49 protein-coding genes, 1 tRNA gene and 3 pseudogenes (1 of these 53 cut by a window edge) are annotated in these 57671 nt (G+C 69.6%); 33 read left to right on the top strand and 20 right to left on the bottom strand.

Annotation, left to right across the window (positions count from 1 at the left end; translation table 11 throughout):
- Positions 1-118: 118 nt before the first annotated feature.
- The 4 genes from gltB to pyk all read left to right on the top strand — a co-directional run bounded on the left by gltB (position 119) and on the right by pyk (position 9647).
- Positions 119-4624: a glutamate synthase large subunit gene (gene gltB / locus BM085_RS11830; RefSeq protein ID WP_093887040.1), complete on the top strand. Its 4506-nt coding sequence runs from the start codon at positions 119-121 to the stop codon at positions 4622-4624.
- A gap of 71 nt (positions 4625-4695) precedes the next feature.
- Positions 4696-6174 carry a glutamate synthase subunit beta gene (locus tag BM085_RS11825; protein WP_093887039.1) on the top strand — a complete coding sequence of 493 codons (1479 nt, stop codon included), beginning with the start codon at positions 4696-4698 and terminating at the stop codon, positions 6172-6174.
- A gap of 133 nt (positions 6175-6307) precedes the next feature.
- Positions 6308-8047: a S8 family peptidase gene (locus BM085_RS11820; protein ID WP_093887038.1), complete on the top strand. Its 1740-nt coding sequence runs from the start codon at positions 6308-6310 to the stop codon at positions 8045-8047.
- 169 nt (positions 8048-8216) lie between these two features.
- Complete coding sequence (gene pyk / locus BM085_RS11815) at positions 8217-9647, top strand: pyruvate kinase (protein ID WP_093887037.1); 1431 nt, start codon at positions 8217-8219, stop codon at positions 9645-9647.
- A gap of 256 nt (positions 9648-9903) precedes the next feature.
- Here pyk and BM085_RS11810 read toward each other — a convergent pair whose 3' ends face one another.
- The 3 genes from BM085_RS11810 to BM085_RS11800 all read right to left on the bottom strand — a co-directional run bounded on the left by BM085_RS11810 (position 9904) and on the right by BM085_RS11800 (position 11524).
- The gene (locus tag BM085_RS11810; RefSeq protein WP_245789268.1) at positions 9904-10476 is read right to left on the bottom strand and encodes a GNAT family N-acetyltransferase; all 573 of its coding nucleotides are present in this window, start codon (positions 10474-10476) and stop codon (positions 9904-9906) included.
- Positions 10477-10564: 88 nt separating this feature from the next.
- Complete coding sequence (locus BM085_RS11805) at positions 10565-11332, bottom strand: helix-turn-helix domain-containing protein (protein ID WP_093887036.1); 768 nt, start codon at positions 11330-11332, stop codon at positions 10565-10567.
- A 109-nt stretch (positions 11333-11441) separates the two neighbouring features.
- Positions 11442-11524 (bottom strand) — tRNA-Leu (locus BM085_RS11800).
- Positions 11525-11639: 115 nt separating this feature from the next.
- On the opposite strand from BM085_RS11800, the gene BM085_RS11795 reads away from it, so the two are divergent.
- The 6 genes from BM085_RS11795 (at position 11640) to BM085_RS11770 (ending at position 17638) form a co-directional block, all read left to right on the top strand.
- Positions 11640-12239 (top strand): ANTAR domain-containing response regulator, encoded by a 600-nt coding sequence (locus tag BM085_RS11795; RefSeq protein ID WP_093887145.1) that lies wholly within the window; start codon positions 11640-11642, stop codon positions 12237-12239.
- A gap of 362 nt (positions 12240-12601) precedes the next feature.
- On the top strand, positions 12602-13774 hold the full coding sequence (locus BM085_RS11790; RefSeq protein WP_245789267.1) for a branched-chain amino acid ABC transporter substrate-binding protein: 1173 nt from the start codon (positions 12602-12604) through the stop codon (positions 13772-13774).
- 157 nt (positions 13775-13931) lie between these two features.
- Positions 13932-14900 carry a branched-chain amino acid ABC transporter permease gene (locus tag BM085_RS11785; protein WP_093887034.1) on the top strand — a complete coding sequence of 323 codons (969 nt, stop codon included), beginning with the start codon at positions 13932-13934 and terminating at the stop codon, positions 14898-14900.
- Complete coding sequence (locus BM085_RS11780) at positions 14897-16066, top strand: branched-chain amino acid ABC transporter permease (RefSeq protein ID WP_093887033.1); 1170 nt, start codon at positions 14897-14899, stop codon at positions 16064-16066. The genes BM085_RS11785 and BM085_RS11780 overlap by 4 nt, the downstream gene beginning before the upstream one ends.
- 8 nt (positions 16067-16074) lie before the next feature.
- Positions 16075-16878 (top strand): ABC transporter ATP-binding protein, encoded by an 804-nt coding sequence (locus tag BM085_RS11775; RefSeq protein WP_218158695.1) that lies wholly within the window; start codon positions 16075-16077, stop codon positions 16876-16878.
- The gene (locus BM085_RS11770; RefSeq protein ID WP_093887032.1) at positions 16868-17638 is read left to right on the top strand and encodes an ABC transporter ATP-binding protein; all 771 of its coding nucleotides are present in this window, start codon (positions 16868-16870) and stop codon (positions 17636-17638) included. The genes BM085_RS11775 and BM085_RS11770 overlap by 11 nt, the downstream gene beginning before the upstream one ends.
- Positions 17639-17700: 62 nt before the next feature.
- On the opposite strand, the gene BM085_RS11765 is transcribed toward BM085_RS11770, so the two are convergent.
- Positions 17701-18255 carry a DUF4352 domain-containing protein gene (locus BM085_RS11765; RefSeq protein WP_245789266.1) on the bottom strand — a complete coding sequence of 185 codons (555 nt, stop codon included), beginning with the start codon at positions 18253-18255 and terminating at the stop codon, positions 17701-17703.
- Between the two features lie 568 nt (positions 18256-18823).
- On the opposite strand from BM085_RS11765, the gene BM085_RS11760 reads away from it, so the two are divergent.
- The 3 genes from BM085_RS11760 to BM085_RS11750 are packed head-to-tail and all read left to right on the top strand — an operon-like array spanning position 18824 to position 21300.
- Complete coding sequence (locus BM085_RS11760; protein ID WP_093887031.1) at positions 18824-19687, top strand: ABC transporter substrate-binding protein; 864 nt, start codon at positions 18824-18826, stop codon at positions 19685-19687.
- Positions 19688-19690: 3 nt separating this feature from the next.
- Positions 19691-20542 carry an amino acid ABC transporter permease gene (locus BM085_RS11755; RefSeq protein ID WP_093887030.1) on the top strand — a complete coding sequence of 284 codons (852 nt, stop codon included), beginning with the start codon at positions 19691-19693 and terminating at the stop codon, positions 20540-20542.
- Entirely contained in the window at positions 20539-21300 is a 762-nt protein-coding gene (locus BM085_RS11750) for an amino acid ABC transporter ATP-binding protein (protein ID WP_093887029.1), read from the top strand. The genes BM085_RS11755 and BM085_RS11750 overlap by 4 nt, the downstream gene beginning before the upstream one ends.
- A 219-nt stretch (positions 21301-21519) precedes the next feature.
- On the opposite strand, the gene BM085_RS11745 is transcribed toward BM085_RS11750, so the two are convergent.
- Positions 21520-21942 carry a PaaI family thioesterase gene (locus BM085_RS11745; RefSeq protein WP_386432535.1) on the bottom strand — a complete coding sequence of 141 codons (423 nt, stop codon included), beginning with the start codon at positions 21940-21942 and terminating at the stop codon, positions 21520-21522.
- Between the two features lie 68 nt (positions 21943-22010).
- Between BM085_RS11745 and polA the strand changes: the two genes are divergently transcribed.
- The 5 genes from polA (at position 22011) to coaE (ending at position 29160) form a co-directional block, all read left to right on the top strand.
- Positions 22011-24722, top strand: a complete 2712-nt coding sequence (gene polA / locus BM085_RS11740) for a DNA polymerase I (RefSeq protein WP_093887028.1) — start codon at positions 22011-22013, stop codon at positions 24720-24722.
- Positions 24723-24828: 106 nt separating this feature from the next.
- The gene (locus BM085_RS11735) at positions 24829-25914 is read left to right on the top strand and encodes a polysaccharide deacetylase family protein (protein WP_093887027.1); all 1086 of its coding nucleotides are present in this window, start codon (positions 24829-24831) and stop codon (positions 25912-25914) included.
- A gap of 213 nt (positions 25915-26127) precedes the next feature.
- Positions 26128-27636, top strand: coding sequence for a 30S ribosomal protein S1 (gene rpsA, locus BM085_RS11730; RefSeq protein WP_086575379.1), 1509 nt, complete (start codon positions 26128-26130; stop codon positions 27634-27636).
- Between the two features lie 289 nt (positions 27637-27925).
- Positions 27926-28381, top strand: a complete 456-nt coding sequence (locus BM085_RS11725) for a GNAT family N-acetyltransferase (RefSeq protein WP_093887026.1) — start codon at positions 27926-27928, stop codon at positions 28379-28381.
- Between the two features lie 179 nt (positions 28382-28560).
- Positions 28561-29160 carry a dephospho-CoA kinase gene (gene coaE / locus BM085_RS11720; RefSeq protein ID WP_093887141.1) on the top strand — a complete coding sequence of 200 codons (600 nt, stop codon included), beginning with the start codon at positions 28561-28563 and terminating at the stop codon, positions 29158-29160.
- Positions 29161-29329: 169 nt separating this feature from the next.
- On the opposite strand, the gene BM085_RS11715 is transcribed toward coaE, so the two are convergent.
- Positions 29330-29959 (bottom strand): cysteine hydrolase family protein, encoded by a 630-nt coding sequence (locus tag BM085_RS11715; protein WP_093887025.1) that lies wholly within the window; start codon positions 29957-29959, stop codon positions 29330-29332.
- Between the two features lie 612 nt (positions 29960-30571).
- On the opposite strand from BM085_RS11715, the gene BM085_RS11705 reads away from it, so the two are divergent.
- Positions 30572-31204, top strand: coding sequence for a TetR/AcrR family transcriptional regulator (locus BM085_RS11705; RefSeq protein ID WP_245789265.1), 633 nt, complete (start codon positions 30572-30574; stop codon positions 31202-31204).
- 64 nt (positions 31205-31268) lie between these two features.
- Entirely contained in the window at positions 31269-31868 is a 600-nt protein-coding gene (locus BM085_RS11700; RefSeq protein ID WP_093887023.1) for a DUF1707 SHOCT-like domain-containing protein, read from the top strand.
- A gap of 41 nt (positions 31869-31909) precedes the next feature.
- Here BM085_RS11700 and BM085_RS45860 read toward each other — a convergent pair.
- Positions 31910-31981, bottom strand: a pseudogene (locus tag BM085_RS45860) (hypothetical protein); the annotation flags it as partial.
- Between the two features lie 106 nt (positions 31982-32087).
- On the opposite strand from BM085_RS45860, the pseudogene BM085_RS11695 reads away from it, so the two are divergent.
- A pseudogene (locus tag BM085_RS11695) lies at positions 32088-32792 on the top strand (phosphotransferase enzyme family protein); the annotation flags it as partial.
- 468 nt (positions 32793-33260) lie between these two features.
- Here BM085_RS11695 and BM085_RS11690 read toward each other — a convergent pair.
- Positions 33261-34484, bottom strand: a complete 1224-nt coding sequence (locus BM085_RS11690) for an epoxide hydrolase family protein (RefSeq protein ID WP_093887022.1) — start codon at positions 34482-34484, stop codon at positions 33261-33263.
- A 63-nt stretch (positions 34485-34547) separates the two neighbouring features.
- Between BM085_RS11690 and BM085_RS11685 the strand changes: the two are divergent.
- Positions 34548-34905, top strand: a pseudogene (locus tag BM085_RS11685) (helix-turn-helix transcriptional regulator); the annotation flags it as partial.
- 172 nt (positions 34906-35077) lie between these two features.
- Here BM085_RS11685 and BM085_RS11680 read toward each other — a convergent pair.
- Positions 35078-36031 carry a WD40 repeat domain-containing protein gene (locus BM085_RS11680; protein ID WP_245789264.1) on the bottom strand — a complete coding sequence of 318 codons (954 nt, stop codon included), beginning with the start codon at positions 36029-36031 and terminating at the stop codon, positions 35078-35080.
- A gap of 249 nt (positions 36032-36280) precedes the next feature.
- Here BM085_RS11680 and BM085_RS11675 point away from each other — a divergent pair, with 249 nt between their 5' ends.
- A complete protein-coding gene (locus BM085_RS11675; protein ID WP_093887021.1) occupies positions 36281-37471 on the top strand; it encodes an ArsB/NhaD family transporter in 1191 nt (396 codons plus the stop codon).
- Here BM085_RS11675 and BM085_RS44335 read toward each other — a convergent pair.
- The 5 genes from BM085_RS44335 to BM085_RS11650 all read right to left on the bottom strand — a co-directional run bounded on the left by BM085_RS44335 (position 37461) and on the right by BM085_RS11650 (position 42181).
- Positions 37461-37733 (bottom strand): hypothetical protein, encoded by a 273-nt coding sequence (locus BM085_RS44335; protein WP_093887020.1) that lies wholly within the window; start codon positions 37731-37733, stop codon positions 37461-37463. The genes BM085_RS11675 and BM085_RS44335 overlap by 11 nt on opposite strands.
- The gene (locus BM085_RS11665) at positions 37733-38461 is read right to left on the bottom strand and encodes a hypothetical protein (protein ID WP_177245065.1); all 729 of its coding nucleotides are present in this window, start codon (positions 38459-38461) and stop codon (positions 37733-37735) included. The genes BM085_RS44335 and BM085_RS11665 overlap by 1 nt, the downstream gene beginning before the upstream one ends.
- A gap of 73 nt (positions 38462-38534) precedes the next feature.
- Positions 38535-39308 carry a sporulation protein gene (locus BM085_RS11660; RefSeq protein WP_093887019.1) on the bottom strand — a complete coding sequence of 258 codons (774 nt, stop codon included), beginning with the start codon at positions 39306-39308 and terminating at the stop codon, positions 38535-38537.
- 25 nt (positions 39309-39333) lie between these two features.
- Positions 39334-40581, bottom strand: coding sequence for an SPFH domain-containing protein (locus BM085_RS11655; RefSeq protein WP_093887018.1), 1248 nt, complete (start codon positions 40579-40581; stop codon positions 39334-39336).
- Positions 40571-42181: an SPFH domain-containing protein gene (locus BM085_RS11650; RefSeq protein WP_093887017.1), complete on the bottom strand. Its 1611-nt coding sequence runs from the start codon at positions 42179-42181 to the stop codon at positions 40571-40573. The genes BM085_RS11655 and BM085_RS11650 overlap by 11 nt, the downstream gene beginning before the upstream one ends.
- A gap of 173 nt (positions 42182-42354) precedes the next feature.
- Between BM085_RS11650 and uvrB the strand changes: the two genes are divergently transcribed.
- Entirely contained in the window at positions 42355-44466 is a 2112-nt protein-coding gene (gene uvrB / locus BM085_RS11645) for an excinuclease ABC subunit UvrB (protein WP_031159909.1), read from the top strand.
- A gap of 218 nt (positions 44467-44684) precedes the next feature.
- Here uvrB and BM085_RS11640 read toward each other — a convergent pair whose 3' ends face one another.
- From BM085_RS11640 to BM085_RS11615, 6 genes are all read right to left on the bottom strand, one after another.
- Positions 44685-45041, bottom strand: a complete 357-nt coding sequence (locus tag BM085_RS11640; protein WP_093887016.1) for a hypothetical protein — start codon at positions 45039-45041, stop codon at positions 44685-44687.
- A 62-nt stretch (positions 45042-45103) separates the two neighbouring features.
- On the bottom strand, positions 45104-45688 hold the full coding sequence (locus BM085_RS11635; protein ID WP_245789263.1) for a hypothetical protein: 585 nt from the start codon (positions 45686-45688) through the stop codon (positions 45104-45106).
- Between the two features lie 97 nt (positions 45689-45785).
- Positions 45786-46376: a DUF4126 domain-containing protein gene (locus BM085_RS11630; RefSeq protein WP_031159905.1), complete on the bottom strand. Its 591-nt coding sequence runs from the start codon at positions 46374-46376 to the stop codon at positions 45786-45788.
- A 246-nt stretch (positions 46377-46622) separates the two neighbouring features.
- Complete coding sequence (locus BM085_RS44330) at positions 46623-46859, bottom strand: hypothetical protein (protein ID WP_177245064.1); 237 nt, start codon at positions 46857-46859, stop codon at positions 46623-46625.
- 149 nt (positions 46860-47008) lie between these two features.
- Positions 47009-48172, bottom strand: a complete 1164-nt coding sequence (locus BM085_RS11620; protein WP_093887013.1) for an NAD(P)H-dependent flavin oxidoreductase — start codon at positions 48170-48172, stop codon at positions 47009-47011.
- Positions 48173-48221: 49 nt separating this feature from the next.
- Positions 48222-49097, bottom strand: a complete 876-nt coding sequence (locus BM085_RS11615) for an acyltransferase (protein ID WP_093887012.1) — start codon at positions 49095-49097, stop codon at positions 48222-48224.
- A gap of 156 nt (positions 49098-49253) precedes the next feature.
- Between BM085_RS11615 and BM085_RS11610 the strand changes: the two genes are divergently transcribed.
- The 9 genes from BM085_RS11610 to BM085_RS11570 all read left to right on the top strand — a co-directional run.
- Positions 49254-50924, top strand: coding sequence for a CTP synthase (locus BM085_RS11610; RefSeq protein ID WP_093887138.1), 1671 nt, complete (start codon positions 49254-49256; stop codon positions 50922-50924).
- Positions 50921-51547: an NUDIX domain-containing protein gene (locus BM085_RS11605; protein ID WP_093887011.1), complete on the top strand. Its 627-nt coding sequence runs from the start codon at positions 50921-50923 to the stop codon at positions 51545-51547. Before BM085_RS11610 ends, BM085_RS11605 begins: the two co-directional genes overlap by 4 nt.
- Before the next feature lie 12 nt (positions 51548-51559).
- The gene (locus tag BM085_RS11600) at positions 51560-52486 is read left to right on the top strand and encodes a site-specific tyrosine recombinase XerD (protein ID WP_093887010.1); all 927 of its coding nucleotides are present in this window, start codon (positions 51560-51562) and stop codon (positions 52484-52486) included.
- Between the two features lie 99 nt (positions 52487-52585).
- Positions 52586-53533 carry a ParA family protein gene (locus tag BM085_RS11595; RefSeq protein WP_093887137.1) on the top strand — a complete coding sequence of 316 codons (948 nt, stop codon included), beginning with the start codon at positions 52586-52588 and terminating at the stop codon, positions 53531-53533.
- Between the two features lie 30 nt (positions 53534-53563).
- Positions 53564-54415 carry a segregation and condensation protein A gene (locus BM085_RS11590; protein ID WP_093887009.1) on the top strand — a complete coding sequence of 284 codons (852 nt, stop codon included), beginning with the start codon at positions 53564-53566 and terminating at the stop codon, positions 54413-54415.
- Entirely contained in the window at positions 54408-54965 is a 558-nt protein-coding gene (gene scpB / locus BM085_RS11585; protein WP_012889694.1) for an SMC-Scp complex subunit ScpB, read from the top strand. The genes BM085_RS11590 and scpB overlap by 8 nt, the downstream gene beginning before the upstream one ends.
- Complete coding sequence (locus BM085_RS11580; protein WP_093887008.1) at positions 54965-56809, top strand: pseudouridine synthase; 1845 nt, start codon at positions 54965-54967, stop codon at positions 56807-56809. Before scpB ends, BM085_RS11580 begins: the two co-directional genes overlap by 1 nt.
- A 79-nt stretch (positions 56810-56888) precedes the next feature.
- The gene (gene aroH, locus BM085_RS11575) at positions 56889-57248 is read left to right on the top strand and encodes a chorismate mutase (protein WP_012889696.1); all 360 of its coding nucleotides are present in this window, start codon (positions 56889-56891) and stop codon (positions 57246-57248) included.
- 7 nt (positions 57249-57255) lie between these two features.
- Positions 57256-57671: the 5' portion of a prephenate dehydrogenase gene (locus BM085_RS11570; protein WP_093887007.1), read on the top strand. Its footprint extends 694 nt past the window's final position; only the first 416 of its 1110 coding nucleotides appear in the window; the start codon lies at positions 57256-57258; its stop codon lies off the right edge, out of view.

Here is a 57671-nt window from a genome sequence, read left to right as displayed (position 1 = left end):
GCGATATGGACCGGGTAGGCACGTTTCCGGCAGGGTACGGTAATGTCTACACACCACGCAGCAGGGCCAACGTCGTCCCTTGCTTGTTCCAAAGAAGCAAGACGACGGGAGGGATTCAATGCCTGCTGCCCACCTCGGCTTTCCCGAGCCCCAGGGCCTCTATCACCCCTCGCACGAGCACGACGCCTGTGGCGTCGCCATGGTCGCGGACGTGGCCGGCCGCCGCAGTCACGACATCGTCGCGAAGGCCCTGACGGCGCTCTGCAATCTCGACCACCGGGGGGCCCAGGGTAGCGAACCGGACACCGGCGACGGTGCCGGGATCCTGACGCAGATCCCCGACACGTTCTTCCGCGCGGTGACGGACTTCCCGCTGCCCGCGGCGGGCTCCTACGCCGTCGGCACGGCCTTCCTGCCCGCCGACTCCGAGGCCCGCGCGACCGGCGTGCGGATGATCGAGGAGATCGCGGCGGAGGAGGGCCTGACGGTCCTGGGCTGGCGCGACGTGCCGACCGACCCCACGCTGCCCGGGCCGAGCGCCCGCGCGGTGATGCCGTTCTTCCGGCAGATCTTCGTGGCCTCGCCGGACGGCGAGAGCGGCCTGGAGCTGGACCGGCTGGCCTTCTGCCTGCGCAAGCGGGCCGAGCACGAGGTGGACGTCTACTTCCCCTCACTGAGCGCCCGGACGATCGTCTACAAGGGCATGCTCACCCCGCTGCAGGTCGAGCCGTTCTTCCCCGACCTGAGCGACGAGCGCTACGAGACCGCGATCTCGCTGGTCCACTCGCGCTTCTCCACCAACACCTTCCCCTCGTGGCCGCTGGCGCACCCCTACCGCTACGTCGCCCACAACGGCGAGATCAACACGGTCAAGGGCAACCGCAACTGGATGCGGGCCCGCGAGGCCATGCTGGCGACCGCGGCCATCCCGGGCGAGCTGTCGCGGCTCTTCCCGGTCTGCGACCCCGACGGCTCCGACACCGCCTCCTTCGACGAGACGCTGGAGCTGCTCCACCTCACCGGGCGCAAGCTGCCGCACGCGGTGCTGATGATGATCCCCGAGGCGTGGGAGAGCCACACCGAGATGGACCCCGCCCGGCGGGCGTTCTACGAGTTCCACTCCACGCTGATGGAGGCCTGGGACGGTCCGGCCTCGATCACCTTCTCCGACGGCACCCTGGTCGGCGCGGTCCTCGACCGCAACGGCCTGCGTCCGGGACGGTTCTGGGTCACCAGGGACGGCCTCGTCGTGCTGGCCTCCGAGGCCGGCGTGCTCGACATCGCGCCGCAGGACGTGGTCCGCAAGGGCCGCCTGCAGCCGGGCAAGATGTTCCTGATCGACACCGAGCTCGGCAAGATCATCGAGGACGACGAGATCAAGGCGGAGCTCGCCGCCGAGCTGCCCTACGCCGAGTGGCTGCACGCCGGTCTGGTCCGCTTCGAGGAGCTGCCCGCCCGCTCGCGTGAGATCCCGACCCACGAGGCGTTGATCAAGCGTCAGCAGACCTTCGGCTACACCGAGGAAGAGCTGCGGATCATCCTGTCGCCGATGGCCAAGGTGGGCGCCGAGCCGATCGGCTCGATGGGCACCGACACCCCGGTCGCGGTGCTCAGCGAGAAGCCCCGGCTGCTGTTCGACTACTTCAGCCAGCTTTTCGCGCAGGTCACCAACCCGCCCCTGGACGCCATCCGCGAGGAGCTCGTCACCTCCCTGGCCAGCACGCTCGGCCCCGAGGGCAACCTGCTCGACCCGGGACCGGCCTCCTGCCGCCAGCTCGTGCTGCCGTACCCGGTGATCGACAACGACGAGCTCGCGAAGATCATCCATATCAACGACGAGGGCGCGCTGCCGGGCTTCCACCCGCGCGTCGTCTCCGGCCTGTACGAGGTCGGGGGCGGCGGCGAGGCGCTGCTGCACCGCCTTGAGGAGATCTGCGCCGAGGTCTCGGCGGCGATCGAGGGCGGGGCGCGCATCATCGTGCTCTCCGACCGGGGCTCCTCCGACGCGCTGGCGCCGATCCCGTCGCTGATGCTCACCGGCGCGGTCCACCACCACCTGATCGCCGAGAAGACCCGAACCCGGGTCGGCCTGGTCATCGAGACCGGCGAGGCCCGCGAGGCCCACCACATGGCCCTCCTCGTCGGATACGGCGCGGGCGCGGTCAACCCCTACCTCGCCATCGAGACCGTCGAGGACATGGTCGACTCCGGCGTCCTGGAGATCGACAAGCACAAGGCCGTGCGCAACCTCATCAAGGCGTACGGCAAGGGCGTGCTGAAGGTCATGTCCAAGATGGGGGTGTCCACCGTCGCCTCCTACACCGGCGCGCAGATCTTCGAGGCGCTCGGACTCGGCAAGGACGTCATCGACGCCTGCTTCGCCGGGACGACCTCCCGCCTGGGCGGCATCGGCTTCGACGTCCTGGCCCAGGAGGTCGCCCTCCGCCACCGGCGGGCCTACCCGCGGGCCGAGAACGCCCACCGCCGCCTGGAGGTCGGCGGGGAGTACCAGTGGCGCCGCGAGGGCGAGCCGCACCTGTTCAACCCCGAGACCGTCTTCAAGCTGCAGCACGCCACCCGCTCGCGCCGCTACGAGATCTTCAAGGAGTACACCGGCCTGGTGGACTCCCAGGCCGAGAAGCTGATGACGCTGCGCGGCCTGTTCAAGTTCAGGGACGGCGTCCGCGAGCCGGTCCCGATCGACGAGGTCGAGCCGGTCTCCGAGATCGTCAAGCGGTTCTCCACCGGCGCGATGTCCTACGGCTCCATCTCCATGGAGGCGCACGAGACCCTCGCCATCGCGATGAACCGGCTGGGCGGCAAGTCCAACACCGGCGAGGGCGGCGAGGACCCCGAGCGGCTCTACGACCCCGCCCGCCGCTCCGCCATCAAGCAGGTGGCCTCGGGCCGCTTCGGCGTGACGTCGGAGTACCTGGTCAACGCCGACGACCTGCAGATCAAGATGGCCCAGGGCGCCAAGCCCGGCGAGGGCGGCCAGCTCCCCGGCCACAAGGTCTACCCGTGGATCGCCAAGACCCGGCACTCCACCCCGGGCGTCGGCCTCATCTCGCCGCCGCCGCACCACGACATCTACTCCATCGAGGACCTCGCCCAGCTCATCCACGACCTGAAGAACTCCAACCCGGTCGCCCGCGTGCACGTCAAGCTCGTGGCCGAGGTCGGCGTCGGCACGGTCGCGGCGGGCGTGTCCAAGGCCCACGCCGACGTGGTGCTCATCTCCGGCCACGACGGGGGCACCGGCGCCTCGCCGCTGACCTCGCTCAAGCACGCCGGCGCGCCCTGGGAGCTCGGCCTGGCCGAGACCCAGCAGACCCTGCTGCTCAACGGCCTGCGCGACCGGATCGTGGTGCAGGTGGACGGCCAGCTCAAGACCGGCCGCGACGTGGTCGTCGCCGCGCTGCTCGGCGCGGAGGAGTACGGCTTCGCCACCGCCCCGCTGGTCGTCTCCGGCTGCGTGATGATGCGCGTCTGCCACCTGGACACCTGCCCGGTCGGCGTCGCCACCCAGAACCCCGAGCTGCGCAAGCGGTTCACCGGCAAGCCCGAGTTCGTGATCAACTTCTTCGAGTTCATCGCCGAGGAGATCCGCGAGCACCTCGCCGCGCTGGGCTTCCGCAGCCTCGACGAGGCCATCGGCCACGCCGAGCTGCTGGACACCACCTCGGCCGAGAACCACTGGAAGGCCGCGGGCCTGGACCTGGCGCCGATCCTGCACCGGCCGGAGCTGCCCGAGGGCACCGCGCTCCGCCGTACGCAGGAGCAGGACCACGGGCTGGAGGCGGCCCTGGACCACACACTGATCCAGCTCGCCGAGGGCGCGCTGGACCACGGCCGGCGGGTCACCCTGGAGCTGCCCATCCGCAACGTCAACCGCACGGTCGGCACCATGCTCGGCCACGAGGTGACCAAGCGGTACGGCGGAGCGGGTCTCCCCGACGACACCATCGACGTCCGGTTCACCGGCTCGGCGGGCAACTCCTTCGGCGCCTTCGTGCCCAGGGGCGTCACGCTGCGGCTGACCGGCGACGCCAACGACTACCTCGGCAAGGGCCTGTCGGGCGGCCGGATCACGGTCCAGCCGCACGACGAGGCCCCGCTGGAGGGCCACATCATCGCCGGCAACGTCGGCCTGTACGGCGCGACCTCCGGTGAGGTGTTCGTCCGCGGGGTCATGGGGGAGCGGTTCTGCGTCCGCAACTCCGGCGCCACCGCGGTCGTCGAAGGCGTCGGCGACCACGGCTGCGAATACATGACGGGCGGCAAGGTGGTCGTCCTCGGCCCGACCGGCCGCAACTTCGCGGCGGGCATGTCCGGTGGCGTCGCCTACCTGCTCGACCTCAACGCGGCGCGGGTCAACCGCGAGATGGTGGAGATCGAGGCGCTGGACGAGGCCGAATCCGAGACGCTGCGGGAGATCGTCGAGGCGCACCTGACGGAGACCGGCTCCACGGTCGCCAAGGCGCTGCTCACCGACTGGGACCCGGCCCGGTTCAGCAAGATCATGCCGACGGACTACAAGCGGGTCCTGAGGGCCGCCGAGGCCGCTCGTCTCGAAGGCCGCGACATCGACGAGGCGGTCATGACCGCGGCGGTTCAGGGATGACGGCGGCACCCGCCGGAGCGGTCACGGCCGGCCGCGTTCACGAGACTGTTCAGGGATAAGGGGGCACACCGATGGCTGACCCGAAGGGTTTTCTCACGCACGGACGCGAGCTGCCGGCGCGCCGCCCGGTGGACGTGCGCATCCGCGACTGGCGGGAGGTCTACCAGGACTTCCCCAAGCCCGCGCTGACCAAGCAGGCCGCGCGCTGCATGGACTGCGGCATCCCGTTCTGCCACAACGGCTGCCCGCTGGGCAACCTCATCCCCGAGTGGAACGACCTGGTCTACCGCGACGACTGGCAGGAGGCCATCGAGCGCCTGCACGCCACCAACAACTTCCCGGAGTTCACCGGCCGCCTGTGCCCGGCGCCCTGTGAGGCGGCGTGCGTGCTCGGCATCAACTCCGACCCGGTGGCGATCAAGCGGGTCGAGGTCGAGATCATCGACCGCGCCTTCGACGAGGGCTGGGTCACCCCCCGGCTCCCGGCCTCGAAGACCGGCAAGCGGGTCGCGGTCGTCGGCTCGGGCCCCGCGGGCCTGGCCGCCGCCCAGCAGCTCACCCGGGCCGGGCACGACGTGGTGGTGTTCGAGCGCGCCGACCGGATCGGCGGCCTGCTCCGCTACGGCATCCCCGAGTTCAAGATGGAGAAGCGGCACATCGACCGCCGGCTCGCGCAGATGAGGGCCGAGGGCACCGAGTTCCGCACCGGCGTCAACGTCGGCGTCGACATCACCGCGGCCCGGCTCCGCGAGGAGTTCGACGCCGTCGTCCTGGCGGGCGGCGCGACCCGGTGGCGGGACCTGACCGTCGCCGGGCGCGACCTGAAGGGCGTCCACCAGGCGATGGAGTATCTCCCGCCGTCCAACAAGGTCCAGGAGGGCGACTTCCCGGTCTCGCCGATCAGCGCCGAGGGCAAGCACGTCGTCGTGATCGGCGGCGGTGACACCGGTGCCGACTGCATCGGCACCGCGATCCGGCAGGGCGCCGCGTCGGTGACCCAGCTGGAGATCATGCCCCAGCCTCCGGCGGACCGCCCGGGCAGCCAGCCGTGGCCCACGTTCCCCATCCTGTTCAAGATGGAGAGCGCCCACGAGGAGCTGGCCCTGGGCGGAGGCGACCGGGTCTACGCGGTCTCCACCACCGAGTTCGTCGGCGACGCCGACGGCAACGTCCGGGCGCTGCGCCTGGTCGAGGTCGAGGGCCCGGCGACCGGCTTCAAGCCGATCGCCGGCACCGAGCGGGAGATCCCCGCCGAGCTCGTCACCCTGTCGATGGGCTTCGTCGGCCCGGAGAGGGGCGGCCTGCTGGAGGAGCTGGCCGCCGTCGCGGCGGGCGAGTTCTTCGACGCGCGGGGCAACGTCGCGCGGGACAAGGGTTACATGTCGTCGGTGGACGGGGTGTTCGTCGCCGGTGACATCGGCCGGGGCCAGTCGCTGATCGTCTGGGCGATCGCGGAGGGCCGCTCGGCCGCGGCGGCGGTCGACCGCCACCTCACCGGCCAGACGGCCCTGCCGGTGGCGATCCCGCCCACGGCCCGGCCGCTGGTCTGACCGTCTCACGGTGTTTCCGGTACGGCGATGCCCGCTGTACCGGAAATATCGGGCTAAGTCAGTGTTCAGGTTGCTGTGGAGGTTATATCCCTGAAAGATGATTCTTCCTGATCTGGGTTGATGCGGGGGATATATGAATCGTTGGAGCGGCCGCCTGACCGGCGCGGCGACGGTGGTGGCTCTGACGGGCACCCTCACGGTGGGCTCCCTGACCGGCGGGACGGCGGACGCCACCGGACAGCTCCGCGACTACCTGGTCTTCTACACCGACGGCGGACAGGACCGGGCGATCGCCGCGATCAGGGCGGGCGGCGGCACCGCGCTGTCCACCGAGCCCAAACTCGGCTACGTCGCCGCCAGGGGCCCGGGTGCCCGCTTCGTCGAGGACCTCGCCGGCAGCGACGCCGTCGCGGGCGTCTCCTCCGACCGCAGGATCGGCTCCGCGACCGCCGTCTCCTCCGGCCGCGGGACCGGCACTACGACCGCCGTCTCCTCCGGCCGCGGGACCGGCTCCGCGACCGCCGTCCCCAGGACCGGTTCCGAGGTCCCCGCCGGGACGAGCGCCTCCGACATCCGGGAGGTCGTCCTGGCCGACGACGAGGAGCCGCTGGCCGGACGGCAGTGGGACATGAAGATGATCGGCGCCACCGCCGACGGCTCCTACGCCACCGCGCCCGGCAGCAAGAAGGTGCTGGTGGGCATCATCGACACCGGCGTGGACGGCAGGCACCCCGACATCGCGCCGAACTTCGACCGCGCGCTCAGCCGCAACTTCGTGACCGACCGGCCCAAGGACTCCAAGGGGCAGACCTTCGACGGGCCCTGCGAGTTCAAGGGATGCAAGGACCCGGTCGACTGGGACGACGAAGGCCACGGCACGCACGTCGCCAGCACGATCGGCTCGCCGATCAACGACCTGGGCGTCGCCGGCGTCGCCCCCCAGGTGACCCTGGTCAACCTGCGGGCCGGCCAGGACGCCGGGATATTCTTCCTCAAGCCCAGCCTCGACGCGCTCACCTACGCCGGCGACGCCGGGATCAACGTGGTCAACATGAGCTACTACGTCGACCCCTGGCTTTTCAACTGCGCGGCCAACCCCGCCGACTCCAAGGCCGAACAGCTGGAGCAGCGCGGGGTCATCACCGGCATGCAGCGCGCGCTGGACTACGCCCGCCGGCACGGCGTCACCCTCATCAGCGCCCTCGGCAACGAGCTCACCGACCTCGGCAGGCCCAAGAACGACACCGCCAGCCCCGACTACCCGGCCGACTCCACACGCGTCCGCAAGATCGACAACTCCTGCCTCAACGTCCCGGCCGAGTCCAAGGGCGTCATCTCGGTGTCGGCGCTCGGCACGAGCGGACGCAAGGCCTACTACTCCGACTACGGCCTCGAGCAGACGGACCTGTCGGCCCCCGGCGGCGACGAGTACGACGGCGCCAAGGACCCCGACGTCACCAGGACCATCCTGGCCGCCGCCCCCGAGCACGTGCTCCGCGCCCAGGGCCTGATCGACCGTGACGGCCGGCCCAAGAACTCCTCGGTCGTCCGCGACTGCCGCGACGACACCTGCGCCTACTACCAGTACCTCGCGGGCACCTCCATGGCCGCCCCGCACGCCACCGGCGTCGCCGCCATCCTCCTCAGCCGCTTCGGCAAGCCCGGCAAGGGCGGTGTCACCATGGCCCCCGCCGACGTCCAGCGCCTGCTCTACGCCACCGCCACCAAGAAGTCCTGCCCTTCGCCGCGCAGACACGTCTACCGCATCGAGGGCCAGAAGTTCCCCCAGGTCTGCGAGGGTTCCAAGTCCCGCAACGGCTTCTACGGCAGGGGCGTCGTCAACGCCGCCAAGGCCGCCACCGTCACCCGCTGAGGCCCCCGTACCGGACGCGGAACCCGCGCAGGAGTGGTCCGCAGTCTCCGGGGCAAGGGGCGGTTCACCATCTGCGGGTCACCGGAGGTAGCGTAATGTCACCGAGTTTTTCATCGGTGCTACGGCCAACGTAACAACCGAGTGGTCTGTACCAATTAGGGTGGGACCCGTGACCCGTCGCGCAAAAATCGTCTGTACTCTCGGCCCTGCCACCTCCTCTCCCGAACGTCTCCGCGAGCTCATCGCCGCGGGCATGGACGTGGCCCGTTTCAACCTCAGCCATGGCAGCCACGAGCTGCACAAGGAGGTCTACGACAGGGTGAGGGAGGCCGCCGCCGAGCTCGGCCGCGGCGTAGGCGTGCTGGCCGACCTGCAGGGCCCCAAGATCCGGGTGGGCAAGTTCGAGGAGGGGCCGGTCCGTCTCGGCTTCGGTGACGTCTTCACCGTCACCACCGAGGAGGTCCCCGGGGACCGGGAGCAGGTCTCCACGACCTACCTCGGCCTGCCCAAGGACGTCCGCCCGGGCGACAGCATCCTCGTCGACGACGGCCGCGTCCACCTGGAGGTGACCAGGGTCGACGGCCCGCGCGTCACCACCCGGGTGATCATCGGCGGCATGATCTCCGACAACAAGGGCCTCAACCTGCCCGGAGTCAACGTCAGCGCCCCCGCCCTCACCGACAAGGACGAGACCGACCTCCGCTGGGCCCTGCGCACCGGCTTCGACCTCATCGCGCTCTCCTTCGTCCGCCGTCCCTCCGACGCCGACGTGGTGCGCAACATCATGGAGCAGGAGGCCGTCCGCCTCCCGCTGCTCGCCAAGATCGAGAAGCCGCAGGCCGTGGAGCGGCTGCCCGAGATCATCGAGGCCTTCGACGGCATCATGGTCGCCCGCGGCGACCTCGGCGTCGAGCTGCCCCTCGAAGAGGTGCCGATCGTCCAGAAGCGCGCCATCGAGCTCTGCCGCGAGAAGGCCCGCCCGGTCATCGTCGCCACCCAGATGCTCGACTCGATGATCAGCGCACCGCGCCCCACCCGGGCCGAGGCCTCCGACGTCGCCTACGCGGTCATGGACGGCGCCGACGCGGTCATGCTCTCCGGCGAGACCTCGGTCGGCAACTACCCCATCGAGTCCGTGCAGACCATGAGCCGCATCGCGACCACCGCGGAGAAGACCTCGCTGCAGGCCACCCACAGCCTGGACCGGCTGCCGGAGACCACCGGCGGGGCCATCGCCCGTGCCGCCGCCGAGGTCGGCGCCATCGTCGGGGCCAAGGCCCTGGTCGCGTTCACCATGTCCGGCGAGACCGCCCGCCGCCTGGCGCGCTACCGCTCGCCGATCCCGCTGCTGGCCTTCACCTCCTCCCCGCACGTCCGCTGCCAGCTCGCGCTGACGTGGGGTGTGGAGACCTTCGAGGTGCCGTTCGTCCACCACACCGACGACATGGTCCGCCAGGTCGAGGCCTCCCTGCTGGCCAACGCGCGGCTGGAGAAGGGCGACAAGGTCGTCATCGTCGCCGGCTCGCCTCCCGGCACCGCCGGTTCCACCAACGCCCTGCGCGTCCACACCATCGGCTCGGCGGTCTCCCACCCCGCCTGAGATCCTCCTGACGGTACGGCCACCGCTCATGGGCGGTGGCCGTACCGGTATGTCAGCCGACGATCGACCAGAGCGACGGCAGAGGCGGCCGCCGGGACATCCGCGCCCACGAGGCCGCGTGCCGGGCGCAGAGGCCGGACCGGTGCCCGACCGGCGGCCCTCCACGCGGACACGGCCCTGGCCGCTCTCAGCCCCCCTGACGGCATGCTCGTCCGCATGGCCGGACGCGGCCGCCTCCCGGTCGCGCCCACCCCGGCTACGCGTAGCCGTACGCCCAGGTCCGCAGGAGCAGCGGGCGGCCCTTGTCCTCGCCGGGGATCGGCGGCACGTCGGTCAGGTGGTAGCCCGCCGCGCTCGCGACCGCCGCGCTCGCGGCATTGCCCTCCTCGATCTCCAGCAGCAACTGGACGACACCCACCGTGTCGTGGGCGAAGTCCGTCATCACCCGCACGGCCCGCGCCGCCAGGCCCCGCCCCCGATGCGCGGCCCCCACGACGTAGCCGATCTCCGCGACGTCCAGGCCCGGCCCGGTCAGCATCAGCAGAACCTCACCCAGGGGCTCCCGGCCGTCGACGGTGATGGCGAGCTGGACCCGCTGCCCGGCCGTCCGCCGCTCCCGGGCCCTCTTGAGGTAGACCTGCGCGGCGTTCAGGTCGAACGGCGAGACCAGCGGCGTCCAGTAGGCCACCTCGGGGTCGTCGAACAGCCCCACCATCGCCGGCAGATCCCCGTCGGCCCACTCCCGGAGCACCAGGCCGTGCCCGCTCAGCCGGAGCTCGACGGGGAAGCTCACCGCGACATCGCCGCGATCCTCCTCGGCGCCCCTCACCGCTCACCCATGCCGTCAACTCCCGACTCGTTCCTCCCCAGGAACCTACTCGACCCCCACCCCCGGCCCCCGCGCCCCCACCGGCCCGTCAGTACTTCGGCCCCACGAACTCGTCCAGCCGCTCGACAGCCTCCCGCCTGGCCACCGAAACGGTGTTGGGCTTGGAGCGGCGCCATTCCACATCCAGCAGATCAAGCGCCTCCTCGCAGAGCTCCAGGATGTCCCGCGACTCGTTCACGAAGAGGTAGCGCGGGTATTCGTACCAGTGGTCGCTGCCGTTGAAGTGACGACGGACCCGGTTCGTCCCGCGATAGCCGTCCGAGTGCATCAGCCCCCGGACGAAGCGGCCGGGATGCGCCTCGACGATCTCCCGCTGCCAGGCTTCCAACGTGATCGGGCGGTTGTGCTTCTTGCCTGGTCCATGCTGAGGAAACAGGCAGGCCCAATGCTTGGAGTAGCTCTTGACCTCGGTGCAGCCCGGGAATCGGCGGCGGCTGACGGATGAGGTGGGCATAACCGTCGCCATGGTGTCCGCTGCGGCCTCCATCAATCCCGGCCAGGTGTTACAGCATGCCAGTGAGAGTTGATAGACGCCTTTCTTGCACAGCAGGATGTGGCCGTCGCCGAGGTAGAGCCCGAGTAGATAGGCGTAGGCCTCGGAGTCGAGCGCCCGCCCATGGCAACGAGGACATGAATGGTGTCTTCTGATGTCCTCGTCCTCGCTGGTGCGGCGGGTCCCCGCCCGCCATTTCTGCACGGCGCTGAGAGATACACCGCAGAGCTCGGCTACCTGACGGTCGATGAGGCCCTGTGCGGAGAGTCGGAGGGCACGGTCAACGGTTTCGCGGGGGTGCATGAAACAACCACGCCAAGGACCACCGACAGTTTTCGACCTGCTACAGAAGGTGAGCAGGGGCTGGAGGGAAGAGTGAGTCGTGCAGGGTGGAAGGACTCTGCGGGATGGGTGCCGGAAGCGGGACTCGAACCCGCACACCCTTTCGGGTAGACGCTTTTGAGGCGTCCGCGTATGCCATTTCGCCATTCCGGCTGATATTTCCGGATCTGTCCGGATTGTGTCTGCCGGTGATGAGCTTACCCAGAACTGGATCAGTTGCAGGCACCGGCGTGGTCCTAATCTAGCGGACATCGGTACTCTCTTGCTCGTGAGTACGCAGCGGCGAGTAGTGATCGCGGAAGACGAGGCGCTGATCCGCCTCGATCTCAAGGAGATGCTGGAAGAAGACGGATATGCCGTCGTCGGTGAGGCCGGGGACGGGGAGGCCGCGGTCAAGCTGGCGCTGGAGCAGCGGCCGGATCTGGTGATCCTGGATGTGAAGATGCCCATCCTGGACGGGATCTCGGCCGCCGAGCAGATCGTGTCGCAGCGGATCGCGCCGTGCCTGATCCTCACCGCCTTCTCGCAGCGGGATCTGGTCGAGCGGGCCAGGGACGCCGGGGCGATGGCCTATCTGGTCAAGCCGTTCACCAAGTCCGACCTCGTCCCGGCGATCGAGATGGCGGTCAGCAGGCACGAGGAGATCGCCGCGCTGGAGCGCGAGGTCGGGACGCTCTCGGAGCGGCTGGAGACGCGCAAGCTGGTCGAGCGGGCCAAGGGGCGGCTCATGGAGCAGCACGGCTGGAGCGAGCCGCAGGCGTTCCGGTGGATCCAGAAGGCCTCGATGGACCGCAGGTTGAGCATGCGTCAGGTGGCGCAGATCGTGGTGGACGGGACGCCTGGCCCGCCTGAGGCGGAGGGGGCCTGAGGGGGAGCCGCCCGCCGCGTTCCGCCGCGCCGTACGGCACCCGGCCCGCTTCTTGACAAGCCCGCGCATCGCCTTGGGTCAAGGGAGATGCGTGGGCTTTCGCGTACTCGGAGTGATCATCGAGAGGGCCTCAGGCTGCCAATGACCATTGCTTTTGCCGCTGGTAGCCGAAAAGGATCGGTGTTGTAACGAAACGGTAACGGGGGGCCTTACTGTATCGACCCGTAACATCCGCTGGCTGTACTAACCGACACAACCCCCTGGCCACTCCGTCAGGGGAGGGCATCTGTGAACTCGGCCCCAACGCGGGACCGGGTGAAAGGAAGGCAACCTTGCGGCCTAAGACTGCTCGCCTCGGTGGAGTGCTCGCTGCCGGTGTGGCGCTCACCCTCGGTCTCGCTGCCTGTGGTGACGGCGGCACGGAGGCCAAGCCGGCGGACGGCGGCTCCAGCGCTGCCGCTTCCGACACCGTCAAGATCGGCTTCATGGGTGACCTGACCGGCCCCAACGCCGGCATCGTCATCCCGCCGAGGAACGGTGCGAAGCTCGTCATCGACGAGTACAACAAGACCAACCCGGCCGTGAAGGTCGAGCTGGTGGAGTACGACAGCCAGGGCGACCCCTCCAAGGCCGTCGCGCTGGCCCAGCAGGCCATCAAGACCGACAAGGTCGCCAGCATGATCGGCCCGGCGTTCTCGGGTGAGTCGGCCCAGGTGGGCCCGGTGCTCGAGGAGGCGGAGATCCCCAGCATCACCGCCTCGGCGACCAACACCAAGCTCGCCGAGAACGGCTGGAAGTTCTGGCACCGCATTCTGCCGAACGACAGCGTCCAGGGTCCCGGCATCGCGGACTTCATCGCGGGCGCCGCCGCCGCGAAGAACGTCTTCGTGATCGACGACAAATCGGAGTACGGCAAGCCCCTGGCCGACGCGGTCCGCGCCCAGCTCGCCACCAAGGGCGCCAAGGTCACCGACGACTCGCTCGACCCGGCGGAGAGCGACTTCTCCTCGGTGGTCAACAAGGTCGCCGCGGCCAAGCCGGACGCGATCTTCTTCGGCGGTTACTACGCCGCGGCCGGCAACCTGCTCAAGCAGCTCCGTGACAAGGGCGTGAAGGACGCGAAGTTCTTCTCCGGTGACGGCTCGCTGGACAGGGGCCTGATCGACGGCGCGGGTGCTCCGAACGCCGAGGGCGCCCTCGTCGGCTGCCCGTGCTACATCGCCACGCCGGACGTCACCGACGCCAAGGTGAAGGGCTTCGCCGACGCCTACAAGGCCGCCTTCAGCGCCGACCCGTCGATCTACGCGGCCGAGGGCTACGACGCGGCGACGGTCTTCATCGAGGCCATCAAGGCCGGCAACACCACTCCCGACAAGATCAACACCTTCATCGGGACCGTTGACCTGGCCGGTGTCTCCAAGCAGGTGAAGTTCGGCCCTAACGGCGAGGTCGAGGCCAAGGACATTTACATGTACCAGGTCAAGGACGGCGCCATCACGCTGCTCGGCAAGGCCGCCGAGGCCAAGCTGGGCTAGCCGACATCTTGAGAACAGTAGGTAGTTGACGCGCGGGAGCGGGAACGCCGCGATGGGTTCCCGCTCCTCGTGTTCTTCCAGAGAGTCCACGAGGCCCTGCTGGGAGCGGTGTGCTACCGGCAGTGCAGGCGACCCCCGCTAGAAGTGGTAACCCCTAGTGCTCAATGACTTCGTCAATCAGTTCTGGCCGGCCACGATCGACGGCTTGGCCTTCGGATCGATCTACGCCCTGATCGCGCTCGGTTACACCATGGTGTACGGCGTGCTGCGGCTGATCAACTTTGCGCACTCCGAAGTGTTCATGATCGGAACCTTCGGGGCGATGTTCGTCCCTTTCGTGCTCGGCATCAACTCGGCGCTCACGGGTCTCGCCCTGGTGGGCGTGATCATCGCGATGATCCTGGCCGGCATGCTGGCCTCCGCGGGCACCGCGATCGCCCTGGAGCGGATCGCCTACCGGCCGCTGCGCAAGCGCGGGGCCTCCCGGCTCGCGGCTCTGATCTCCGCGATCGGCGCCTCGATCTTCCTGCAGGAGCTGTTCGCCCTGTTGGTGATCCCGGAGGTCTTCAACCGTCCGCAGCAGGGCCGTATCCAGATGGGCCTGCCCCGGCTGATGGAGCGGACCGAGCTTTTCTCGATCTTCGGTCATTCGGTCCGCGTCGACCAGGTGCTGGTGATCGTGGCGGCGATCGGCATGATGATCGCGCTTGACGCGCTCGTGAACCGTACGAAGATCGGCCGTGGTATCCGCGCCACCGCGCAGAACCCCGAGGCGGCGGTTCTGATGGGCGTCGACATCAACAGGATCGTCCGGATGACGTTCTTCATCGGTGGCGGTATGGCCGGCGTGGCCGGTGCGCTCTACCTGATCTCGTATGAGAACACGAACTACTACATCGGATTCCTCTTCGGTATCAAGGCGTTCACCGCGGCGGTCCTGGGCGGCATCGGCAACCTGCGGGGTGCGCTGGTCGGCGGGGTCGTGCTCGGCCTGGTGGAGAACTACGGAGCCATCTTCTTCGGCTCCGACTGGAAGCACGTGATCTCCTTCACCATCCTCGTCTTGGTCCTGATGTTCCGCCCCACCGGAATTCTCGGTGAATCACTCCAGCAGGCGCGCGCATGAACCAGAAGAATTCCCTGGCAGGCATCCGTCACCGGCTCGGTCAGTACGGCGACACCATGCACGATCGCTGGCTGAACACGCCCGGCTGGCAGCGATGGATCCTCTACGTCGCTCTGATCGTCGGAGCCCTGCTGCTGCCGTCGGAGAGCATCGGCGGCTTCATGTCGCCCTACACCGACTGGGCGAGCATCCTGTTCTTCCCGATCGGCACCTATGTGGTCCTGGCCATCGGCCTGAACGTGGTCGTCGGACAGGCGGGCCTGCTGGACCTCGGCTTCGTCGCCTTCTACGCCGTGGGCGGTTACGCGATGGCGTTGATCGGCACCAGGCTCGGCTGGAACTTCTGGCTGATCCTGGTGGTGGGCATCGGGATCTGCGCCCTGTCGGGCATCACTCTGGGCGGGCCGACGCTGCGGTTGCGCGGCGACTATCTGGCGATCGTCACGCTGGGCTTCGGTGAGATCATCCGTATCACCGCCCGCAACACCGACGCGATCGGCGGCCCCAACGGCATCCGCGGCATCCCGCACCCCCCGAGCATCGACGAGCTGAACATCTTCGGCGTCGACGTCTACGAGCTCCTCGGGGTGAAGATCTTCAAGTACGGCGTGCTGGACCCGCGGCCCTACTACTACCTGCTGGTCGCGCTGGCCGTCGTCGCGATCATCCTGGTCAAGCGCTGGGAGAAGAGCCGGGTCGGGCGCGCGTGGGCGGCGATCCGCGAGGACGAGGACGCGGCCGAGGTCATGGGCGTGCCGACGTTCCGGTTCAAGATGCTGGCGTTCGCCATCGGCGCCTCGATCGGTGGCGCGATGGGCGTGCTGTGGGCCTCCAAGGTCATCTCGCTCAACCCGAACGACTTCCAGTTCCTGCTGTCGGCGACGATCCTGGCCGCGGTGGTCATGGGTGGCGCGGGCAACCTGCCGGGCGTCATGCTGGGTGCGTTCGTGGTGGCATGGCTGCCCGAGCGCTTCCGCGGCCTGCAGGAATACCGCATGCTGATCTTCGGTGCGGTGCTCGTGGCGCTGATGATCTTCAGGCCTGAGGGGTTGCTGCCGTCGCGTCAACGCAAGGCGGAGCTGAAAGAGGGAACAGGCGGGATGGGATCGCTCGGTGCCGAGGTGCCCGGGCCGGAGTCGCGTGGTGAGGAGGTGGCCTCCAAGTGAGCGCCGAGATGAGCGCAGGGGCCGGCCAGGAGCGCAGTGCCCGCGCGATGCTGGAGATGCAGGGGGTCGTGATGCGCTTCGGCGGCGTCACGGCGCTGAAGGATGTCAACTTCACCATCAACGAGGGGGAGATCTTCGCTCTCATCGGCCCGAACGGCGCCGGCAAGACCACGATCTTCAACGTGATCACCGGTGTCTACCAGCCGACGGAGGGGCAGGTCCGCTTCGAGGGCGAGAAGATCAGCGGCGTCAAGCGCTTCAAGATCACCAAGCGGGGAGTCGCCCGTACGTTCCAGAACATCCGGCTGTTCCACAACATGACGGCCATCGAGAACGTCATGGTGGGCGCGGACGCGCATCACCGCTCGGGCATGGTCAGCGTGGCGCTGGGGCTTCCCTGGCACCGCAAGGCCGAGCGTGAGGGCCGCGCGCTGGCGATGGAACTGCTCGACTTCGTCGGCATCTCCCATCGCGCCGACGACCACGCGAAGAACCTGCCCTACGGTGACCAGCGCCGGCTGGAGATCGCCCGCGCGCTGGCGACCCAGCCGAAGCTGCTGCTGCTGGACGAGCCGGCCGCCGGTATGAACCCGGCGGAGAAGGTGGCGCTGCAGCAGTTGATCCGGGACATCCGGGATGCCGGCCGGACGATTCTGATCATCGAGCACGACATGAGCCTCATCATGGGCATCAGCGACCGCATCGCGGTGCTGGACTTCGGCCAGAAGATCGCCGACGGTCTGCCGGACGAGGTGCGGAACGACCCCCGGGTCGTCGAGGCGTATTTGGGGGCTCCCGCAGATGCTTCTTGAGATCAAGGACATCCATGTCCACTACGGCAAGATCGCGGCGCTCAAGGGCATCTCGGTCGAGGTGAACGAGGGCGAGATCGTCACGCTCATCGGAGCGAACGGGGCGGGCAAGACCACGACCCTGAAGACGATCTCGGGCCTGCGCGGTCTGTCGTCGGGCAGCATCACTTTCGACGGCAAGGACATCAGCAAGCTGCCCGGCCACAAGCGGGTCATCGCGGGCCTGGGGCAGGCGCCCGAGGGCCGGGGCGTCTTCCCCGGCATGACGGTGTACGACAACCTGCTCATGGGCGCCTACACGCGCTCCGGGGACTTCACCGCCGATCTGGCGGAGGTCTTCGAGCTGTTCCCGCGCCTGGCCGAGCGCAGGACGCAGATGGCCGGCACGATGTCGGGCGGCGAGCAGCAGATGCTGGCCATCGGGCGCGCGCTGATGGCCAAGCCGAAGGTGCTGCTGCTGGACGAGCCGTCGATGGGCCTGGCACCGCTGATGGTGCAGCAGATCTTCTCCATCATCGAGGAGATCAACCGCCGGGGCACCACGGTGCTGCTGGTGGAGCAGAACGCCCAGCAGGCGCTGAAGCTCGCCCACCGGGCCTATGTGCTGGAGACCGGGAAGGTGGTCAAGAGCGCGCCCGCCGCCGATCTGCTCGACGACCCCGACGTGCAGGCCGCCTATCTCGGCGGCGGTCTCGGTCACGACGCGCCGCAGGAGCGGGACGGTGCGGAGAGCCGCGACGTGCCGGGCGAGCAGGCGTGAGCCGTAGCGAGTGACGTCGGCGGGCCCGTCCCGCGCATCCGCGCGGGACGGGCCCGCCGACGTCAGGCCAGGGGGACCTCGACGCCATCGGTGCTTCCGCGGACGCCGAGTGGCGGGTCGCCGAACAGCCGGACCGCGGCGACCTTGGCCTCCTTGGGGATGTCGAACCACAGGTCCATCTCGACCCTGACCCCGGCGCCGAGGGGGAGCGTGTCGGGCTGGCGTTTGGTGGCCTGCGCGAACCTGTCGATGCCGTAGGCCGCGCCGTCGGCGGTGATGAGCTTCTGCCGCTTGGCGTCGAACCCGGAGTTGGCGCGGGCGGGGTTCTCCACGACGATGCGCACGACCACGTACTGGCCTTTGGCCGGCCATTCGGCGTGGGTGCCGAACAGGACGCTCAGGCCCGTCTGCAGGCCGATCACCTGGAAGCGGCCGTCGCCGTCGGTCACGGGTGCGGCGTGGACCGGACGCTCGCCGGGGCGGACCGGGCGCGGGGCCAGCTCGTAGGTGGGGGTGGCCGAGGGGGCGGCGGAGCGCGGCTGGCCGGTCCCGGTGCAGCCGGTGAGGAGCACGCCGGACAAGGCGGCACCGGCGAACCTTATTAGGGGGTTGCGCACATCGAGCAACGTAACCGAGTCCGGCCGCCGAATTCAATGCGCCGGTGATAATCGATGGCGGCGTGCGCGTCCGCCGGCCGCGATGGGCGGGCCCGGCAAGGGGCGGCGGCCACGGCTGTCCGGCGGCGTCGCCGGGGGCCGTCAGGCCGTACCGCAGGCCGAAAGGGGATATTAGTCAGACTTGTCGGATTTTTAAAGAATTAACGGGCAGCCACCCCGAGTCCGCGTCACGGATGCGGGGGGCTCGCCCCGACGGCCGGCCTGCGGTGCGCCCGGCTGGTGAGGTGAAACCCACCTGAAGTGCAGATATAGGCTATTTTCATATTTCGGGACTCGATCCCAACCGGTTCGAGTCCGTGACGGTCGGCTCAAAGGGGAGTCGTTGACCGTTCGATGAACGGGCGCGTCAAGATCTATGCCCCGGACAGGGTATTGATCAGACGACTCCGCACATGGTTGTTGTCCGAATTGTGTCGTATCGGTGATCTGCATGGCCATGCAGGTGGGGCAGCATCACCAGCACTGAGGTAGCTGTCCGAGATGCGACATTGACCGTAAGGAGGCCTTCGTGGGCCTGAGTTTTGTTTCCCGTCGCGCGCTCGCAGTGGGCGCGATGGTCGTCGCCGGTGCGCTCGGCCTGTCCGCCTGCGGCGGCGGTGAGACCACCGGCGCGAGCACGGGTGACGGTGCCTCGTCGAACGCCCCCGCGGCCGCGAGCGGTCCCAAGCTGGTCTCTCCCGGCAAGCTCACCACCTGCACCAACCTGCCGTACGAGCCCTTCCAGTTCAAGGAGGGCGACAAGGTCGTCGGCTTCGACGTCGACATCGTCGACCTGGCGGCCAAGAAGCTCGGCCTGAAGCAGGAGATCGTCGACATCGACTTCGCCGTCATCAAGAGCGGTGCGGCGATGGCCGCGGGCAAGTGCGACGTGGCCGCCGCGGGCATGACCATCACCCCGGAGCGCCAGGCGAACATCACCTTCTCGGTGCCCTATTTCGACGCCACCCAGGCGTTGCTGGCCAAGAAGGGCCTCGGCGTCAAGACGCTGGAGGAGATCAAGGCCAAGAACCTCAAGCTCGGCGCCCAGGCCTCGACCACCGGTCTGGACTACGTCAAGAAGCAGGGCCTCAACCCCAAGGAGTTCGCCGACTCTCCCAAGGAGCTCCTGGGTCTGCAGTCCGGCCAGGCCGACGTGATCGTCCAGGACCTGCCCGTCGTCCTGACCTGGCTGAAGAAGCCGGAGATCGCCGACAAGTTCGAGCTGGTGGCCAGCCTGGACACCGGCGAGCAGTACGGCATCGGCCTGAAGAAGCAGGCCGACCCGATCCTGCTCAAGGCCATCAACGACGCGATCACCACGGCCAAGTCGGACGGCACTTACGAGCAGATCTTCGTGAAGTGGTTCGGCAAGAAGCCCGGCGAGCTCGGCTGATCGATGACCGAACAGTCGACGCCGGCTGAGTCGGCCGGTCCTGCCGGGACTCCCCCCGGCAGGACCGGGCTCAGCCCCCGTAAGAAGCAGCAGATCAGCCGGATCGTCCAGTACGTCGCGCTGGTGGCTGTCGTGGTCTTCCTCGCTCTGCGCATCGAGTGGGGCCAGCTCGCCGAGAACTTCGCCAAGCCCGAGGTCGCGGCGGAGACGTTGCCGGACCTGTTCACGGTCGCCCTGAAGAACACGATCATCTACTCGGTCGGCGGTTTCTTCTTCGCCTTCCTGCTCGGCCTGCTGTTCGCGCTGATGCGGATGTCCTCGGTACGGCCGTACCGGTGGATCGCGATCGCCTACATCGAGATCTTCCGCGGCCTGCCCGCCCTGCTGATCTTCCTGCTCATTCTGTTCCTGCCGCTGGCCCTGCCGGGCTTCGAGGTGCCCGGCGGCACCTACGGCCAGGGCATCCTGGGCCTGACCATCGTCGGCTCGGCCTACATGGCCGAGACGCTCCGCGCCGGACTCCAGGCGGTCCCCAAGGGGCAGATGGAGGCGGCGCGCTCGCTGGGCATGTCGCACGCGCGGGCCATGACGACCATCGTCATCCCGCAGGCGGTGCGCATCGTGATCCCGCCGACGACCAACCAGTTCGTGTCCCTGCTCAAGGACTCCTCGCTGGTGCTGTTCCTCGGCGTCTCCGGTGATTACGTCGAGCTCACGAAGTTCGGCAACGACATGGCCTCGACCTTCGCCAACGCCACGCCGATCCTGGTCGTCGGGGTGACGTATCTTCTGGTCACCATCCCGCTGGGCTACCTCGCGTCCCGGCTGGAGAAGCGTCAGGCGAGGGGACGGTGACTCCGGTGAACCACGCAGTCGAGATCCGCGACCTGCACAAGCACTTCGGCAAGCTAGAGGTGCTCAAGGGGATCGACTTCGCCGTCGACCCCGGCCAGGTGGTCTGCGTCATCGGCCCCTCGGGGTCGGGCAAGTCCACGCTGCTGCGCTGCGTGAACCTGCTGGAGCAGCCCACGTCCGGGAGGGTGGTCCTGGAGGGCGTCGAGCTGACCGACCGCGACGTCGACATCGACGCCGCCCGCCGCCGGGTCGGCATGGTCTTCCAGCAGTTCAACCTGTTCCCCCACATGACCGCGCTGCAGAACGTCATGATCGCCCAGCGGCGGGTGCTCAAGCGGGGCAGGGCGGAGGCCGAGAAGATCGCCAGGGAGAACCTGGAGAAGGTCGGCATCGCCGACAAGTGCGACGCCTATCCGCTCCAGCTGTCCGGCGGGCAGCAGCAGCGCGTGGCCATCGCCAGGGCGCTGGCGATGAACCCGGCGCTGATGCTCTTCGACGAGCCCACCTCGGCGCTCGACCCGGAGCTGGTCGGCGACGTGCTCACGGTCATGCGCAAGCTGGCCGAGGAGGGGATGACCATGCTCGTGGTCACCCACGAGATGGCCTTCGCCCGGGACGTGGCCGATCGGGTGGTGTTCATGGACGGCGGCGTGATCGTCGAGGACGGCCCGGCCGCCCAGGTGATCGGCGAGCCGCAGCACGAGCGCACCAAGTCGTTCCTGCGTCGCGTGCTCGACCCGACGCACACCGACGTCTAGGGGCCGATCCGGTACGGCCCGCGCCCGCGTGGTGCGGGCCGTACCGTGCCGGCCTGGCCGTACGAGCCCGGGGGAGACCTTTGGCACCGTACAGGGCTTCCCCGACCCCGCACGTTTTCTACTCGGCCCCCCCACGGGCATCGCTGTCACCCACGGTAGCGACTCGTGTGGCAAGAGTGCAAAAAGGAGAGGTCCTGATACGGGCGAATACTCGTGGGGTCAGACGTCACGCAACATGCAGGTGAGGCGTGAGGTGCACACCCGCCGGCCCTGCTCGTCGGTGATCGCGATGTCGTAGGTCGCGATCGTCCGCCCCCCGTGGATCAGGGTCGCCACGCCGGTGACGTGCCCGGACGTGGCCGAGCGGTGGTGGGTGGCGTTGATCTCGACCCCGACGGCGATGCGTCCGGGGCCCGCGTGCAGGGCCGCCCCGGTCGAGCCGAGGGTCTCGGCGAGCACGCACGAGGCGCCGCCGTGCAGCAGGCCGTACGGCTGGATGTTGCCCTCGACCGGCATCCGGCCCACCACCCGCTCCGGGGCGGCCTCGGTGATCTCGATCCCCATCCGCTGGACGAGCGTGTCCTTGTGGGAGACACCGAGCTGCTCCTCCATGCGGCGCGTCACTTCGTCGGGGTCTGTCATGGTCAAGGGGATGCCTCCTGTCGTGCTGGACCAGGTTTTCTGTCGCACCAGGAGACTAGGCTTCCGGTGTGCCGAAGAGCGAAGCGACCCCCACTCGTCCGTGTCTCCTGCTGCTGGACGGGCATTCACTGGCCTATCGGGCCTTCTATGCCCTGCCCGAGGAGAATTTCTCCACGACGACGGGTCAGACGACAAACGCGGTGTTCGGGTTCACGTCGATGCTGGTCAACGTGCTCCGCGACGAGCAGCCCACGCATGTGGCGGTCTGCTTCGACCGGTCGGAGCCGACGTTCCGGCACGAGGAGTACGCCGACTACAAGGCGAACCGGAGCGCGAGCCCCGACAGTTTCCGCAGCCAGATGAGCCTGATACACGAGATGCTCGACGCGCTGCGCGTTCCGCACCTGTCGCTGGCGGGCTACGAGGCCGACGACCTGATCGCCACCCTCGCCACCCAGGCCGCCGGGCAGGACATGAACGTGCTGGTCGTCACCGGCGACCGCGACGCGCTCCAACTGGTCGACGACCGCGTCACGGTGCTGATGACCCGGGTCGGGATCAGCAACATGACCAGGTTCACCCCCGAGGCGGTGCTGGAGAAGTACGAGCTCACCCCGGCCCAGTATCCCGACTTCGCGGCCATCCGCGGCGACTCCAGCGACAACCTGAAGAACATCCCCGGCGTGGGGGAGAAGACCGCGGCCAAGTGGATCCGCGAGTTCGGCTCCCTGGAGGAGCTGGTCAACCGGATCGACGAGGTCAAGGGCAAGGTCGGCGACAAGCTCCGCGACCACCTCGACCAGGTGCTGATGAACCGCCGTCTCACCCAGCTCATGCGCGACGTCCCGCTGGAGCGCGAGGTCTCCGGCCTGACGATCGGCCAGGGAGACCGCGAGGAGATCAACAAGATCCTCGACACGCTGGAGTTCCGGGGAGAGCTCCGCGACCGGCTGTTCAAGACGCTCGCCTCCGCCGAACCCGAGGTCGAGGAGGGCTTCGAGGTCGAGGCCGTCAGGCTCGGCCCCGGCGAAGTGGCCGGATGGCTGCGCGCGCTGCCCGAGGGCAGGGCGGGGCTGGCCTTCAAGGGCGCCTACGGCAGCGGCACCGGCCGGATCGACAGCATCGCCGTCGCCGCGCCCGACGGCCCCGGCGCGGACGGCGGGCGCGGCGCCGCGTTCATCGACCCCACCACGCTGACCGAGGCCGACGAGGCGGCCCTGCGCGCCTGGCTCGGCGACGAGTCCAGGCCCAAGGCCGTGCACGACGCCAAGGGGCCGATGCTGGCGCTGTGGGCGCAGGGGATGGAGCTGCGCGGCCTGACCTGCGACACGGCGCTGGCGGCCTACCTGGCGATGCCGGGGCAGCGGACGTTCCTGCTGGAGGACCTCGTGCGGGCCTACCTCCAGCGCGAGCTGCGCAGCGAGGCCGAGACCGGCGGCCAGGCCAGCCTCTTCGACGACGAGGACGCCGACACGGCCCGAGAGCTGGGCCTGCGGGCGCTGGCGGTCAGGGAGCTCGCCGACGCGCTGGAGGCGTTCCTGGAGCCGCGCGGCGGCACCCGCCTGATGCGTGAGGTGGAGCTGCCGCTGGTGACCGTCCTCGCCGAGCTGGAGCGGGCCGGGATCGCCGCCGACGGCGACTACTTCAGCGGTCTGGAGGCCGAGTTCGGAGCCGCGGTGAAGCAGGCCGTCGAGGCGGCGCACGCGGCCGTCGGCGAGCAGTTCAACCTGGGCTCGCCCAAGCAGCTCCAGGAGATCCTGTTCGTCAGGCTCAACCTGCCCAAGACGAAGAAGACCAAGACGGGCTACACCACCGACGCCGACGCGCTGGCCTGGCTGGCGGCCCAGACCGAGCACGAGCTGCCGACGATCATGCTCAGGCACCGCGACCAGGCCAAGCTGAAGGTCACGGTCGAGGGCCTGGTCAAGGAGATCGCCGACGACGGGCGGATCCACACCACGTTCAACCAGATCGTGGCGGCCACCGGGCGGCTCAGCTCGGAGAAGCCCAACCTGCAGAACATCCCGATCCGCACCGTCGAGGGCCGCCGGATCCGGCAGGGCTTCGTGGTCGGGCCGGGTTACGAGACCCTGCTGACCGCCGACTACAGCCAGATCGAGCTGCGGATCATGGCGCACCTGTCCGGTGACGAGTCGCTGATCGCGGCTTTCGAGTCCGGGCACGACTTCCACAAGACCACCGCCGCCCGGGTCTTCGACATCGAGCCCGAGCAGGTGACGGGGGAGATGCGGGCCAAGATCAAGGCCATGAACTACGGCCTGGCCTACGGCCTGTCGGACTTCGGGCTGGCCGGGCAGCTCAACATCCCGGTGCAGGAGGCGAAGGCGCTCAAGGAGGAATACTTCGAGGAGTTCGGCGGCGTCCGCGACTTCCTCAACGCGATCGTCGCGCAGGCCAGGCAGGACGGCTACACCGAGACCATCATGGGCCGCCGCCGCTACCTGCCCGACCTCAACAGCGACAACCGTCAGCGCCGCGAGATGGCCGAGCGGATGGCCCTCAACGCGCCGATCCAGGGTTCGGCGGCCGACATCATCAAGGTCGCCATGCTCAACGTGCAGAGCGCCGTCAAGGAAGCGGCCCTGGGCTCCCGGATGCTCCTGCAGGTCCACGACGAACTCGTGTTCGAGGTGGCCCCCGGAGAGCTGGAGACCCTGCGCGAGCTGGTCACCGACCGGATGAACGCCGCATACTCCCTGCGCGTCCCGCTGGAGGTCTCGGTGGGCGTCGGCCGCACCTGGGAGGACGCCGGACACTGACGATTGCCCGGCCTGCCCGACTCTGTTCTAGGGTGGTGGATTCAGCCGACACCTCGACGGGCACGGGAGTTTTGTGCGGAGTTCATTCCCCCTACCGCAGATCATCATGATGGCCAACGTCGTGGTGGTGGCCGCCGCAGTGGTGGTGCTTCTCACACTGCCCGCGGCGGTCGTCCCCCAGGCCACTCCCATGGCCGGCGCGGCGACCGGCGCGGCGACGGGCACCCCCTCGCCGACGCCGTCGCCCTCGCCCGATCTCCCCTCGGCCGATCTGCCGCCGCCGGTCCAGGCCACTCCGGAGTTCGCCCGCCAGGTCAAGGCCAACGAGGCGGGGATGGTCCCGGTGCTGATGTACCACCGGATCATGAAGAAGCGGCTGGCCTCCATCGACCGCACGCCCTCCCAGGTGCGCCAGGAGATGGAGAAGCTGGCCCGGGGCGGCTACGTGCCGGTCACCGCGCAGGAGTTCGTCACCGGGAAGATCAACATCCCGGCGGGCAAACATCCGGTCGTGCTGACCTTCGACGACGGGCACGCGAGCCACTTCGCGCTGGACGGCAACGGGATGCCGGCCAGGGACACCGCGGTCGGGATCATCTACCAGGTCGCCAGGAAGTATCCGAGCTTCCGCCCCGTCGCCACCTTCTGGGTCAACCAGCAGCCGTTCGGCCTGCGCAGCCAGAAGGACCAGGCGCGCGCCGTACAGTGGCTGACCTCGCGCGGCTTCGAGGTGGCCAACCACACCTGGGGCCACCCCTACCTTCCGGGCCTGTCGAAGAAGAAGGTCGCCGAGCAGCTCGTCCGGGTCGAGCGGCTGCTGGAGAAACTCGGCACCGGTCCGTCCGACACGCTGGCGCTGCCCTTCGGGGCGATGCCGCGCAAGAGGTCCACCGTGCAGGCCGGCAAGTGGGGCGGGACCCGCTTCGCCTTCAAGGGGGTCTTCCTGGCCGGCGCGCAGCCGTCGGTGTCGCCCTTCGTCAAGGATTTCGACTGGCGCGCCATCCAGCGGGTCCAGAGCAACGGGAAGAAGGGCGAGTGCCGCAAGTGGTGCTCGCAGTACTGGCTGGAGTGGCTGAACAAGCATCCCGACAAGCGCTACACCGCGGACGGGGATCCCGAACGCGTATCGGTACCGCAAAAACTTCGGGGTATCATCGGCTCCGAGCGGAGGCGGCAGGTCAACGCGTATTAACGTCCTGCTTCCGGCGTGTCGTGCCTCCGGATTGACCAGACTCGTCTGGTCTCATATGCTGATCGCTGCGCTGTGGGCTCGCGCGTGTCTCGGACGGAGTGGGCTCGCGCTCGGTCAAGCCGATGAATCCTGGAATCCTTCGGCTTGAGCGATAAGAGGCCTGCCGCGTGTTCGCCACATCGACATCTGTCCGCGTTCGGAGCAATTCCACACATGACGAGCAGCACTGAGGCCACCTCGAGCACCCCGCAGGTAGCGGTCAACGACATCGGGTCCGAGGAAGACTTCCTCGCAGCGATCGATCTGACCATCAAGTACTTCAACGACGGCGACATCGTCGAGGGCACCGTCGTCAAGGTCGATCGAGATGAAGTTTTGCTCGACATCGGCTACAAGACCGAGGGTGTCATCCCCTCGCGTGAGCTCTCGATCAAACACGATGTCGACCCCGCGGACGTCGTCGAGGTTGGCGAGCACGTCGAGGCCCTGGTCCTCCAGAAGGAGGACAAGGAAGGGCGCCTGATCCTGTCCAAGAAGCGCGCTCAGTACGAGCGGGCCTGGGGCACGATCGAGAAGATCAAGGACGAGGACGGCATCGTCACCGGCACCGTCATCGAGGTCGTCAAGGGTGGACTCATCCTCGACATCGGCCTCCGTGGCTTCCTGCCGGCGTCCCTGGTCGAGATGCGTCGCGTCCGCGACCTTCAGCCGTACGTGGGCCGCGAGCTCGAGGCGAAGATCATAGAGCTGGACAAGAACCGCAACAACGTGGTTCTCTCCCGCCGCGCCTGGCTTGAGCAGACCCAGTCCGAGGTGCGTCAGACGTTCCTCAACACCCTGCAGAAGGGTCAGGTCCGCAAGGGCGTCGTCTCCTCGATCGTCAACTTCGGTGCGTTCGTGGACCTCGGCGGCGTCGACGGTCTGGTTCACGTCTCCGAGCTCTCCTGGAAGCACATCGACCACCCCTCCGAGGTCGTCGAGGTCGGCCAGGAGGTCACCGTCGAGGTTCTCGACGTCGACATGGAGCGCGAGCGGGTCTCGCTGTCGCTCAAGGCGACGCAGGAGGACCCCTGGCAGCAGTTCGCCCGTACCCACCAGATCGGTCAGGTCGTTCCGGGGCGCGTCACCAAGCTGGTGCCGTTCGGTGCGTTCGTCCGCGTCGAGGAGGGCATCGAGGGCCTGGTCCACATCTCCGAGCTGGCCGAGCGCCACGTCGAGATCCCCGAGCAGGTCGTCCAGGTCGGCGACGAGATCTTCGTGAAGATCATCGACATCGACCTGGAGCGTCGCCGGATCTCGCTGTCGCTCAAGCAGGCGAACGAGAGCGCGACCGGCGCCGACATCGAGTTCGACCCCACGCTGTACGGCATGGCGGCGACCTACGACGACCAGGGCAACTACATCTACCCCGAGGGCTTCGACTCCGAGACGAGCGAGTGGCTCGAGGGCTTCGAGAAGCAGCGTGACGAGTGGGAGCGGCAGTACGCCGAGGCCCAGACTCGCTTCGAGGCTCACAAGAAGCAGGTGGAGGAGGCCCGCAAGGCCGAGGCCGAGGCGGGCGAGGCTGCCCCCACGTCCTACTCCGGTGAGACCCCGGCCGCCGGTTCGAGCTCCAGCTCGAGCTCCAGCAGCAGCAGCTCCTCCGCTCCGGCGGCGGGCGCCCTCGCCTCCGACGAGGCTCTCGCGGCTCTGCGCGAGAAGCTCGCGGGCGGCCAGAGCTGACGCCGGTGCAGCAGTAGTGATCTGAGGATCTGAGAAAGGGCCCCGCTCCGGCGGGGTCCTTTTTCGTGTGCGCGGTCGTCGTGGTCGAGGTGTGACCGCTGTGCGGTCGTCGGGGTTCGAGGTGTGACCGTCGTTGTGCAGGCGTTGAGGTTCGAGGTGTGACCGTCGCGCGGGTGCCGGGCTTTGGGCCGCGACCGTCGTGCGGGTATCGGGGTTTGGGCCGTGACCGTCGTGCGAGCGCTAGGGTTTGGACTGTGACCATGATCGAGTGGGCGTTAGGGTCTGCGCTGTGACCAGGATCGAGTGGGCCGAGCCCGAGGACACCGGCGAGATCCTGACCGTGCAGCGGGCCGCCTACGTGAGTGAGGCCCAGCTCTACGGCGATCCGTTCATCCCGCCGCTGGTGGAGTCGGCCGAGCAGATCCGCAAGGTCATTGAGACCGGCGTGGCGCTCGTGGCCCGCGAGGGGGAGAGGATCGTCGGCTCGGTCCGCGGGCAGATGTCCGGCACGACCTGCAGGGTCGGCCGCCTGGTGGTGGCACCGGACGCGCAGGGGCGGGGTGTCGGCGGCGCCCTGCTGACGGCCCTCCACCACGAGGTCGCCGCCGCCGTGGCGTTCGACCTGTTCACCGGGCACCTGTCCGAGGGCAACCTGAGGCTCTACCGCCGTCATGGCTACCGCGAGATCCGCCGGGAGCGGATGAGCGACCACCTGACCTTGGTCCACATGCGCCGGGAGCTCTAGCAGCGACCGTAAAAATCGTAAAATATTGGCCTATTTCATTCTCTTGCGAATGATGGCGGCCTGGGACCTCGTGCTCCAGGCGGCGGGAACCCTCACGGGTCGCCCGCTCCCCGGCCCGGCGGACCGCTCCTCTGGTGGCCTGATCCGTGGCGTGGGCCGTACCGCGTATGCTGCGGATCATGCTGAAAGTGGGTCTTACCGGCGGGATCGGGTCGGGCAAGAGCGAGGTGTCGCGGCGGCTGGCGTCCAAAGGGGCCGTGGTGATCGACGCCGACAAGATCGCCCGAGAGGTGGTCGAGCCGGGGACCGGCGGGCTGGCACGCATCGTGGAGATCTTCGGAACCGAGGTGCTGCGCGAGGACGGGGCGCTCAACCGGGAGAAGCTCGGCTCGATCGTCTTCGCCGACTCGGGGAAGCTGGCCTCGCTCAACGGCATCGTGCACCCGCTGGTCGGAGCCCGGGTGGAGGAGCTGCAGCACCAGGCGGACGAGAGCGCGATCGTGGTTTACGACGTGCCGCTGCTGGCGGAGAACAACCTCGCCCCGATGTACGACGTGGTGGTCGTCGTGGACGCCGCGGACGAGGTCCGCCTCGCCCGGCTGGTCGGGATCCGAGGCATGAGCGAGCAGGACGCCAGGGCCCGGATCGCGGCCCAGGCGGACCGTGAGGACCGGCTGAAGATCGCCGACCTCGTGGTGCCGAACGAGGGATCACTGGAGGACCTCGGGGCCCGGGTGGACGAGGTCTGGGCCGAGCTGTCCGCCCGCACTGCCGGCTGAGACGTCGTGATCTGCTACGCCGCCGGCTGAGATGCCGTCACCTGAGACGCGGGGCTCGATCGACAACGGAACGGCCAGTGGCGTTGGCGAGCCGACGCGGGCGAAGTTGCCGCCAACCACGTGGTGGCGGGCACCTGGGCCGCCCCGATCAGCAGGTCTCCGGTCAGTTTCATGCGTGCGCTCCCTCGAATGCGGCGGTGAGCTCGCCGGTGGTGGTGACGGTGTGGGCGAAGGTGGGGCCGTTCAGCTCGTGCGCGGCGTGCATCATTTCGGGGAGGAACGCCGCGGTGGCGTCACGCACCAGCGTGACGTGGTAGCCGAGCTCCATGGCGAACCGGCCGGTGGATTCGATGCAGGTGTTCGCGAGCAGGCCGATGAGCACGACGTGAGTGATGCCGTGCTGCTTGAGCTGGAAGTCGAGGTCGGTATTGGCGAACCCGCTCTGCGCCCAGTGCTCCCGGGCCACGACGTCGCCGGGCTGCGGCTGGAAGTCGGGGTGAAACTCCCCGCCCCAGGTATCGCGGGCGAAACTGTGCCGCTCCATGATGCCGCGTTGGGTGGGGTTGGGGTAATTCCACGTCTCGTAGTCGCCCGGTTCCCAGCGACGGTGCGGAACGAACATCACACGTACGCCGGCCTCTCGGGCAGATGTGACCACAGAGCGCAGGTGATCCAGCAGCCCGACCTGCTTCGCTACGGGCTCTACGCGCGGCCAGACCTTGCCGCCCTCGGACAGGAAGTCGTTGTACGGGTCCACCAGCAAAACGGCGGTGTGGCGGGGGTCATACGTCTGGGACATGGCTTCCGCTCCAATCCGGATGATGAGCAACATCCAGAAACGGGATTGCGCTCATCATTGAGAAAATCAAGTATTCCCTGGTCAAGTGCCGTCTCAACGCGCATCTGGATGATGTTCATCATCCAGATGCGCGGCGGGTTCCACTGTGCTCCCCCAGGAAAGGCATGGCCGACATGGGCCACTCGCAGGCGGACAAGGCGGCGACCCGCGAACGGGTCCTGCGGATCACGTCCCGGAAGGTCCGCGCAGAAGGCGTCACTCGTCCCAACACCGCGGACCTCATGAAGGAGGCCGGGCTGACACACGGCGGCTTCTGCATCCCACCGCCTGACACGTCCCCAGGCGCCCAGGCCCGGGTCAGGTCTGGGCCGCGGGTGTGGCGGCCCTGGGGTGAGCTGGAGGCCGGCGACGAGGATGGGCCGACGGTGTGGACCCCGGATGCCCTCACCGTCGTCGCCCGTGAGCAGGGCATCGACATCGCCCGCTCCCAGGTGCGCCGGATCCTGCTGAAGGAGGGGGCGAGACGATCGTTGTCGCGCGCGGGAGCGGGCCCTTGGCGGGCAGCGGAACGATCTCCACTCCTGTTGTCCAGTGGACAATAAACTGCCGTTCATGGCACCCAGGCGCAGGCGCAGCCCTGCGGAATCGCGCGCCGAGCTGCTGGCGGCGGCAGCCGAGCTGATCATAGAACGGGGTCCGGACAACGTCAGCCTGCGGCAGATCGCCGAGGCCGCCGGCGTCGCCCACGGGCTCGTGTCCCACTATTTCGGCACCTATGCCGCCCTGGTCAAGGAGGTGCTGCGAGTCGAGAACGACCGCATCGAGGCGCGGGTTCGCGAGCGCATCCGCGACGAGGACGGCGTGCCACTCGCGGCGGGGATCATGGACGTGGTGTTCGACACCCTGGCGGACAAGCGCTACCTGCGCCTGTTCGTCTGGGCCGAGATCCACGGCGACTACCGGGGTGCTGCGCGACCGGAGCTGGTGGAGCTGATCGACACGATCGAGGCCGGGATTCGCGCCGCGCTCGCGGGGCGGCCCGTGCCGAGCCGGTCGCGCATCGAGGCGGTCGTGCTGATCGGGCTCTCGGCCGCCTATGGGTTCGCCGTCGGCGGCCGGTCGTGGCTGGCGGGCATGGGCCAGGATCCCGATGACCCGGCGCACGAAGCGCAGTTCCGTGTCCAGCTCGCGCGGATGATGGGCGCTCACATGGTGGAGGAGTCGGGTCGGGAGGCTGCCGGCTGATTTGTTCTCCAGTTGGAGAATAAGATGGTCCGGTCGCGCTGATCGCACAGACAGGACTGGAAACATGGTTGAGCATCATCCCGACCTCATCCCGGGCCGGCAGGTGCGCCCCTCCGACGAGGACCGTGACCGGGCGACCCGGCGGCTCCAGGAGGCCGCCGCCGCGGGCCGAATCGAGCTGGGCGAGCTGGATCAGCGGCTGACCGAGATTTACCAGGCCAAGACCCAAGGTGAGCTCGCGCACGCGGGACGCGGCCTTCCCGAGCCGACCCGCGCGGACCTGCTGGTGGTGCGGGAGGAGCCCAGCTCCCATTTCGCGATGAGCGTGTTCGGCTGGTTCAGCCGCACGGGCCGCTGGGTCGCCCCGCGCGCGTTCACCTCGCTTTCGATGTTCGGCGGAGGTGAGATCGATCTGCGCGATGCCCGTTTCGCCGACCGGGAGATCCGGGTGCGAGCCTTCGCCTTGTGGGGGTACACGGAGGTCATCGTGCCCGACGACGTGGAGGTCGAGATCAAGGGCTTCGGCCTGTTCGGCGCATTCGACAGGAGCGCGGTCCGCAGGGAGCGGGGGGCGCCACGGATCGTCATCAGCGGTCTCGCCTTGTTCGGCGGCGTCGGCACGAGGGTCAAGGAGGCCCCCAAGGCGTCTTTCGACCGCGACTGAGGGCGCGGCTCCCTCTTGCGGCCGCCGCTGCGACCGCGGGCCCGCGCGGCCTCCAGGCCATCGAGGGTGCGTGCGGTGATGAGGTCGCGTTCCCATTCGGCGAACGCGGCCAGGATGTCGATCGTGCTGGGACTGGCCTCAGGTCGCCCCTCTCTCGCGGGGTAAGTTGCCCCGACCTTGGCGCATCTGCCGCCGAACGGAAGCGCGTAGGCTGGCGGGATGATCTACGTCAAGACCCCCCTCACCCGTGAGATCCGCGAAGCCGTGGCCCTGACCTGGGGCGTCACGGGAGAGGGTGAGCGGTTGCACGGCGGAGAGGAATCCGCCGCCTACCGCCTCGACGGGCACGTCATCCGCGTCGGCCCGGCGTGGCGCGCCGCCGCCGAGTCGGAGTGGTGCCACGCGATCGCCCGGCACGCCGCCGCCGGCCTCCCCGAGGCTGTCGCCCCGCTGCCGGCTGTCGAAGGGACGACGGTCATCGTCGTGGGCGGCCGCCCGATCTCCTGCTGGCCGTATGTCGAGGGCGCCTGGCCGGACTCCGACATCCCGGCCCAACGCGAAGCCGGTGCCCGTCTGCTGGCCAGGCTTCACAGATCCCTGGCCGACTTTCGCCCCGGCCCGCGCCCGGTGCCCGCCTTCCAGGAGTCCGGCCTGTACGGCGATCCGCCCCAGGACGCCGCCGAGCTGGACGACCCCGACCTGGACCGCTGGCTGGCCGCTTTCCACGCCGAGTATCCCGTGCGTCACCCCCTGCACGGCGACTACTACACCGGCAACACGCCGGCCAGGGACGGCCGGATAGTGGCGGTTCTCGATTGGGACGAGACCTTCGTCGGCGCCCCTGAGGTGGAGCTGGCCGCCGCCGCCCTGGAATGGGGCGACGACCTGGCCGGGCCGAGCGAGGAGTTCGTGGCTGCCTACCACGAGGCGGGCGGCACGGCGGCCCGCCTGGACGAGGAGTCGCTCGCTCAGCTCGTCAGGCACAAGCTCCGCAGGGAGCACGCCTACTTCCACAAGGCCGTCCGCTCGGGGGTGACGCACGACGAGGCGGATGTGGAATACCACCGCTCCCGGGTAGCGCTGTTCCACCGGCTGCGCCCCTCACGGCGGCCGGCAGAGATCCGGGAGCCCTCGGGCATCGGCATCGGCATCGGCATGACGAACGTAGTGATCGTCGGCACCGGGCTGACAAGGACTGACGCCGGCCAGCGCGCTGGCCGGCGTTCAGCGGGAGGAGGTCTCCGGCAACGTCGCGCTGACGTGCCGCTACTACGGGATCAGCCGGCGGGTCCGCGCGGTGCGGCAGCGACTGCCGTTCCAGAACAGCGGTTGAGCGCCCGCGGGCACCGCAGGTCGGCACCTGTTCGACGCGCCGGACTGCGGGCGCCCAGCTCAGCGCACCTTACGGAAGAACTCGCGAACGTCGCCGACCAGCAGGTCCGGCGCCTCCATCGCGAGGAAGTGCCCGCCCTTGCCGAGCTCGGTCCAGTGCACGACATGGTGGTCGCGCTCGGCCCAGCGGCGGATGGTCACGTCATGGTTGGAGACCAACACACCGGTCGGCACCGTTCCGCGCTGGGGCGCCGCCCACTCCTCTGCGCCTTCCCAGCCCGCACCGGAGCCGGCGCTCCAGTCACCGGCGTCGGCGTTCCAGTCGCCGGTGGCCTCGGCGTTCCAGGCGTTCGCGGAGATCTCCTCGTAGTAGATCTGCGCCGCCGATCCGGCTGTGCCGGTCAGCCAGTACAGGCAGACGTCGGTCAGGATGCGATCGCGATCGATGCTGTCCTCGGGCAGCCCGTCCTCGGGGTCGGTGAGTTCCTTGAACTTCTCCACGATCCAGGCGAGCTGGCCGACGGGTGAATCGTGCAGGCCGTAGGTCACCGTCTGCGGCCGCTTGGAGTTGCACTGCAGATAGCCGTCGTTGAAGTTCTGCATCGCCTGCCAGCGCCGCTGCTCGACCTCGGACAGGCCCTCCATCTCACCTTCCGCCCCGATCGGGAAGGTGATCATGGCGTTGACGTGGACGCCTATGACACGGTCCGGGTCCTGCCTGCCCATCTGGGGGGCGACCCACGAGCCGGTGTCATAGCCGTGCACGCCGTACCGCTGGAACCCGAGCTGGGACATCAGCCGCACGAGCACCCCGGCCATCCTGGCCGCGCTCATGCCCGGCCCGGCCAGCGGTGTGGAGAACCCGAACCCCGGCAACGACGGGATCACCAGATGGAAGGCGTCGGCCGGGTCGCCGCCGTGCGCGCGGGGATCGGACAGCGGGCCGATCACGTCGAGGAAGTCGGTGAACCCGCCCGGCCAGCCGTGCAGCAGCAGCAAGGGCGTGGCGTCGGGCTCAGGTGAGGGCACGTGCAGGAAATGGAGGTTCTGCTCATCGATGGTGGTGAGGTACTGCGGGTACTCGTTGAGCGCCGCCTCCCGCGCCCGCCAGTCGTAGCCGGTGCGCCAGTACTCGGCGAGATCCTTCAGGTAGCCCAGCGGCACTCCTCGGCTCCAGCCCACCCCCGGCAGTTCCTCCGGCCAGCGGGTGTTGGCCAGCCGCGCACCCAGGTCGTCGAGCTGGGCCTGCGGGATATCGATACGAAAAGATCGGGTGTCCGTCATGCCGGTGAACCTATGAGGCCCTTAGGACAGGTCCGGTCCTAAAGGTCTGGCAATCTTGAGGACATGTCGGGGACCTCCGCGCGGCTGCTCAGACCGCTGTCGCTCTTGCAGGCCCATCACGACTGGTCCGGGGCCGAGCTCGCCGGCCGTCTGGGCGTCACCACGCGCACGGTCCGCCGGGACGTGGAGCGCCTGCGCAAGCTCGGTTATCCGGTGAACGCCGGCTGGTTACCGGTTGAGGGCCGGCGCGTCGCTGCCGCCGCTGCTGCTCGACGACGACGAGGCGGTGGCCGTGGTGGTCGGGCTCCGCACGTCGGCGGGCGGGTCGGTCACCGGGATCGAGGAGACCTCGCTGCGGGCGCCGACCAAACTCGAACAGGTCCTGCCCTCCCGGTTGCGGCACCGGGTGAACACGCTGCACGTCGGCGCCGAAACCCCGTCGGCACTGGTCTGGATGATCACATCGGTGGACACCGACCTCACCCTCGTCAGCGGCCCACCGGCACTCGCCGACGCCCTCCGCACCCAGGCCGCCCGCTGCCTGCAGGCCATACCAGTGACATAGCCCCCCGCGGGGAGGCCGTCCGGCGCGGTCAGAACTCCGCGTCCAGCGCGATCTGCCCGATCGCGGGCAGGTGGGCGTCCAGCTCTCCGGGCTTGAACCGGCGGGTCCCGATGACGTACCAGAACTGGCCCGCCGCCTCGCCCACCAGCTTGTAGCGGCCGTCCGGCGCGATCGCCGCCCATCCCTCCGGCAGGCCGAGGAGGGCCGCTCGCTGGGCGGGAGCCGTACCGGGGCGGAGGTTCCAGAGGATCGCCACGCCGTCGTCGCCCGCGCCGGCCAGCAGGTCCCCGGCGGGGGCGAAGGCCAGCGACCAGATCCGGCGGGTGTGGCCGGTCAGCGCGTGCAGGTGCCGGCCGGTCCGGGCGTCCCAGAGCCGCACCGCCGGGTCGTCGCCCCCGGCGGCCACGTGGCGGCCGTCGGGGCTGTAGGCGACGGGCTCGGGCAGCCTGCCGGTATGGAAGTGATAGCCGTACGGCACGCCGATCGCGGCCGGGGTCAGCTGGGCCTCCACCGGCCGGCCCGGCGCGATCGCGGCGCCGCGCAGTTCGGGGACGCCGGTCACCGTACCGGTGACGTCGATCAGCGCCGCCCGCTGCCAACGGCTGCCCGCCAGTGCCACGTCCCGCAGGTCCGCCCTGGCCAGCCGGGCCCGCGTCAGGTCGGCGCCGCTCAGGTCGGCGTGGAAAGCCTTCAGGTCGATGACGTCCTCGCCGTGGTTGGCCAGGTGCGCGGCGACCAGCCCGTCCACCGAGTGCGCCTTGTCCAGCGCGCGCAGCTCGATCAGGATCGGCACCAGGGGGGGCAGCTCCACCGGCATCCGCCTGGCCAGCTCGCGCAGGGCGAAGGTCTTGCCGTGCCCGAAGTCGCCCAGCAACAGCAGGAACCGGCCGTGGTCGGCGGCCAGCAGCCGCATCAGCTCATCGGTGAGCCCGTCCCGGACACGCCGGTCGGGACGGTCCAGCTCCCGGAAGCGCTGCGGCACGTACAGCCCCTGCGGGTAGCAGGGCGGCCCCGTCGCGGTCCCAGCGGCGCAGGCCGCCGGAGGTCACCTCGACGAGCTGGTGGCGGTCCGGTCCCAGCGCGGGCAGGCAGGGCAGGCTCTCCGGGCCGGTGCCGCCCGCGCCGTGCAGCAGCAGGTTGAGCCGCCCGGCCAGCGGGTGCTCAAGCGTCGCGGTGTCACGCAGGTGCGCGGGAGCGGGCGGGAGTGCGATCTTGGGCCGCCTCGTAGATCATGGTCGGTGTGCTGCGGCGACTGAGCGTTCTCGACTGGATCCGGGTCGGCCTGCTGGGGCTCGGTCTCCTCGCCGTCGTCACCGAGCTGCTCCCCGTGGAGGAGGCCGCGGGCGAGGTGGGGCGGATCGCGCCCATCCTGCTGTTCCTCGCCGCCGTGATCGTGCTGGCGGAGCTGGTCAAGGAGGCCCAGGTCTTCGACGTGATCGCGGCCAGGCTGGCGATGGCCGGGCGGGGAGACTACGTCGCGCTCTTCCTGCTGTGCACGGCCTTCGCGTCGCTGGTCACCATGTTCCTGAACCTGGACACGACGGCGGTGCTGCTGACGCCCGTCATGCTCGCCCTGGCGGCCAGGACCGGGATCGCCGCGCTGCCGCTCGCCATGACCACGGTCTGGCTGGCCAACACCGCCAGCCTGTTCCTGCCGGTGTCGAACCTGACGAACCTGCTGGCCATGGAACGGCTGGGCCTGTCGACCAAGGAGTTCGCCGGGCGGCTCTGGCTGCCGCAGCTCGTCTCCATCGCGGTCACCATGGTCTTCCTCTGGGTGTTCTTCTGGCGGCGCGGCCGGCGCGGCGCCGACCGTTACGACCCGCCGCCCCCCGTGCCGGTCGCCGACCCGCTGCTGTTCCGGACGGCGGCCACGGTGTGTGTGCTGTTCGTCGTCGCGATCCTGCTGGAACTGCCGATCCAGGTGGCCGCCCTGGCCGCGGCGGTGCTGATGATCGCCGCCTTCGCCTGGCGCGACAGGTCGAAGCTCACCCTCGCGCTGTTCCCGTGGCAGCTCCTCGTCTTCGTCACCGGCCTGTTCCTGGTGGTGCCCACCCTCAGCCGGTACGGCCTGGCCGGCCTGATGAGCGCCCTGGCAGGGGTCGGCGGCGACGGTGGCGGGGCCTACCGGACGGCCGCCGTGGGGGCGGGCCTGTCCAACCTGATCAACAACCTGCCCGCCTACACCGCGGTGGAGAAGGTCATCCCGGTGGTCAACCAGGACCAGCTGCTGGCCCTCCTCATCGGCACCAACATCGGACCGGTGATCACTCCCTGGGCCTCGCTCGCCACCCTGCTGTGGTTCGAGTGGTGCCGCCGGAGGGGGGTGCGGGTGCCGATGCTCACGTTCGTGCTGGCCGGGGCGGGGCTGGCCGTGGTGGGCGTGGCCGCGACCGTGGGCGCGCTGCTGCTCACCGCCTGACCGCCTCCAGCAGGTCCTCCTGGAGCCCCGCCCGGCTCGCGACGAAGTCGTGCCCGTCCCCGGAGAGCGGGGCGCAGTCGAAGGGGGCGCCGAGGCCGGGCGGGCCGAGCGACAGGTCGCTGCGGCCGGGACGCCCCCGGCCCACACCGACGACGGGCGAGGCGCCCGACCCGATGGCCTCCAGGACCTCCCCCGCCCAGCCGGGCAGGGAGCCGCGCGCCGTGCCGCCGGTCATCTCGTCGTGCAGATCCTGGTATCTCATCACAGGTACGGGTTCTTGGCCCGGAGCGCCTTTCGCGTGAGGTCGGCGACGTCCCTGTCGGTGTAGGACCGGGGCAGCGGCAGGCCGAGGGTCTCGAACAGCCTGCGCACCTCCTCGATCGTGGGCTCCTCGCTGAGCGGTACGGACCTGGCCAGCTCCACCGGGACCCGCCTGGCCTGCTCCAGGCTGGCCAGCAGTTCGGTGGTGCAGCTGTCGTAGTAGAACGAGCCCCGGCGGGCGATGAGCGCCCGCCGGGGATCCTCCCCGGTGATGATCAGCGATGACGCCGACAGGTCCCAGCGGAACGTCGTCATCGTGGCCGACAGCCCGATGTGGATCTCCAGCAGGCCGAACCGCTGGTGGTACCAGCAGCCGGCGAGGATGGTCCCGAAGGCCTCCTTGCGGGTGCGCTCGGGCGTCCAGACCTTCCCGGTGCCGTCCGGCTCCTGCGACATCGACCGGCGGAAGCGGGCGTAGGCCTCGCAGACCCGTTCGTCGCCGGGGTCGATGATCTCCAGGCGCATCACCAGCGCGCGCCGCTCCCTGCGGGCGGCCGCCACGCACTCGGGCAGCGTCACCGCGCGCAGGTAGGTGCCGGTGCCGCCCTTGAAAATCCAGCGGTCGGTGCCGTCGCGCGCCTCGGTGTGCGCCTTGGCGATCTCCTCGGCGCCGTTGAGCACGTTCACGACCGACAGGTCCTGCAAGGCCCGCCCGGCCCCGGAGACCACGCCCTCCAGCCGCTCCAGCCGCTCCAGCCGCTCCGGCAGCGGCGGCCGGGGCGTCGGCCGTACGGGGAACGGGTCAGAACCAGCCGCGCTTCTGCGCCATCGCGTGAAGACCGGCGCGGAGCGACTGCTCGACCTGGCCCGGGTGGTCGTTGTAGCGGACCGTGAAGCGGTTGTAGGTGTCGTGGCTGGAGCTCATGAAGCCGCCGCGCTTGTCGGCCTCCAGGATGACGTCCATCGCCTGCGGGCCGGCGATGAAGGTCAGTTCGAGCTCGTTGAAGTGCCGGGCGTACTCGTGGCCCGCGTAGTACTCGATCTCCTGGAAGAACGGCATCTGCGAGCCGTGCAGGGTGCCGCGCTCCAGGTCGGCCTTCTTGAAGCGGAACCCCAGGTTGTCCAGCGCGCCGAGCACGTGGTCCTGGGCGGGCAGCGGGTTGACGAACAGCGGGTCGAGGTCGCCCTTGTCCAGCGCACCGGCCAGGGCGAGCTCGGTGGAGACGCCGAGCTGCATGCCGCGCAGCGGGTGGCCGCCGATGGCGCTGATCGGGGTCTCCCACGGGACGGGGATCTCGAAGGGGGCCGACTGGGGCGCGCCCGCCGCGAGGTGGAACGGGCCGGTGATCTGCTTGCGCAGGAAACTGTAGGTCGACTTGTACTCGTTGTCGCCGCTCTCGACCTCGACCACCGCGGTGAAGTCGATGAAGATGCCCTCGACCTTGTAGTCGGAGCCGCCGCCGCGGAAGTTGACCTGCCCGCGCAGGACCTCGCCGGGGCGGACGTTGGAGTTTTGCAGGATCGTGTCGACCTCGACGCCCGCGCCGAACGCGGCCATCAGCTTGCGGAACACCATTGGGGGACTCCTGGGATAGAAGGTTTCAGTTGGGTTCAACGGTTCGCGTGACCTGGCCGTTCCCGCTGCCGAGCTGCGGCAGGATCTGGGCCAGGAGCATGGTGGACAGCACGGAGGACTCGCCGCCCGCGCCGTCGGTGCGCACGACGACCGGGCGCGGGGCGTTCTCGGCCAGTTTGGCCCCCACGTCCAGGCGGCGGCGGGCCAGCTCGTACTGGAGCACCGCCCGGTTGTCGCGGTAGGCGTCGGCCAGCCGGCGCAGCCCCTTGGCCTCGTTCTCCGCGGAGGTGAGCTGGGCCCGGCCCTTGGCCTCGATCTCCCAGCGCACCCGCTGGGCCTCGGTCTCGTGCTCCTCCAGCATGCGGGCGACGTCCTTGCGCGCGGTGTTGGCGGCGGCCCGGACCTCGACGATGCGGGCGTCCCGCGTCTTCTTGGAGCGCTCGATCTCCATCAGCAGGGTGTCGATGCGCCGCTTGCGGGTGAGCTCCCACTCCCGCTCGAAGGCCGACAGCTCCTTGGCGACCTTCTCGCGGGTGGCCAGGTGCTGCTGGTACTGGTCGGGCAGCTGCACGTCGGGGATGTTGGCGCCGGTGATCCGCACGCCGTAGCGGCCGAGCTGGCGGGTCAGGAGCTCCTGCATGTCGCCGACGTCGGATCCGCGCAGGTCGTAGGCCCGCTCGGTGTGCACCAGGCGGCTGCGCTGGCGGATGGCGTCCTGTACGGCGCTGCTGAGCACGAGGTCGAAGTTGCCGGCGCCGATCGTCCGGACGAAGGCCACCGGGTCGATGATGCGGAACTTCAGGAAGAACTCGATCGACTTCAGCGGCACGTTCTCCGCGGTCGGGCAGGCCACGATCGGCGCGGAGTAGGGGATCTCGGTGGAGGTGTCCACCACCGCGTCCACCCGGTCCCACGGCAGCCACAGGTAGTGGCGGCCCGGAGGCAGGGTGCCCACGATCGCGCCCCACCGGCTGCGCACGCCGGTGGTGCCCTCCTCGATCTCGATGATCGCCCGGCGCCACAGCCAGACCAGTGCCACGACCAGAGACAGCACCGCGCCGAGCGCGGCCAGGCCGGAGAACACCCCGCCGGACAGCAGGGCCGTACCGGCGAGGTAGAGGGCCAGGAAGACCAGCGTCAGCCAGGCGAAGCCCCGGCGGTCCTTGGGGATGACCACCGGGACGAGCTGACCGGACTCGCCGCCGCGCAGCAGCTGGCGGATCTCCGACCAGGAGGCCAGAGATTCCTTGATCTTGGAGAACTCACTGCTCATCTCTGGCCTCTTCCTGTGCGATGGGCGCCGCGGTCTCCCGTACGGCCGACGCCGCGGTCTCCCGTACGGCGGGCGCCGCGGTCTCCGCGACCGGGTTGAGCAGGGCGGTGATCTCCGCCTCGCGGCCCTCGACCCGCCTGCCGATCTCGGTGATCCGTTCCCTGATCGCCGTCATGTCCGCCGCGGAGAACAGCTGCGCCTCCCGGCTGCCGACCAGCTGCCCGGCCAGGGCGAGCAGGTCGATGTCGGTCGCCTCGCCGACCTGCACCACGCGGGGCAGGTGGGAGGCCACGGACTCCAGCTTGTCGAGCAGGTCCTGCTGGAACCGGTACTCCAGGATCTCCGGCGCCTCGGCCGCGCTCAGCGCGCGGATGTCCAGCGCCTGCGCCTCCAGCAGCGCGGCGTTGGCCTTGGCGGTGGACTCCGCCTCCACCAGCCGCTGGCCCGCCTGCGCCTTCGCCTGGTGGGACGCGCGCTCCAGCGCGGTGTCCATCCGGGCCTGGTATCCGGCGATCTCGGCGTGGATGGCCGAGAGCTGCTCCTGCAGCCCGGCGAGCTCCTTGATCAGGTCGCCCTCGTTCTGCTCCTTGCGCAGCTGGAGCTCGTACTCGTAGGTGTACGCCTCCTTGGCGACCCTGATCATCTCCGGGGCGGCCAGGTCCATCCGGTACTCCTGGCTGGACGGCTCGGCGTGGGTGATGTTGACGTCGGTGAGCCGTACGGCGGGCAGGAACTGCTGGTTGAGGTTGTCCAGCATGCCCATGGTGCTCTCTCCGACCAGGTCGTAGATGTCCTCGGCGCGCTGGGCGTAGATGAGGGAGCGGGTGACCTCGCTGATGGCGTTCTGCAGCTTGGCCTGGAAGCCGCTGACCGAGCCGAGGACGAAGATGAACTCGGCCGGGTCCTCGATCCGGAACTGCAGGAACAGGTCCACACTGGCCTTGACGCCCTGCTGGGTCGGCGCCTCGCGGATGGGGGCGTTGAAGGGGTATTCGCGGGTGGTGTTGACGATGTAGCTGACCCGCTTCCACGGGTTGAGCAGCGTCACCCTGCCCGGCTCGGCGATCTGCACGAGCTTGCCGAACTTGGTGATCAGAGCCTTGCAGCCCTCGGGCACCATCACCACGCTCCGCCGCCACCATAGGAACGCGGCGGCCAGCACCAGCACGGCCCAGTAGTGCGGGCCGAACAGCACCCGCGCGCCCTCGGGGAGACCGGTGGCGATCAGGCCGGCCAGGCCGAGCACCGCCAGCACGATCAGGGGGACGACCACCCGGGCCGTGGTGCTCTTGGGGATCACCACCGGCGAGATCACGTGGACGGCCTGGCCGTCCGGGCCGTTGCCGGTGAAGCTGCGGTTGACGATCTCACCGGCCTCGTTCAGCGACGCGCCGCGGGCCTCGATGACCGTGCCCAGGGACGCGCCCTGGTCGCGGGCGGCCAGGAAGTCGGAGGGGTTGAGCGCGAATCCCTTCTCACCGCCCGCCTGCCCCATCACCTGGCCGGCCAGCTGGCCCACCACCTGCCGCGGGTCGCCTCCCTGCCCTATCGCCTGCGCGGCGGCCATCGCCGACTGCATGGCCTCTCTTGGCCGGGCCATCAAACCTCCGAGGTAGATATGAGTGGAAAGCCCGATATATCACGCTTTGTAGGCGGGCGCACGCGGGAAAGTAAAGAGCATCCGGGTTGCGATCCGCTTGCCGCTCGATTGAAACAGCCTGCCGTGACGCGGCCGGCGGAGGATTGTCGGTGGCTGCGCCTACAGTGGGTGGCGTGAGGCCGGTAACTGATTTGCAGCGCAAGGTGGCGCCCTTCGAGGTCGTCACCGACATGACCCCTTCGGGCGACCAGCCCACCGCGATCGCCGAGCTCGAACGGCGCGTCAAGGCGGGTGACAAGGACAACGTCCTGCTGGGTGCCACGGGCACCGGCAAGACCGCCACGGTCGCCTGGCTGATCGAGCGGCTGCAGCGGCCGACCCTGGTCATCCAGCCCAACAAGACGCTCGCCGCGCAGTTCGCCAACGAGCTGCGCGAGATGATGCCCAACAACGCGATCGAATACTTCGTCTCCTACTACGACTACTACCAGCCCGAGGCCTACGTCCCGCAGAGCGACACCTACATCGAGAAGGACTCCTCGATCAACGACGAGGTCGAGCGGCTGCGCCACTCGGCGACCAACTCGCTGCTGACCCGCCGCGACACGATCGTGGTGGCATCGGTGTCGTGCATCTACGGCCTGGGCACCCCGCAGGAGTACGTCGACCGCATGACCTCGCTCAAGGTCGGGCAGGAGATCGAGCGCGACAGCCTGCTGCGCCGCCTGGTCGACATGCAGTACACCCGTAACGACCTGGCCTTCACCCGGGGCACCTTCCGGGTCCGCGGCGACACGATCGAGATCATCCCGAAGTACGAGGAGCTCGCGGTCCGCATCGAGATGTTCGGTGACGAGATCGAGAAGCTCTCCACCATGCATCCGCTGACCGGCGAGGTGATCACGGAGGACCAGGAGCTCTACATCTTCCCCGCCTCCCACTACGTCGCGGGCACCGAGCGGATGGAGAAGGCCGTCCAGGGCATCGAGGCCGAGCTGGCCCAGACCCTGGAGACGATGGAGCGGCAGGGCAAGCTCCTGGAGGCCCAGCGGCTGCGCATGCGCACCACCTACGACCTGGAGATGATGCGCCAGATCGGCACCTGCTCCGGCATCGAGAACTACTCCCGTCACATGGACGGCCGTGCCCCGGGCAGCGCCCCCAACACGCTGCTCGACTACTTCCCCGAGGACTTCCTGCTCGTCCTGGACGAGTCGCACCAGACCGTGCCGCAGATCGGCGCGATGTACGAAGGCGACGCCTCCCGCAAGCGCACGCTCGTCGAGCACGGCTTCCGTCTGCCGTCGGCTATGGACAACCGCCCGCTCAAGTGGGAGGAGTTCCTGGAGCGGATCGACCAGACCGTCTACCTGTCGGCCACCCCGGGCACCTACGAGCTGGGCCGCTCCAAGGGCGACGTGGTGGAGCAGGTCATCCGGCCGACCGGCCTGATCGACCCCGAGGTGATCGTCAAGCCCACGAAGTCCCAGATCGACGACCTGGTCCACGAGATCAGGACCCGGACCGAGAAGGACGAGCGGGTCTTGGTCACCACGCTGACCAAGAAGATGTCCGAGGACCTCACCGACTACCTCCTGGAGCTCGGCATCCGGGTCCGCTACCTGCACAGCGAGGTCGACACCCTGCGCCGCATCGAGCTCCTGCGGGAGCTGCGGATGGGCGAGTTCGACGTCCTGGTCGGCATCAACCTGCTCCGCGAGGGCCTGGACCTGCCCGAGGTGTCGCTGGTGGCCATCCTCGACGCCGACAAGGAGGGCTTCCTCCGTTCGGAGACCTCGCTGATCCAGACCATCGGCCGCGCGGCCCGTAACGTCTCCGGCCAGGTGCACATGTACGCCGACCGGATCACCCCCTCCATGGAGCGGGCGATCGAGGAGACCAACCGGCGCCGGGCCAAGCAGACGGCCTACAACGAGGCGAACGGCATCGACCCGCAGCCGCTCCGCAAGAAGATCGCCGACATCCTCGACTCGCTCAACCGCGAGGACGCCGACACCGCCCAGCTCCTCGGCGGCAGCGGCCGCCAGCAGTCGCGCGGCAAGGCCCCGGTCCCCGGCTTCGCGGTCAAGCAGGTCGGCCAGCACGCCAAGGCGATCGCGGGGGAGATGCCCCGCGCCCAGCTGGAGGCGCTGGTCGAATCGCTCACCGACCAGATGCACCAGGCCGCCACAGACCTCCAGTTCGAGGTCGCGGCCCGGCTCCGCGACGAGATCAAGGAGCTCAAGCGGGAGGTCCGGGACATGCGGGAGGCCGGAGTCTCCTGAGCGGGGGTATTTCGAAGCTGCGGTTTTCTGCGCAGGGGTCTCCTGAAGCCGTTTCTGCGCAGGGGTATTCCGAAGCCGGGATTTCTACGCAGAGGTCTCCTGAGGCAGGGGTCTCCTCCCCGGGCGGCAGGGCCGGAATCTCCTGCCCGGTTGCTTGGCAGCCGGGCTGCCCGGTCGTCCGGGGACCGGTTCCCGGGCGACCGCCCCCGCTCCTTCGGTCAGCCGACGCCCGCCTCGGCCCGCAGCAGCCCGGCCAGTGACCCGCCGTCGGCCTCGGCCAGCACGCGCGGTGTGCCGGCCGCGGATACCGGGAGTACGGCGGAGCGGCGGAGTACGCCCTCTGCCGTGGCCTGGTCGACGGCTTGGTCGAGGGCGGACGGCGGCGGTTCCTGCGGCGCGGCTCCGGTACGGCCCCGCTCTCGGCCGAGGAGAAGCGGACGCTTGCCGAGGTGCTCGCAGCCGAGATGCTCGTAGGCGAGCCGCAGCGGCACGACCGGCGCGCCGGCGGTGCGCCGGCCAGGCTGAAGCGTCCCCGGCGGTGCGTTGGACAGGCCGACGCGCGTCCGGCGGTGCACTGGACAGGCCGACGCGCCCAGACGGACTCCGGCCCGGAGGCCGGAACGCGGGATCCGGCGGTTCAGCGCGGGTCGTCCGGGCGGGCGCGGTCGACCATCGTGCGGTTGTAGAGCTCGTCGATCTGGTCCAGGGGATCGGGGGCGCGGCGGCGCGCCTCGATCTCCAGGTCGGTGCGGCTCCGGATCTCCTCGATGCCACCGGCCGCGTGCGCCATCTGGTCGTTGAGCAGGTCGGCGCGGATCCGCGCACAGGCCGTGGTCAGCTTGGCGTGGTGCTCGCGCAGCCTGCCGAACGCGGTGTGGTCGACGTAGGCGGACACGCGGCGTTCCTGGGCGTAGACGCCGAGCTGGGCGTCGAGCTGGTCGGCGTGCGCGCCGATCTCGGCCACGAGCTGCGGCAGGTCGCCGAGCCCCCATCCGTCGCGGAGCGCGTGCTCCACCGTCTGGCGGGTCAGGGAGACCTCGCGGCGCAGGTCCAGCCGCATCCGCTCGGTCTCGGCCGCGTCGCCGGTGCCCATCGCCGCCACGTGGGAGGCGACACGGGTGCTCACCTTGCGGGCCTTCTTGGTGGCCTTCTTGCCGACCTTGACCAGCAGGTAGATCCCCGCCGCTCCCATGAGAAGGAAGAACAGGAAGATCACCAGCATGATGGTGATGAAAGTGCCGATCGAAGCCACCTCCCGGCAGGAGAGGAACGGGGTGTTTCGAGCATAGCCCGCGCATCCAGGTGGGTGCGGCCGTCGTTCAGACCGGACTCCGCCGCAGCGCGCGGCGCCGCCGTACCTTGCGGATCGCCCACCAGGCGAACAGCGCCAGTACGGCCACCGCCACGATGACCAGGACCGGCAGGAAGATCGCGATCAGGCTCATGCCGAGCGCTCCGGCGTCCTCCACCGTGCTGACCACGGGCGCGCCCACCCCGGCGGTCGAGGCGTTGACCACGGGCCGGGCGGTCGTCTTCATCACGTGCACCGCCAGCGCGATCCCGATGCCCAGCACCCAGCTCAGCCAGGGGTTGTGGCTCATCCAGGTCGAGCCGTCGAGCCGGGCCGCCGCCTCGGTGGCGCTGAACACCACACCGCCGGAGGCCGGGCGGACCACGGTCTGGATCATGTCATTGACGCTGTCCACCACCGGGACCTTGTCAAGCACGAACTCGGCGAGCAGCAGCACGCCGATGATCCCGAGCACCCACCCGTTGGACAGCCACGCGAACTCCTGTGGCAGCCGCAGCTGATCGGTGAAGTTGGCGATCAGGCCGACCACGAGCAGGGGGATGTAGGCGTTCAGCCCCGCCGCGGTGGAGAGCCCCAGGCCTGTCAGTGCCGCGAGCATCGTGCCTCCGTTGTGTCTCGTCCCCTCCTTCAACGATTCCCGGTCACCGATGGATCCCACCGGATCGCGACGATCGCCGGCCGCGAGAGGGCCGGGCGTCGGAAACAGGGCGCCGGAAACAGGGAACGGGGCGCAGGGAGCAGGGAGCAGGACGATGGAAACGAGGTGCCGGGCACGCGGCGACCGGCACGCGACGACGAGGGGCGCACCCCGTACGGGACGCGCCCCTCGTGTTCCCCCTGGGAGCTACTCCGGGACGGGGACCCGGAGCACCTCGCCCTGGCCGGGCGCCATGGCCTTGTCGGCCACGTGAACGGCACCGTCGGGGCCGACGGCCACGCTGAGCGGGGTGACCAGCGTGCCGGGTCTGAGAAGTTCGGTGCGGGTGCCGGCGCGACCGGCGCGACCGCCACTGCCAACGCCGCGGTGCACCCCCGAAGCCGCCGCGAGCAGCCGGCGACCGGCACGAACTCCGCTCGACACGATCCCCCCGCAACCGCCCCGCCCATCCGTCGGCAAGAGCGCACAGGGGAGAAGCTATGAGCGGCGCTCGCCTGCCCACAAGGGAAATCCGCCCCGATCCACCGGCCCGCGAGACGATATCCGTCCAGCGGGTGAGGGCGTGTCCCTCCTCAGGATGACGGGGGACGGTGCGGCTGGGTCCCGCCGCCGGTGACGGCCTCAAGGCGCTCCACGGCGACGGCGAACTCCTCGATCATGTCGTAGACGACCTGACGGGCCGGTCTGACCCGGTTCATCTGGCCGACGACCTGCCCGACGAAGTAGGTGACGAGCTCCCCGGCGCCGGGGTCGCCGCTGTCGGCCGCCCGGCCGATCCTGGCCATCGCCCCCTCGGCCAGCAGCATCTGCAGCGGCATCGGCAGCGGCCCCGGGCTCTCCTGCGCGCCGTCCCACTCCTCGGTCCAGGCGGACCTCAGCTGCCGGGCGGGCTTGCCGGTCCGCGACCGGGACCGGACGGTGTCGGAGGAGGTGGCGGCCAGCATCTTGCGCTTGACCGAGGGCAGGGTCTCGGCCTCCTCCGTGGTCAGCCAGACCGAACCGCACCACACCCCCTCGGCGCCCAGCGCGAGCGCGGCGGCCGCCTGGCGGCCGCAGGCGATGCCGCCCGCCGCCAGCACCGGGACGTCCACGGCGTCCACGACCTGGGGGACCAGCACCATGGTGGAGATCTCACCGGTGTGCCCGCCCGCCTCCGACCCCTGTGCCACGATCACATCGGCCCCCGCGGCCACCTGACGCCGGGCGTGCTCGACCGTTCCGACCAGCGCGGCGACCGCGACCCCGGCCTCCCGCGCCTTGGCCGCCATCTCCGGCGGAGGCGGGCCGAGCGCGCTGGCGATGAGGCCGATCGGGTGCTTGAGCGCCACGTCGACGAGGCCGGTCGCGCCCTCGGCGGTCACCCGGCGCCCCACCTCGTCGGCGTAGACCGACATGGCCCCCGTGAACGGCTCCGGCAGGTTCACCCCGTACTTGCCGAACAGATACGTCACGAAGTCGCGGTGCCGTTCGGGGATGAAGTCGAGGAGCCGGGCGCTCCGGTCGGCCGCCGACGCGTCGACCCCGCCGGGGACGAGGACGTCCACGCCGTACGGCCGGCCGCCGACCCGCTCGTCGATCCAGTTCAGTTCCGCGTCGAGCTGCCGGGGGGAGTAGGCGATGGCGCCGAGCACGCCCATCCCGCCCGCGTTGGTCACCGCGGCGACCACGTCGCGGCAGTGGCTGAAGGCGAAGAGGGGGAACTCGACGCCGAATCTCTCACAGATCGCGGTGCGCATGCCGTGACCGTAAATCCCGGAACCTTGTTCGGTCCAGGGGTGGGGAGCGTCAGGCGGGGGCGACGCGCTGAACGGATCCGGCGGTCCCGGGAGGCACGGGGTGCTCGGCGGAGCTCAGGATTCCGGCGTGCTCCACGTCTCCCGTGGTTCCGGCGCGCCCGGCGGTCCCCGCGGCCCTCACGGTCTCGGCTGGTTCCGCGATCCCGGCGGTCCCCGCGGCCCTCACGGCCTCGACGGGGTCCGCGATCCCGGCCGTGCCGGGCTCGGGGTGCTCGGCGCGGGCGCCGTTGAGGTGGGAGGGCAGCCATCCGTCTCCGGGCACGTAGCGGCGGACGACCTTGGCCGGCACGCCGGCGATCACGCTGTGGTCGGGGAACTCGCCGCGCACCACGGCTCCGCCCGCGACCACGCACTGCCTGCCGATCCGGGTGCCCGGCAGGATGATCGATCCGGTGCCCAGCCAGGAACCCGAGCCGATGACCACGGGGTTGTTGCGCGGCCACTGGCGGCCGATCGGGATCTCCGGGTCGTCGTAGACGTGGTTCTGGTCGGTGATGTAGACGTACGGGCCGGTGAACACGTGGTCGCCGATGTCGATCGACTGGTGGCCGACGATGTGGCTGCCCCGGCCGATCGAGCAGCTTCCGCCGATCCGTACGATCGAGTCCGGGCCCAGGTCCACCCCGGGGCCCATGCCCGCGGAGATGGAGACGCGCTCGCCGACCAGGGTGTGCTCGCCTATCTCGATCCAGGCCTCGCCGAAGATCGCGCCGACGGGGAACGACAGGCAGGCGCCGTCGCCGAGGCGGCGGAAGCGGTATCCGGCGGGATTGGCCGGGCTTACCGCGCCGGCCGTCCGGATCGCGGACCAGCCGCGGTGAATGAGGCTGCCGGCGGCACGCCGTACCACGCCACGAATCGACATAACGGCCTAAGTTACCGCTTGGTCATTTTCCAATGGAATGCGGGGCGGGAGTCGTCCGGACAGTTCGCCGGAACGGTTTGATATCCTGAGAGTCCGTGGACAGGTGGGCCGCTATCAGGGTGTGCCGACTGATCTATGACGACCACGGGAGACTTCTTGCGCAGCGCCGCACATACCAAGCATCTGTTCGTCACCGGCGGCGTCGCCTCCAGTCTCGGTAAGGGACTGACGGCGTCGAGCCTCGGACGCCTCCTCAAACTGCGTGGTCTGCGGGTCACCATGCAGAAGCTCGACCCCTACCTCAACGTCGACCCCGGGACGATGAACCCGTTCCAGCACGGTGAGGTGTTCGTCACCGACGACGGAGCGGAGACCGACCTCGACGTCGGCCACTACGAGCGTTTCCTCGACACCGAGCTGCACGGCTCGGCGAACGTGACCACCGGCCAGGTCTACTCCAACGTCATCGCCAAGGAGCGCCGCGGCGAGTATCTCGGTGACACCGTGCAGGTCATCCCGCACATCACCAACGAGATCAAGGACCGCATCCGGTCCATGGCCGGTCCCGACGTGGACGTGGTCATCACCGAGGTCGGCGGCACCGTCGGCGACATCGAGTCGCTGCCCTTCCTGGAGGCCGTCCGTCAGGTCCGCCACGAGGTCGGCCGCGACAACGTGTTCTTCCTGCACGTCTCGCTGCTGCCGTACATCGGGCCGAGCGGCGAGCTGAAGACCAAGCCGACCCAGCACTCGGTCGCCGCGCTGCGCAGCATCGGCATCCAGCCCGACGCGATCGTCCTGCGCTCCGACCGCCCGGTCAGCACCTCGATCAAGCGCAAGATCAGCCTCATGTGCGACGTCGACGAGGACGCCGTGGTCTCCGCCGTCGACGCGGCGAGCATCTACGACATCCCCAAGGTGCTGCACTCCGAGGGACTGGACGCCTACGTCGTTCGCCGCCTCGGCCTGCCCTTCCGTGACGTCGTCTGGCAGGAGTGGGAGCAGCTCCTGCGCCGGGTGCACCACCCGGCCAAGGAGGTCACGATCGCGCTGGTCGGCAAATACATCGACCTTCCCGACGCCTACCTGTCGGTCACCGAGGCGCTGCGCGCGGGCGGCTTCGCCAACGACGCCCGCGTCAACATCCGCTGGGTGAAGAGCGACGACTGCGAGACCCCCGAGGGCGCCGCCCGCGAGCTGGACGGCGTGGACGGCGTGCTCGTCCCCGGCGGCTTCGGCGTGCGCGGCATCGAGGGCAAGCTCGGCGCGATCCGGCACGTCCGGGAGAACAAGATCCCGCTGCTCGGCATCTGCCTGGGCATGCAGTGCATGGTCATCGAGGCCGCCCGCAACCTCGCGAACATCGAGGACGCCGGCAGCACCGAGTTCGACCCCGAGACCACCCACCCGGTCATCTCCACCATGGCCGACCAGGAGGACGTCGTCTCCGGCGAGCGCGACATGGGCGGCACCATGCGGCTGGGCCTCTACCCCGCCAAGCTCGCCGAGGGCTCCCTCGCGCGCCAGCTGTACGGCATGGCGAAGGTGGACGAGCGCCACCGTCACCGCTACGAGGTCAACAACTCCTACCGCGACGAGCTGGAGAAGGTCGGCATGGTCTTCTCCGGCCTGTCGCCCGACGGCCGCCTGGTGGAGTACGCCGAGCTGCCCGTCGACGTCCACCCCTTCTTCATCGGCACCCAGGCGCACCCGGAGTTCCGCTCCCGGCCGACCCGCTCGCACCCCCTGTTCAAGGGGCTGGTCGGCGCCGCCCTGACCTACGCCGACGTCCGCGGCAGCTCGGCCAGGGCCGGGCGGGGCAAGTGAGCGTCTCCGGGCTCGACGTCCAGGACGTGCCGGAGGAGTGGAAGGTCGTCTCCTCCACCGAGCACGTCAGGGGACGTGTCATCACCGCGGTGACCGACGCGGTCCTCATGCAGGGCGAGGAGGTCGTCAACCGCGACTACGTGATCCATCCCGGATCGGTGGCCGTGGTCGCGCTCGACGGCCAGGACCGGGTGCTGATGATCCGCCAGTACCGTCACCCGGTCCGGCGCCTGCTCTGGGAACTGCCGGCCGGCCTGCGCGACGTGGAGGGCGAGCCGCCGCACGTCGGAGCCGCCCGCGAGCTCGCCGAGGAGGCGGGCTACCGGGCACGGACCTGGCACACCCTGGTCGACGCCTTCACCTCTCCGGGGATGACCGACGAGCGGACCCGGATCTTCCTCGCCCGGGACCTCAGTCCCATCCCCGAAGGGGAGCTCGACTTCGTTCACCGGCACGAGGAGGTCGACATGCCGGTGGTCTGGATCCCCCTGTCCGACGCGGTTCGGCGTGCCCTGGCGGGAATGATCCACAATTCCCAAGCCGTGGCCGGTATTCTCGCCGCATACGCCGCTTCGGCGGATGCTTTCGCCTCACTGCGGCCCGCCGACGCACCGGAGGCATGACAGGAGGACACCCTGAGCGAGACGGAGGCCGTCCTCTCCAGCTACCTCGCCCATCTGGCGCTGGAGCGTGGCCTGGCTGCCAACACACTGGCCTCCTACCGCCGTGACCTCCTGCGGTATGTGGAGCATCTGAAGAGCCGTGGACGCGTCACCTTCGGCGAGGTCGCCGAAGGTGACGTCACGGCCTTCCTGGCCGCGCTCAGGGAGGGCGACGAGGAGCACCAGGCCCTCGTCGCCAGCTCGGCGGCGCGCGCCGTCTCCGCGGTGCGCGGCCTGCACCGCTTCGCGCTGCGCGAGGGCGTGTCCGGCCACGACCCGGCCCACGGGGTACGGCCGCCGAGGCAGCTCAGGCGGTTGCCCAAGGCGATCAGCGTGGACGACGTGGAGCGGCTCATCGCCGCCTCCGGCCCCGAAGGCGCACCGCTGACGATGCGCAACCGGGCGCTGCTGGAGTTGCTGTACGGCACCGGCGCGCGCATCTCCGAGGCCGTGGGGCTCGCGGTGGACGACGTCGATCTGGGCTCCGACACCCAGCAGGTGCGGCTGCGCGGCAAGGGCGGGCGCACCCGCCTGGTGCCCCTGGGCCGCTTCGCCAGGGAGGCGCTGGGCGCCTACCTCGCCCGGGCGCGTCCGGGCATCGCCGCCCACGGAAGGGGCACCTCGGGGCTGTTCCTCAACGCCAGGGGCGGCCGGCTCACCCGCCAGGGCGCCTGGGAGGTCCTCCAGGCGGCCGCCGAGCGCGGGGGGCTGGTGGGAATCTCCCCCCATATCTTGCGACATTCGTTCGCAACGCACCTCCTAGACGGGGGTGTGGACGTTAGGGTGGTTCAGGAATTACTCGGCCACGCCTCGGTGACCACCACGCAGGTGTACACCCTGGTCACGGTCGACAAGATCCGCGAGGCCTATGCCGCGGCGCACCCGCGCGCACGGCATTGACCTTGGTTATGTCCGGGCGTGCCGCCTTGCCGCATACGTGTTGACGCCATAGTGTCCGTCCGGACGGTCCGGTTCGAGGCCGTCAGGGAGGTTCGACTGGTGACTGTGACCACCGACGGTTCTGTCCGGGGAACGACCCCTGGAAACCCCGAGAATCCCTGGGGGGACACCAAGACCGCCGGGACCCCTCACACTGGGGGAGTCCTCGGCCCGACCGGGCGACCCCGCCCGGTCTTTCCCGACCCGCCCCCTCGCACGGTGCACGGGCCGGCGCGTGTCGTGGCCATGGTCAACCAGAAGGGCGGCGTCGGCAAGACGACCACCACCATCAACCTGGGCGCGGCGCTGGCCGAGGCCGGGCTCAAGGTGCTGCTGGTCGACTTCGACCCGCAGGGCGCCCTCTCCGTCGGCCTCGGGATCAACCCCCACCAGCTCGACCTGACGGTCTACAACCTCCTGATGGAGCGGCAGATCACCGCCAGGGACGTGCTGATGGAGACCGGTGTCGAGGGCATGGACCTGTTGCCCAGCAACATCGACCTGTCCGCGGCCGAAGTCCAGCTCGTCACGGAGGTCGCCCGAGAGCAGGTGCTCGGCCGGGTGATCAAACCCCTCCTGCCCGAGTACGACGTGTGCCTGATCGACTGCCAGCCCTCCCTGGGCCTGCTCACGATCAACGCGCTGGCCTGCGCGCACGGCGTCATGGTGCCGCTGGAGTGCGAGTTCTTCGCGCTGCGCGGGGTCGCGCTGCTCATGGACACCATCATCAAGGTCCAGCAGCGCATCAACGAGGACCTGGTCATCGAGGGCCTGCTCGCCACCATGTACGACGCGCGGACCCTGCACGGCCGCGAGGTGCTGGCCCGGGTGGTCGAGGCGTTCGACGACAAGGTCTACCACACGGTGATCAACCGGACGGTCCGCTTCCCCGACGCCACCGTGGCCGGTGAGCCCATCACCAGCTTCGACTCCTCCTCGCTCGGCGCCAGCGCCTACCGTGAGCTGGCCCGCGAAGTCCTCACCAGATGGGCCGCGCTGGAGCGGTGACCGCGGTCCCGGGTGCGGGACAATGGTGGGATGACCGAGCAGCCGAAGACGGCCGACGGCACCCTGGGGGTGCAGGCGCCCGACGACACCTTCAGGGTGCACCTGGAGGTCTTCGAGGGCCCCTTCGACCTGCTGCTCGGTCTGATCTCCAAGCACAAGCTCGACATCACCGAGGTCTCGCTCAGCCAGGTCACCGACGAGTTCATCTCCTACATCCGGGCCCGTGGCCCGGAGTGGGACCTGGAGCAGACGAGCCACTTCCTGCTCGTCGCGGCGACCCTGCTCGACCTCAAGGCGGCCAGGCTGCTGCCCTCGGGCGAGGTCGACGACGAGGAGGACCTCGCCCTCCTGGAGGCGCGCGACCTGCTGTTCGCCCGCCTCCTGCAGTACCGGGCCTACAAGGAGGTCGTGAAGGTCTTCTCCGGCCGGATGGCCGAGGAGGCCCTGCGCTTCCCCCGGACCGTGCCGATGGAGGCCCAGTTCGCCAACCTCCTGCCCGAGCTGATCCTCGGCATCGGCCCCGACCGCCTCGCCCAGCTCGCCCAGCGGGCCTTCGCGCCCAAGGCCCCTCCGTCGGTCTCCGTCGCCCACATCTACCAACCACTCGCCAATGTGCGGGACCAGGCGGTTATCCTTGTCGAGCGGCTGCGGCGGGTGCGCCGGGCGACCTTCCGGGCCCTCACCTCCGACTGCGCCGGCACCTTCGAGGTCGTCGCGCGTTTCCTGGCCGTCCTGGAGCTCTACCGGGAGGCGGCCGTCTCCTTCGACCAGGTGGAGCCCCTCGGGGAACTGCACGTGACCTGGACCGGCAGCGACGACGGAGACGTCGCCGTGGCGGACGACTACGACGAGAGCAGTAAGAAAGAGCCCGCCCATGACTGACGTGGTGCCCGAACCGGACCTGTACGCCGGGTTGGAGGCCATCCTTCTCGTCGTCGACGAGCCGGTCGCCGAGATGACCCTCGCCCAGATCCTGGAACGGCCCACCGACGAGGTCGCCGCCGCACTCCGTAAGCTGTCGGCGGAATACACGGAGGCCGGCCGGGGTTTCGACCTTAGAGAGGTCGCGGGCGGCTGGCGGTTCTACACGCGGGCCGAATGCGCGGCCCTCGTGGAGCGGTTCGTCCGCGACGGCCAGCAGACGCGGCTCACCCAGGCCGCGCTGGAGACCCTGGCCGTGGTCGCCTACCGGCAACCGGTCAGCCGGGCCCGGGTGGCGGCCATCCGAGGCGTCAACAGCGACGGTGTCATGCGCACGCTGGTGACGCGGGGGCTGGTCGAGGAGGCCGGCACCGAACCGGAGAGCCAGGCCCTGCTCTACCGGACAAGTTCGTATTTTCTCGAGCGGATGGGCCTGCGGGATCTCGACGAGCTCCCCGAGCTGGCACCGTTCCTGCCCGATGACGTGGAAACCCTAGAGGAGCACAAGTAGTGAACAGCAGGCGTAGCACCCCGTCCGGTGATGGACGCGGTCAAGGCCGTGGCGGAGCCCCGCGCGGTGGCAGTCCCCGTGGGGGCGACAACTCCCGGGGCGGTTCCCGGTCCGGCGGATCCCGTGGTGGGTCGCAGGGCGGTTTCCGTTCCGACGGTCCGCGCCGTGACGACCGTGGCGGTTTCCGCGCCGAGCGCGACGGTTCCCGCAGCCGGTTCGGCAGACCCGCCGAGGGCGGTCCCCGTTCCGACGCCCCCCGCCGTGACGACCGTGGCGGGTCGCAGGGCGGCTTCCGTTCCGACGGTCCGCGCCGCGATGACCGTGGCGGTTTCCGCTCGGACGCCCCCCGCCGTGATGACCGTGGGTCGCAGGGTGGTTTCCGCTCGGACGGTCCGCGCCGTGATGACCGTGGGTCGCAGGGTGGTTTCCGCTCGGACGGTCCGCGCCGTGATGACCGTGGCGGCTCGCGTGGCGGTTTCCGTTCTGACGCCCCCCGCCGTGACGACCGTGGGTCGCAGGGCGGTTTCCGTTCCGACGGTCCGCGCCGTGACGACCGTGGCGGTTTCCGCGCCGAGCGCGACGGTTCCCGCAGCCGGTTCGGCAGGCCCGCCGAGGGTGGTCCCCGTTCCGACGCCCCCCGCCGTGACGACCGTGGCGGGTTCCGCTCGGACGCTCCCCGCCGTGATGACCGTGGGTCGCAGGGTGGTTTCCGCTCGGACGGTCCGCGCCGTGACGACCGTGGCGGTTTCCGCTCGGACGGTCCGCGCCGTGATGACCGTGGGTCGCAGGGCGGTTTCCGTTCCGACGGTCCGCGCCGCGACGACCGTGGTGGCTCGCGTGGCAGGTTCGGTGCGGACCGCGGCCGCGCAGACGCGCCCGGCGCCGGTTCCCGCAGCCGGTTCGGCAGGGCCGGCCGAGCGGACGAGGTCCAGACGATCGGCGGCAAGCGGGCCGGCTCGTACGGCGAGCGCCGTACCGTCGCCGACCGCGGCCCCGCGAAGGCCGAGCGCAGGCCCGGCGCGATCGACAACGACCGGTTCAAGACCGCCCGCCAGCCCAAGCGCGACTCGGACTTCTACGACCGCGACTACGTCGACGAGCGCGACACCACCGAGGTCCCGGACGGTGTCCGGCTGCAGAAGGTCCTCGCCCAGGCGGGCGTGGCCAGCCGCCGGGCCTGCGAGGACATGATCGGCGACGGCCGGGTGACGGTCGACGGCCAGGTGGTCCGCCGCTTCGGCGCCCGGGTCGACCCGGCCAAGCAGGTCATCCACGTGGACGGCAAGCGCCTGCCGACCATGCCCGACCTGGTCTACCTCGCCATCAACAAGCCGATCGGCGTCGTCAGCACCATGTCGGACCCCGACGGCCGCCCCTCGCTGGCCGACTTCGTGGCCGACCGTACCGAGCGGCTGTTCCACGTGGGCCGCCTGGACACCGAGACCGAGGGTCTCATCCTGCTCACCAACGACGGAGAGCTGGCCAACCGGCTCACCCACCCGAGCTACGGCGTGCAGAAGAAGTACTGGGCGAAGGTCCCCGGCAGGATCGAGCGTGACCTGGGCCGTCGCCTGAAGAAGGGCATCGAGCTGGAGGACGGCATCGCCAAGGCCGACTCCTTCACCCTGGTGCAGGAGCACGGGCAGCAGGCCCTGGTGGAGGTCGTCCTGCACGAGGGCCGCAAGCACATCGTCCGCCGCATGCTGGAGGAGGTCGGGCACCCGGTCATCGACCTGGCCCGCATCGAGTTCGGCCCGGTGAAGCTCGGCCGTCTCAAGCCGGGTACGGTGCGCGCGCTGACCGTCAAGGAAGTCGGCGAGCTCTACGCCGCCGTCGGCCTGTAACCTTCCGTAATACGTACGTTTAGGACACGCCGGACCGCCTCGCGGGGTGGTCCGGCGTGAACGGTATGGAGGAGCGACGATGGTGCGGGCGATCCGGGGCGCGATCCAGGTCGATGGCAACGACCGGGAGGCCATCCTGTCCGGGGTGACCGAGCTTGTCACCGAGGTGATGGGGCGCAACAGGCTCACCACCGACGACGTGATCAGCGTGATCTTCACGGCCACGCCCGACCTGACCGCGGAGTTCCCCGCCCTGGCCGCGCGCAAGCTCGGCTTCCATGACGTCCCGCTGATCTGCGCGTCCGAGATCGACGTGCCGGGCGCGCTGCCCCATGTCGTCCGGCTGATGGCCCACGTGGAGACCGACCGGCCCCGCCAGGACATCCAGCACGTCTACCTGCGCGGCGCGGTGGCCCTGCGCGTGGACATCGCCCAGTGATCCCCTCATGCGGCACCACGTCCGAGAAGTCCAGGGAGCACGCGTGAGCAGTCCCGAGAGCGTCCTCGTCGTCGGCACCGGCCTGATCGGCACCTCGGTCGCCCTGGCCCTGCGGGAGCAGGGCGTCACCGTCTACCTGGCCGACCGCGACGCGGGAGCCGTACGGCTGGCGCGGGAGCTGGGCGCCGGCACCGAGTGGCCCGCCGGGCGGACCGTGGACCTCGCGGTCATCGCGGTCCCCCCGCAGGCGGTCGCCGCTCAGCTCGCCGACCTTCAGCGGGCCGGGGCCGCCCGGTTCTACACCGACGTGGCCAGCGTCAAGGCGCTGCCGCTCCGGCAGGCCGCGGATCTCGGCTGTGATCTGACCACCTACGTCGCCGGGCACCCGCTGGCGGGCCGGGAGCGTTCGGGGCCCGCCGCGGC

The sequence above is a fragment of the Streptosporangium canum genome (assembly GCF_900113865.1).
Taxonomy (GTDB): Bacteria; Actinomycetota; Actinomycetes; order Streptosporangiales; family Streptosporangiaceae; genus Streptosporangium; species Streptosporangium canum.
The sequence above is the reverse complement of the archived record's forward strand: the minus strand, read 5'-3'. Positions and strand labels throughout refer to the sequence as shown.

What these genes read in the sequence shown, in the direction of transcription:
- gltB (WP_093887040.1), top strand. Translation starts at nt 119, where the DNA reads ATGCCTGCTGCCCACCTCGGCTTTCCCGAGCCCCAGGGCCTCTATCAC.
- BM085_RS11825 (WP_093887039.1), top strand. Translation starts at nt 4,696, where the DNA reads ATGGCTGACCCGAAGGGTTTTCTCACGCACGGACGCGAGCTGCCGGCG.
- BM085_RS11820 (WP_093887038.1), top strand. Translation starts at nt 6,308, where the DNA reads ATGAATCGTTGGAGCGGCCGCCTGACCGGCGCGGCGACGGTGGTGGCT.
- BM085_RS11805 (WP_093887036.1), bottom strand. Translation starts at nt 11,332, where the DNA reads ATGCACCCCCGCGAAACCGTTGACCGTGCCCTCCGACTCTCCGCACAG.
- BM085_RS11780 (WP_093887033.1), top strand. Translation starts at nt 14,897, where the DNA reads ATGAACCAGAAGAATTCCCTGGCAGGCATCCGTCACCGGCTCGGTCAG.
- BM085_RS11775 (WP_218158695.1), top strand. Translation starts at nt 16,075, where the DNA reads ATGAGCGCAGGGGCCGGCCAGGAGCGCAGTGCCCGCGCGATGCTGGAG.
- BM085_RS11770 (WP_093887032.1), top strand. Translation starts at nt 16,868, where the DNA reads ATGCTTCTTGAGATCAAGGACATCCATGTCCACTACGGCAAGATCGCG.
- BM085_RS11755 (WP_093887030.1), top strand. Translation starts at nt 19,691, where the DNA reads ATGACCGAACAGTCGACGCCGGCTGAGTCGGCCGGTCCTGCCGGGACT.
- BM085_RS11745 (WP_386432535.1), bottom strand. Translation starts at nt 21,942, where the DNA reads ATGACAGACCCCGACGAAGTGACGCGCCGCATGGAGGAGCAGCTCGGT.
- BM085_RS11735 (WP_093887027.1), top strand. Translation starts at nt 24,829, where the DNA reads ATGATGGCCAACGTCGTGGTGGTGGCCGCCGCAGTGGTGGTGCTTCTC.
- rpsA (WP_086575379.1), top strand. Translation starts at nt 26,128, where the DNA reads ATGACGAGCAGCACTGAGGCCACCTCGAGCACCCCGCAGGTAGCGGTC.
- coaE (WP_093887141.1), top strand. Translation starts at nt 28,561, where the DNA reads ATGCTGAAAGTGGGTCTTACCGGCGGGATCGGGTCGGGCAAGAGCGAG.
- BM085_RS11715 (WP_093887025.1), bottom strand. Translation starts at nt 29,959, where the DNA reads ATGTCCCAGACGTATGACCCCCGCCACACCGCCGTTTTGCTGGTGGAC.
- BM085_RS11705 (WP_245789265.1), top strand. Translation starts at nt 30,572, where the DNA reads ATGGCACCCAGGCGCAGGCGCAGCCCTGCGGAATCGCGCGCCGAGCTG.
- BM085_RS11700 (WP_093887023.1), top strand. Translation starts at nt 31,269, where the DNA reads ATGGTTGAGCATCATCCCGACCTCATCCCGGGCCGGCAGGTGCGCCCC.
- BM085_RS11690 (WP_093887022.1), bottom strand. Translation starts at nt 34,484, where the DNA reads ATGACGGACACCCGATCTTTTCGTATCGATATCCCGCAGGCCCAGCTC.
- BM085_RS11675 (WP_093887021.1), top strand. Translation starts at nt 36,281, where the DNA reads ATGGTCGGTGTGCTGCGGCGACTGAGCGTTCTCGACTGGATCCGGGTC.
- BM085_RS44335 (WP_093887020.1), bottom strand. Translation starts at nt 37,733, where the DNA reads ATGAGATACCAGGATCTGCACGACGAGATGACCGGCGGCACGGCGCGC.
- BM085_RS11660 (WP_093887019.1), bottom strand. Translation starts at nt 39,308, where the DNA reads ATGGTGTTCCGCAAGCTGATGGCCGCGTTCGGCGCGGGCGTCGAGGTC.
- BM085_RS11655 (WP_093887018.1), bottom strand. Translation starts at nt 40,581, where the DNA reads ATGAGCAGTGAGTTCTCCAAGATCAAGGAATCTCTGGCCTCCTGGTCG.
- BM085_RS11650 (WP_093887017.1), bottom strand. Translation starts at nt 42,181, where the DNA reads ATGGCCCGGCCAAGAGAGGCCATGCAGTCGGCGATGGCCGCCGCGCAG.
- BM085_RS11635 (WP_245789263.1), bottom strand. Translation starts at nt 45,688, where the DNA reads ATGCTGGTGATCTTCCTGTTCTTCCTTCTCATGGGAGCGGCGGGGATC.
- BM085_RS11630 (WP_031159905.1), bottom strand. Translation starts at nt 46,376, where the DNA reads ATGCTCGCGGCACTGACAGGCCTGGGGCTCTCCACCGCGGCGGGGCTG.
- BM085_RS11620 (WP_093887013.1), bottom strand. Translation starts at nt 48,172, where the DNA reads ATGCGCACCGCGATCTGTGAGAGATTCGGCGTCGAGTTCCCCCTCTTC.
- BM085_RS11615 (WP_093887012.1), bottom strand. Translation starts at nt 49,097, where the DNA reads ATGTCGATTCGTGGCGTGGTACGGCGTGCCGCCGGCAGCCTCATTCAC.
- BM085_RS11590 (WP_093887009.1), top strand. Translation starts at nt 53,564, where the DNA reads ATGACCGAGCAGCCGAAGACGGCCGACGGCACCCTGGGGGTGCAGGCG.
- scpB (WP_012889694.1), top strand. Translation starts at nt 54,408, where the DNA reads ATGACTGACGTGGTGCCCGAACCGGACCTGTACGCCGGGTTGGAGGCC.
- aroH (WP_012889696.1), top strand. Translation starts at nt 56,889, where the DNA reads ATGGTGCGGGCGATCCGGGGCGCGATCCAGGTCGATGGCAACGACCGG.